40 protein-coding genes are annotated in these 43,598 nt (G+C 60.2%); 23 read left to right on the top strand and 17 right to left on the bottom strand.

Annotation, left to right across the window (positions count from 1 at the left end):
• Positions 1–277: 277 nt before the first annotated feature.
• The 4 genes from recQ (at position 278) to ACM6IO_RS20150 (ending at position 5,119) form a co-directional block, all read left to right on the top strand.
• Positions 278–2,404 (top strand): DNA helicase RecQ, encoded by a 2,127-nt coding sequence (gene recQ, locus ACM6IO_RS20165; protein WP_008043638.1) that lies wholly within the window; start codon positions 278–280, stop codon positions 2,402–2,404.
• A 130-nt stretch (positions 2,405–2,534) separates the two neighbouring features.
• On the top strand, positions 2,535–2,969 hold the full coding sequence (locus ACM6IO_RS20160) for a MarR family transcriptional regulator (protein WP_008030423.1): 435 nt from the start codon (positions 2,535–2,537) through the stop codon (positions 2,967–2,969).
• Positions 2,970–3,097: 128 nt separating this feature from the next.
• The gene (locus ACM6IO_RS20155) at positions 3,098–4,786 is read left to right on the top strand and encodes a FimV/HubP family polar landmark protein (protein ID WP_414912083.1); all 1,689 of its coding nucleotides are present in this window, start codon (positions 3,098–3,100) and stop codon (positions 4,784–4,786) included.
• 45 nt (positions 4,787–4,831) lie between these two features.
• On the top strand, positions 4,832–5,119 hold the full coding sequence (locus ACM6IO_RS20150) for a SelT/SelW/SelH family protein (protein WP_008030428.1): 288 nt from the start codon (positions 4,832–4,834) through the stop codon (positions 5,117–5,119).
• On the opposite strand, the gene ACM6IO_RS20145 is transcribed toward ACM6IO_RS20150, so the two are convergent.
• Both ACM6IO_RS20145 and ACM6IO_RS20140 read right to left on the bottom strand, forming a co-directional pair.
• Positions 5,113–6,006: a DMT family transporter gene (locus ACM6IO_RS20145; RefSeq protein ID WP_008043640.1), complete on the bottom strand. Its 894-nt coding sequence runs from the start codon at positions 6,004–6,006 to the stop codon at positions 5,113–5,115. The genes ACM6IO_RS20150 and ACM6IO_RS20145 overlap by 7 nt on opposite strands.
• A gap of 78 nt (positions 6,007–6,084) precedes the next feature.
• Positions 6,085–6,843, bottom strand: coding sequence for a helix-turn-helix transcriptional regulator (locus tag ACM6IO_RS20140; protein WP_008030432.1), 759 nt, complete (start codon positions 6,841–6,843; stop codon positions 6,085–6,087).
• 135 nt (positions 6,844–6,978) lie between these two features.
• Here ACM6IO_RS20140 and ACM6IO_RS20135 point away from each other — a divergent pair, with 135 nt between their 5' ends.
• Entirely contained in the window at positions 6,979–7,794 is an 816-nt protein-coding gene (locus ACM6IO_RS20135) for a UDP-2,3-diacylglucosamine diphosphatase (RefSeq protein WP_008030433.1), read from the top strand.
• Positions 7,795–7,900: 106 nt separating this feature from the next.
• Here the strand turns inward: ACM6IO_RS20135 and ACM6IO_RS20130 are convergent, their stop codons facing one another.
• Both ACM6IO_RS20130 and ACM6IO_RS20125 read right to left on the bottom strand, forming a co-directional pair.
• Entirely contained in the window at positions 7,901–8,491 is a 591-nt protein-coding gene (locus ACM6IO_RS20130; protein ID WP_008030435.1) for an HD domain-containing protein, read from the bottom strand.
• A 37-nt stretch (positions 8,492–8,528) separates the two neighbouring features.
• Positions 8,529–8,840, bottom strand: coding sequence for a DUF962 domain-containing protein (locus ACM6IO_RS20125; protein ID WP_008030437.1), 312 nt, complete (start codon positions 8,838–8,840; stop codon positions 8,529–8,531).
• Between the two features lie 160 nt (positions 8,841–9,000).
• On the opposite strand from ACM6IO_RS20125, the gene ACM6IO_RS20120 reads away from it, so the two are divergent.
• Entirely contained in the window at positions 9,001–10,062 is a 1,062-nt protein-coding gene (locus ACM6IO_RS20120; protein ID WP_202949139.1) for an AraC family transcriptional regulator, read from the top strand.
• Here the strand turns inward: ACM6IO_RS20120 and ACM6IO_RS20115 are convergent.
• The gene (locus ACM6IO_RS20115) at positions 10,019–11,473 is read right to left on the bottom strand and encodes a TrkH family potassium uptake protein (protein WP_008030441.1); all 1,455 of its coding nucleotides are present in this window, start codon (positions 11,471–11,473) and stop codon (positions 10,019–10,021) included. The two genes, ACM6IO_RS20120 and ACM6IO_RS20115, sit on opposite strands and share 44 nt — an antisense overlap.
• Before the next feature lie 122 nt (positions 11,474–11,595).
• On the opposite strand from ACM6IO_RS20115, the gene ACM6IO_RS20110 reads away from it, so the two are divergent.
• Positions 11,596–12,162 (top strand): NAD(P)H nitroreductase, encoded by a 567-nt coding sequence (locus ACM6IO_RS20110; RefSeq protein ID WP_414912082.1) that lies wholly within the window; start codon positions 11,596–11,598, stop codon positions 12,160–12,162.
• Positions 12,163–12,264: 102 nt separating this feature from the next.
• Here ACM6IO_RS20110 and ACM6IO_RS20105 read toward each other — a convergent pair whose 3' ends face one another.
• From ACM6IO_RS20105 to ACM6IO_RS20080, 6 genes are all read right to left on the bottom strand, one after another.
• Positions 12,265–13,605, bottom strand: a complete 1,341-nt coding sequence (locus ACM6IO_RS20105; protein ID WP_008030447.1) for a sensor histidine kinase — start codon at positions 13,603–13,605, stop codon at positions 12,265–12,267.
• 186 nt (positions 13,606–13,791) lie between these two features.
• Complete coding sequence (locus tag ACM6IO_RS20100; protein ID WP_008030449.1) at positions 13,792–14,241, bottom strand: hypothetical protein; 450 nt, start codon at positions 14,239–14,241, stop codon at positions 13,792–13,794.
• A gap of 346 nt (positions 14,242–14,587) precedes the next feature.
• Complete coding sequence (locus ACM6IO_RS20095) at positions 14,588–15,265, bottom strand: response regulator transcription factor (protein ID WP_008030451.1); 678 nt, start codon at positions 15,263–15,265, stop codon at positions 14,588–14,590.
• 7 nt (positions 15,266–15,272) lie between these two features.
• Positions 15,273–15,686, bottom strand: coding sequence for a hypothetical protein (locus ACM6IO_RS20090; RefSeq protein ID WP_008042694.1), 414 nt, complete (start codon positions 15,684–15,686; stop codon positions 15,273–15,275).
• A gap of 109 nt (positions 15,687–15,795) precedes the next feature.
• Positions 15,796–16,095, bottom strand: coding sequence for a YciI family protein (locus tag ACM6IO_RS20085; protein WP_108218598.1), 300 nt, complete (start codon positions 16,093–16,095; stop codon positions 15,796–15,798).
• Between the two features lies 1 nt (position 16,096).
• Positions 16,097–16,693, bottom strand: a complete 597-nt coding sequence (locus tag ACM6IO_RS20080) for a septation protein A (RefSeq protein ID WP_008042693.1) — start codon at positions 16,691–16,693, stop codon at positions 16,097–16,099.
• Between the two features lie 87 nt (positions 16,694–16,780).
• On the opposite strand from ACM6IO_RS20080, the gene ACM6IO_RS20075 reads away from it, so the two are divergent.
• From ACM6IO_RS20075 to arfB, 7 genes are all read left to right on the top strand, one after another.
• On the top strand, positions 16,781–17,644 hold the full coding sequence (locus ACM6IO_RS20075; protein ID WP_008030458.1) for a PHP domain-containing protein: 864 nt from the start codon (positions 16,781–16,783) through the stop codon (positions 17,642–17,644).
• Positions 17,645–17,657: 13 nt separating this feature from the next.
• Positions 17,658–18,287, top strand: a complete 630-nt coding sequence (locus ACM6IO_RS20070) for an L-threonylcarbamoyladenylate synthase (RefSeq protein WP_032832737.1) — start codon at positions 17,658–17,660, stop codon at positions 18,285–18,287.
• Positions 18,288–18,350: 63 nt separating this feature from the next.
• Positions 18,351–19,109 (top strand): segregation and condensation protein A, encoded by a 759-nt coding sequence (locus ACM6IO_RS20065; protein WP_404943248.1) that lies wholly within the window; start codon positions 18,351–18,353, stop codon positions 19,107–19,109.
• 11 nt (positions 19,110–19,120) lie between these two features.
• Positions 19,121–20,101, top strand: a complete 981-nt coding sequence (scpB, locus tag ACM6IO_RS20060) for an SMC-Scp complex subunit ScpB (protein WP_223435086.1) — start codon at positions 19,121–19,123, stop codon at positions 20,099–20,101.
• A gap of 364 nt (positions 20,102–20,465) precedes the next feature.
• Complete coding sequence (rluB, locus tag ACM6IO_RS20055) at positions 20,466–21,719, top strand: 23S rRNA pseudouridine(2605) synthase RluB (RefSeq protein WP_008030465.1); 1,254 nt, start codon at positions 20,466–20,468, stop codon at positions 21,717–21,719.
• Positions 21,720–22,572: 853 nt separating this feature from the next.
• A complete protein-coding gene (locus ACM6IO_RS20050) occupies positions 22,573–23,985 on the top strand; it encodes an amino acid permease (RefSeq protein WP_414912081.1) in 1,413 nt (470 codons plus the stop codon).
• A 215-nt stretch (positions 23,986–24,200) separates the two neighbouring features.
• Positions 24,201–24,614: an alternative ribosome rescue aminoacyl-tRNA hydrolase ArfB gene (gene arfB, locus ACM6IO_RS20045; protein ID WP_003222786.1), complete on the top strand. Its 414-nt coding sequence runs from the start codon at positions 24,201–24,203 to the stop codon at positions 24,612–24,614.
• Here the strand turns inward: arfB and ACM6IO_RS20040 are convergent.
• The 6 genes from ACM6IO_RS20040 to phhA all read right to left on the bottom strand — a co-directional run bounded on the left by ACM6IO_RS20040 (position 24,611) and on the right by phhA (position 29,025).
• On the bottom strand, positions 24,611–25,810 hold the full coding sequence (locus ACM6IO_RS20040; protein WP_207285384.1) for an MFS transporter: 1,200 nt from the start codon (positions 25,808–25,810) through the stop codon (positions 24,611–24,613). The genes arfB and ACM6IO_RS20040 overlap by 4 nt on opposite strands.
• Positions 25,811–25,914: 104 nt before the next feature.
• Positions 25,915–26,097: a hypothetical protein gene (locus ACM6IO_RS20035; RefSeq protein WP_008030471.1), complete on the bottom strand. Its 183-nt coding sequence runs from the start codon at positions 26,095–26,097 to the stop codon at positions 25,915–25,917.
• 77 nt (positions 26,098–26,174) lie between these two features.
• Positions 26,175–26,306 (bottom strand): hypothetical protein, encoded by a 132-nt coding sequence (locus tag ACM6IO_RS20030; RefSeq protein WP_008030474.1) that lies wholly within the window; start codon positions 26,304–26,306, stop codon positions 26,175–26,177.
• A 279-nt stretch (positions 26,307–26,585) separates the two neighbouring features.
• A complete protein-coding gene (locus tag ACM6IO_RS20025) occupies positions 26,586–27,779 on the bottom strand; it encodes an amino acid aminotransferase (RefSeq protein ID WP_414912080.1) in 1,194 nt (397 codons plus the stop codon).
• Positions 27,779–28,135 carry a 4a-hydroxytetrahydrobiopterin dehydratase gene (locus ACM6IO_RS20020; RefSeq protein ID WP_008030478.1) on the bottom strand — a complete coding sequence of 119 codons (357 nt, stop codon included), beginning with the start codon at positions 28,133–28,135 and terminating at the stop codon, positions 27,779–27,781. Before ACM6IO_RS20020 ends, ACM6IO_RS20025 begins: the two co-directional genes overlap by 1 nt.
• A 104-nt stretch (positions 28,136–28,239) precedes the next feature.
• On the bottom strand, positions 28,240–29,025 hold the full coding sequence (phhA, locus tag ACM6IO_RS20015) for a phenylalanine 4-monooxygenase (protein ID WP_207285382.1): 786 nt from the start codon (positions 29,023–29,025) through the stop codon (positions 28,240–28,242).
• Between the two features lie 397 nt (positions 29,026–29,422).
• Here phhA and ACM6IO_RS20010 point away from each other — a divergent pair, with 397 nt between their 5' ends.
• From ACM6IO_RS20010 to ACM6IO_RS19970, 9 genes are all read left to right on the top strand, one after another.
• Positions 29,423–30,982 carry a sigma-54-dependent transcriptional regulator gene (locus tag ACM6IO_RS20010; protein ID WP_111451850.1) on the top strand — a complete coding sequence of 520 codons (1,560 nt, stop codon included), beginning with the start codon at positions 29,423–29,425 and terminating at the stop codon, positions 30,980–30,982.
• Positions 30,983–31,311: 329 nt separating this feature from the next.
• On the top strand, positions 31,312–32,052 hold the full coding sequence (locus ACM6IO_RS20005; RefSeq protein ID WP_008030482.1) for a flagellar basal body rod protein FlgF: 741 nt from the start codon (positions 31,312–31,314) through the stop codon (positions 32,050–32,052).
• A 45-nt stretch (positions 32,053–32,097) separates the two neighbouring features.
• Positions 32,098–32,883 carry a flagellar basal-body rod protein FlgG gene (gene flgG / locus ACM6IO_RS20000; protein WP_008042682.1) on the top strand — a complete coding sequence of 262 codons (786 nt, stop codon included), beginning with the start codon at positions 32,098–32,100 and terminating at the stop codon, positions 32,881–32,883.
• A 52-nt stretch (positions 32,884–32,935) separates the two neighbouring features.
• Positions 32,936–33,631 carry a flagellar basal body L-ring protein FlgH gene (gene flgH / locus ACM6IO_RS19995; protein ID WP_008042681.1) on the top strand — a complete coding sequence of 232 codons (696 nt, stop codon included), beginning with the start codon at positions 32,936–32,938 and terminating at the stop codon, positions 33,629–33,631.
• A 27-nt stretch (positions 33,632–33,658) separates the two neighbouring features.
• Entirely contained in the window at positions 33,659–34,747 is a 1,089-nt protein-coding gene (locus ACM6IO_RS19990; protein ID WP_032832736.1) for a flagellar basal body P-ring protein FlgI, read from the top strand.
• 11 nt (positions 34,748–34,758) lie between these two features.
• Complete coding sequence (gene flgJ, locus ACM6IO_RS19985; RefSeq protein WP_414912079.1) at positions 34,759–36,045, top strand: flagellar assembly peptidoglycan hydrolase FlgJ; 1,287 nt, start codon at positions 34,759–34,761, stop codon at positions 36,043–36,045.
• A 22-nt stretch (positions 36,046–36,067) separates the two neighbouring features.
• Positions 36,068–38,134 (top strand): flagellar hook-associated protein FlgK, encoded by a 2,067-nt coding sequence (flgK, locus tag ACM6IO_RS19980; protein ID WP_008042677.1) that lies wholly within the window; start codon positions 36,068–36,070, stop codon positions 38,132–38,134.
• A gap of 13 nt (positions 38,135–38,147) precedes the next feature.
• Positions 38,148–39,746, top strand: a complete 1,599-nt coding sequence (locus ACM6IO_RS19975) for a flagellar hook-associated protein 3 (protein ID WP_414912078.1) — start codon at positions 38,148–38,150, stop codon at positions 39,744–39,746.
• Positions 39,747–39,872: 126 nt separating this feature from the next.
• Positions 39,873–43,448, top strand: coding sequence for a glycosyltransferase (locus ACM6IO_RS19970; protein ID WP_414912077.1), 3,576 nt, complete (start codon positions 39,873–39,875; stop codon positions 43,446–43,448).
• Positions 43,449–43,598 lie beyond the last annotated feature (150 nt).

Here is a 43,598-nt window from a genome sequence, read left to right as displayed (position 1 = left end):
GAGCGCTTGGTTACTTGGCGCTTTTCCAAGTAACTCGCCGTAAGGGCGAAACCAATAGCAGCCGTTACCGCAGAAACGGATATGTACACAACATCCTCTTCTAAGCGGCGCCCTTTGCAAGGAAGCCCTCGGGTATACTCCCGCGCTTTGTGATGCCCTGCTGGCGTCGCGGCTGAAATGTGAAGCGTCATGCAATGCGCACTTACGATTTGTCAGTGCAGCCTGCGTGGTTCTGAACCAGCCTTGCAGGGATGTTTCGGTGATTTTTGGAGTTTTTATGCTCGAACAGGCTCAACGCGTCCTCAAGGACATCTTCGGCTACGACAGTTTCCGTGGCCGTCAGGGTGCAATCATTGAGCGCGTGGCCAGTGGCGGCGACGCCCTGGTGCTGATGCCTACCGGTGGCGGTAAATCCCTGTGCTTCCAGGTGCCGGCGCTGCTGCGCGAAGGACTGGCGGTGGTGGTGTCGCCGCTGATCGCGTTGATGGACGACCAGGTCGCGACCCTCGAAGAATTGGGCGTCGCTGCCGCTGCGTTGAACTCCACGCTGAGCGCCGAGCAGCAGCGCGATCTCGCTGCGCGGATCAAGCGCGGTGAAGTGAAGATGCTCTACCTCGCGCCGGAACGTCTGGTCCAGCCACGCATGCTGGCCTTCCTGCAAAGCCTTGAAATTGCCCTGTTCGCCATCGACGAAGCCCACTGCGTGTCCCAATGGGGCCACGACTTCCGCCGTGAGTATCTGCAACTGGGCCAGTTGGCGGAACTGTTTCCCAATGTTCCACGCATCGCCCTGACCGCGACGGCGGACAAGCGTACTCGCGAAGAAATCGTCGATCGTTTGCACCTGCAGGATGCCGAGCGCTTCCTTTCCAGTTTCGACCGCCCGAACATTTTTTACCGCATCGTGCCCAAGGAGCAGCCGCGCAAACAGTTGTTGGCGTTCCTCGCGGAGCGGCGCAGCGATGCCGGCATTGTCTATTGCCTGTCGCGCAAGAAAGTCGATGAAGTGGCGGTGTTCCTCAGTGAACAGGGTTTCCCGGCGCTGCCGTACCACGCCGGCCTGCCCAACGAAACACGAGCGCTGCACCAGAAGCGCTTCCTCAACGAGGAAGGCCTGATCATGGTTGCCACCGTGGCGTTCGGCATGGGCATCGACAAACCCAACGTACGTTTTGTTGCTCACCTCGATTTGCCGAAATCCCTTGAGGCTTACTACCAGGAAACCGGTCGCGGCGGCCGTGATGGTCTGCCGGCGGATGCCTGGATGGCTTACGGCCTGCAAGACGTGGTGATGCTCAAGCAGATGTTGCAGAACTCCGAAGGTGACGAGCGCCACAAGCGTCTGGAGCATCACAAGCTTGATGCCATGCTCTCGCTCTGCGAAGAAACCCGCTGCCGTCGTCAAACCTTGCTGGCCTACTTCGACGAAGACATGCCCGAGCCGTGCGGTCACTGCGACAACTGCGTTGACGGCGTGCAGACCTGGGACGCTACTGAACCGGCCCGTCAGGCGCTCTCGGCGATTTATCGCACCGGCCAGCGTTATGGCGTCGGGCATCTGGTGGATGTGTTGCTGGGCAAGGACAACGAAAAGGTCCGCAGCTTCGGCCATCAGCACCTGTCGGTATACGGTGTCGGCAAGGCGATGGGCGAGAGTGAGTGGCGCTCTCTGTTTCGCCAATTGGTGGCTCGCGGTCTGGCCGACATCGATCTCGAAGGCTATGGCGGCCTGCGCCTGAGTGACACCTGCCGACCGCTACTCAAGGGCGAAGTGACCCTGGAATTGCGTCGTGACCTCAAGCCGCAAACCACGGCGAAAAGCAGCAAGAGCCAGGCAAGCCAACTGGTTCGCGGCGAAGAACGCGAACAGTGGGAAGCCTTGCGCGCCTTGCGCCGCAAGCTCGCCGAGGAGCATGGGGTGCCGCCGTACGTCATCTTCCCCGACTCGACCTTGCTGGAAATGCTCCGCAGCCAGCCGACCTCGCTGTCGGAAATGGCCACGGTCAGCGGTGTCGGTGCGCGCAAACTGGAGCGTTACGGCGAGGCCTTCCTCGAAGTCCTCGGCGGTCAGGTCGAGGCACCAAAAGTGGTGGCCGACGTGCGCCACGAATTGATAACGCTCGCGCGGGCCGGCATGACGCCGCTGCAAATCGCCGGTCAGCTGCAATGTTCGGAAAAGAATGTCTACACCATGCTCGCCGAGGCCATTGGCAAGCAGCAGTTGTCGCTGGAACAGGCGCTTGATCTGCCCGAAGACTTGATGGGGGAAGTGCAGGACGCGTTCCTCGACGGCGAGGGTGAGTTGCCGCCGGTGGCGGAGATTGCTGCGCTGTTCGCCGGTCGTGTGCCGGAAGGTGTTTTGTACTGCGTACGTGCCGCACTGCAATCGGAATTCGAGATCTGACGCTCAAATCCTGAAACGGTTGTATTGATGTAACGATTCAGTACAGAGCAAACCTTGCCTCAAGCCAAGGGTCATGCTTAGCTGACTAATAATTAGTTTTTCTATATTTCAGTCTAACCATGAGTGTTTTATGCCGTTAACCGATCAACACCGCTTTGGCATGCAACTGGCCCAGATGTCGCGCGGCTGGCGTGCCGAACTGGACCGCCGTCTGGCCGGCCTGGGTTTGTCTCAGGCGCGCTGGCTGGTGCTGCTGCACCTCGCGCGTTTTGACGACGCCCCGACCCAACGTGAATTGGCGCAAAGCGTCGGCGTCGAAGGCCCCACCCTGGCACGACTGCTCGACAGCCTGGAAAGCCAGGGCCTGGTTCAGCGCCAGGCAGTGCTCGAAGATCGCCGGGCGAAAAAAATCGTCCTCTGTGCACCGGCCCTTCCCCTGATCGAACAAATTGAAACCATTGCCACTCAACTGCGCCACGAGCTGTTCGACGGCGTCGATGAGGCGGATTTGAAGGTCTGCATGCGAGTCCACGGGCACATACTGGCCAACCTGGAAAAATCTTGAGGCATAAGCAAGCGCCGGCTTTTTGAGATACCCCGTTGGGCAGACTATAAAGAACTACCAGGCAATATCGTGTTCGTAACGGATGTGCGAACACGCACTGGTTGGTTCTGGTTATCTAAGGGATGCTCATGCTTGAGAGTTGGCACGTTGTATTGCGGTGTTGCGCCAGGCTGCTGCTGGCCGGTGGGTTTGTCAGCTACTCGGCATTGGCGCCTGCACTGGGCCTGGGTGAGATCACCCTGCATTCGGCGCTCAATCAACCGTTGCGTGCCGACATCGCCCTGGTGGATGCCGCCGGTCTGGAGGAGGGCGAGCTGTCGGTCAGCCTGGCGACGGCAGACGAGTTCAGCCGTGCCGGTGTCGAACGGCTTTTCTTTCTCAATGACCTGAAGTTCACACCGATCCTGCGGGGCAATCGCAGCCTGATCCGGGTGAGCTCCAACAAAGCGGTCAACGAACCCTTCCTGAATTTTCTCGTGCAACTGAACCAGCCGAACGGCCGTGTGCTGCGCGAGTACACCGTGCTGATCGATCCTCCGGGAACGCCGGGCATTACTCCGGTCACTGACGAACCCGCCGCCAGTTCACCGAACTCTCCATTCCCGAGCGTTATACCTGCCGTTGCGCCTCCACCCGTAGCGAAGAAAACCGCCCAGGCGAAGGTTGAGCCACCGGCCGCTGTACCGGTGATTGATCCTGTCGCAGAACAGCTGGCTGCCAGCGTGCAGCAAAATCAGCAACTGCAAAAAAACGTCGATGAGTTGAATGCGAAGCTGCAGGCTCAAGACGAACAGATCGCCGGCCAAAAAAAACAGATCACCGAATTGCAAACCCGCCTGGCGGAGGTCCAGCAAGCACCGCCGGTCACGCCGCAAGCCGTGGAGCCCGCCCCGGTCGTGGCACAAGAGCCCGAGGCGTTCAACTGGCCGTTGATTATCGGGTTGCTGGTGCTGCTGGGGCTGGTGGTGGGGCTGATTGTTCGTCGGCAACGACAGCAGGTTCAGGCGTTGCCCGAAGATCTCCCGGTTTTACCGTCGCGGCATGAACCGGTGCTTGATCGACCCGTAGCGCCGGTTGTGAAGGCCGCCCCTGTCCATCACGAGGAGACGCCGTCTGGCGATGTGCTGGAGGGTGTGGGTATCTATCTGACGTATGGGCGTTTTTCCGAAGCGGCGGCATTGTTGCGAGAAGCCCTGGTCAAGGAACCACAGCGCACGGATCTGGCGGTGCAACTGCTGGAAGTCCTCGGTAAACAAGGGGATGTGCCAGCCTATGATGCGCAGGAGAGCAGCTTGCGAGACGCGGGGTTCGATTCCCGGCAACTTCAGGAAATCCGTGCCCGCTACCCGAAACTGAACAGCGCGGTGCCCGAGGCTGCGACCAGCGTTATCACGACACCGGTAAAATCCGAAGCAGCGCCGGGCGATGAGTTCCAGTTGAACCTGGAGGACCTGTCGATGGATTCGAGTTGGGACCTGGTCAGTCCATTCGAAAACCCTAAACCCTCGGACGAATCGCCCAAACCCGAAGAGCCGACCCTGGGCGAGCCCGAGCTGGAATGGATCGCCGAACCGGATTCACAGTCTCTGGACGACGATTTTCTCAATGAATTCGCCGATGCAAGTCAGTCGCTTGAGCTTGTACCGCTGGGACCGAAACCGGTGGAACCGACCAACGCAGGCAAACTGGAACAGGCTCAGACCTGCATCGATGACGGCGATCTGGACAGCGCCATCGAACTGCTGAACGAGTTGCTCAAGGACGGTGATGAGCCACTCAAACAGACTGCGCGGACGTTGTTGGCCGGTATCCGCTGACGCTCTATCATGGCGGTGCCCCTTGGCTCAGGAGTTTCGCCCGTCATGACCGCGCATAAACCGGAAATCGTCATCACTTACTGCACGCAATGCCAATGGCTGCTGCGTGCGGCGTGGTTGGCGCAAGAACTGCTCAGTACCTTTGGCGACGATTTGGGCAAGGTGTCGCTGGTGCCGGGCACCGGTGGCGTGTTTCACATTTTCTGTAACGATGTGCAGATCTGGGAGCGCAAGGCTGACGGCGGTTTTCCGGAGGCCAAGGTGCTCAAGCAGCGGGTCCGCGATCAGATTGATCCGGACCGCGACCTGGGCCACAACGACCGCACTCAGTGAGACGCGGCTTCGGCAGCAACCGCTTTCTTGCTTGAACCGCCGGAGAGCCTGCTGGACACGACAATCGCGACGATGATCAACGCGCCGCCGATCAGCATGCGCAGCGTTGGGTTTTCATTGAACAGCAACCACGCCATGGTGATGCCGTACACCGGCTCCAGCGCAAACACCACGGCGGCGGTTCGTGCCTTGATCACCGCGAGGCTGGCGACGAACAGACTGTGGGCGACGCCGGTACAGAATATTCCCAGCAGGCCGATCCACAGCCAGTCGATGGTGCGCACTTCGCTCAGTTGCGGTGCCGCCACCGGCAGCAAACACAACGCGACCACTACGTTCTGACACAGCGCAGCCTGCACCGGCGGAATTCGGCCGGAACTGGCGCGGTTGGTCAGCGACAGCAACGCGAACAGCAGGCCAGAACCTACCGCCCACAACAGGCCGGTGGTGGCGCCGCTGGCCAGATCGAAGTCTGGCGTGACCAGCACCAGCCCGACGCTCACCAGTACCACCAGCAGGATCTCGTTGGCGCGAATTCGCTCACGGAAGATCAACCCTTCCAGGATCACGGTGAACGCCGGGAAACTGGCGAAACCGAGGGTCGCGATCGCCACGCCCGCCACCTTTACCGCAATGAAGAAACTCACCCAGTGTCCGGCCAGCAACAAACCGCTGAGCAGCAATCGGCGCCAGTCCACGGCGTCGAGTTTTTGCCAGCGGGTGTGGCTGGCGAACCGTGCGAAAAGGGCCAGGGCGAGCACGGCAAAGGCCGCACGACCGAAGACGATAACGGCGGGGGAGGCGGCGGCGAGTTTGCCGAACACGCCGGTCAGGCCAAACATCAATGCGCCGATATGCAGTGCGCCCAGGGCGGTACGGGGAGTCATTGCGATCCTTGATAAACATAACCAACAGAGGTGCAGTCTAGAGGGCTGTCGGTATGCCTGTCTGTCGTCAGGCTCGCATCATTTGTCGCCAGCCTCGCGCCGCAATTTGCCGGGTGAGACACCAAACTCCCGCAGCACCGCCGCTGAAAATGCACTTTGAGAGCTGTAGCCGACCCGACTCGCAATCTCGCCGACGGGCAATGCCGAATCGCGCAACATACTCACGGCCATGTGCAAGCGACGGCTGCGGATGTAGTCCATCGGCGTCTGCCCGCATTCAGCGACAAATCGCGCATGCAGCCGAGCGCTGGACAGCCCGGCAATGCGCGCCAGATCGGCCACTTGCAACGGATAGGCCGCGTATTGATCGATGTGCGCATTCAAGGCGGCGTACGGCAGACGCCGACCGCCCACCCCTTCGCTTTTGGCGTTGTTGAGGCTGGCCAGCAACAGCACCGCGCCTTGTTGCGCGATTAGCGGGTCGCTGACCTGACTGCCCGCCAGCCAACTGACCAATTGGCTTTGCCCGGCATCCAGCGGCAGGCGCCCGGCGTTGTCGAGCAAGCGGCGGCTGGCATCGGCGTGCTCGCCAAGGGACTGAACCACCCATTGATCGCTCGGCACATCCAGAACCAGGCAGCGGCTGCCATTGGCGCTGCCGCACGCATGATGGAAGCCGGACGGGACGACCACGAAACTCTGCTGAACCACCTGGCTGCCATGCCCGTCGACTTCGAAATCCAGCGCACCCGACAACCCGAACACCAGTTGCGCGTGGTCGTGGCTGTGGACGATCAGGTCGTGAGTGTATTGGCGCAGCGTGAGGATCGGTCTCATCGCAGGTCTCCCGATTAAGGCCGTCAGTCTACACCGCGGGCACTCATGTGCGTTGTCACAGGACTGACTTGTCCCTGTCATGGGCAATTAACCCGACCGGCGCAAGCTTGCGCAAACAATCGCAGAGGGTTGCCCATGACCAGCGCCGAGCTCGCCAAACCCAGTCGTAAGCAACGTGTTCGGACCTTGTGGATTTCCGATGTGCATCTGGGCACCCGGGATTGCCAGGCCGAGCACTTGTCGCAGTTTCTCAAGGGCTACCACGCGGACAAGATCTACCTGGTCGGCGACATCATCGATGGCTGGAAGCTGCGCGGCGGCATGTACTGGCCTCAGGCGCACACCAACGTGATCCGTCGTTTGTTGACCATGAGCAAGCGCGGTACCGAGGTGATTTATGTCACCGGCAACCACGACGAATTCCTGCGCCGTTACTCGAAGCTGATTCTGGGCAACATCCAGTTGGTGGATGAGGCCGTGCACGTGACCGCCGACGGCCGTCATTTGCTGGTGATCCACGGCGACCAGTTTGACGTGATTACCCGCTATCACCGCTGGCTGGCGTTCCTCGGCGACTCGGCTTACGAATTCACCCTGACCCTCAACCGCTGGCTCAACCATTGGCGTGCCCGGTATGGCTACGGTTACTGGTCGCTGTCGGCGTACCTCAAGCACAAAGTGAAAACCGCGGTCAGCTTCATCAGCGACTTCGAAGAAGCCATTGCCCACGAATGCGTCAAACGCGAATTGCACGGCGTGGTGTGCGGGCACATTCACCATGCCGAGATTCGCAAGGTCGGCGAGGTGGATTACCTCAATTGCGGGGATTGGGTGGAGTCGTGTACGGCGCTGATCGAGCATTGGGATGGATCGATCGAGTTGTACCGGTTGGCGGATGCCCAGGCGCGGGAGGCGGAGTTGAAGGCCATCAAAGTCGCCGAACCGGCGTAGTCAGGTCAGACGCCTTCGCGGGCAAGCCTCGCTCCTACAGGGCCAGCGCAAGCCTGTAGGAGCGAGGCTTGCCCGCGATGAGGCCTGTCCTGACACCGCAAATCTGTCAGGCCGGCGCGTGTTCTTGCATCGCCGCCCTGTAAATCGAGTTCTTCGGATGAGCAAACAACCGCTCCATCATCGGCTCGAAGAAGCTCAGCGGTAACGTTTCATACTCGGGATCAAACGCCGCCGCATCATACTTCGCGCAAAATTCGATGGTCGCCTGATACTGCGGATGCCCGCTGAATTGCTCGCGTAAATGCCGGTCCATCCCCAAGTGATGGAAAAAGTAGTACCCCTGGAAAATCCCGTGTTTCTCCACCATCCACACATTCTCGGCGCTGACAAATGGCTTGAGGATCGCCGCCGCGATGTCCGGGTGGTTGTAGGAGCCCAACGTGTCACCGATGTCGTGAAGCAGGGCGCACACCACGTACTCTTCGTCGCGGCCATCGCGCCAGGCGCGGCTGGCGGTTTGCAGGGAGTGGGTCAGGCGATCCACCGGGAACCCGCCAAAATCACCCTCCAGCAGTTTCAGGTGCGCCATGATCCGTTGTGGTAATTGCCTCGCGTAGGCACTGAAGTCGGCGGCGATGATCGCCCAGTCTTCCTGCGTGCCGTCCTGCATGTGGGTGAAGCGGGCATTGGCATTCATCGGCTAGTCTCTCTTTGCTTTTCTATAGCGGCTGCGCCTAGAACGGTACGCGGCCCAGAATCATGTCGCGAAACATCACAAAATCGCCGAGCAAGCTGTAAAACGGATGTTGAAAGGTTGCAGGACGATTCTTTTCAAAGAAGAAATGCCCGACCCAGGCGAAGCTGTAGCCCGCCAGCGGAATGGCCAGCAGCATCGACCAGGCACCTTTGCCGATGGTGAGCGCCAGAATGCAAATAACCAGCGTCGTGCCAATAAAGTGCAATCGTCGGCAGGTACTGTTGCTGTGTTCGCTGAGGTAATACGGGTAAAACTCAGCGAAGCTGTTGAAACGTCTGATGTTTTCCACGACTGCGATCTCTGTGGTTATTGTTCTGACTGCAAGTTGTTCTGAGGGTAGCTTATTTGAGTCTAGAGTGATCATTGGCATCAGCCAGTGACAATGGGCGCCACTTTAGTATCCTTCGGAAATTGGCCGTAGCATGCGGCTCATCATGTAAGTAAACGCCATGAGCGAACGAACGACTTCTGCAAGCTGGGCGATGGGGATTGTCAAAGCACTGGAGATGGACGGCCTGGATTGCCGGGTTCTGTTCAAGCAGCTGGGGCTCGACTACGCGTCACTGGACGATCCGGATGCGCGCTTCCCGCAAGATTCCATGACACGCCTGTGGCAGCGCGCGGTCGAGCTGTCCGGTAACCCGGCGATTGGCCTGAACATGGGCAAGGTAGTACGACCGGCGTCATTCCACGTGGCTGGGTACGCCTTGATGTCCAGTCAGACCCTGGCCGAAGGCTTTCAGCGCCTGGTGCGTTATCAGCGGATCATCGCCGAAAGTGCCGACCTGAGTTTCCGTCTGCTGGATGAGGGGTATGCCCTGATTCTGACGGTCCACGGCGACCATCTGCCGCCGACCCGACAAAGTGCCGAAGCCTCGCTGGCCTGCGCGCTGGCGCTGTGCGGCTGGCTGACCGGGCGCACCCTGCAACCGCGCAAGGTGTTGGTGCAGGGCGAACAGCCCGTCGATCTCGAACCGTATAAACAAGCCTTCCATGCGCCGCTGGTGTTCAACGCGCCTTATGACGCGCTGATTTTCGAGCGCGCCGACATGGAAGCACCGCTGCCAACCGCCAATGAGGCCATGGCGCTGCTGCATGACCGCTTTGCCGGGGAATACCTGGCGCGCTTTTCCGAAAGCCGCGTGACCCACAAGGCGCGTCAGGTGTTGTGCCGTTTACTGCCCCAGGGCGAGCCCAAGCGCGATACCGTGGCGCAGACGCTGCACTTGTCGCAACGCACGTTGCAGCGACGCTTGCAGGAAGAGGGCACGAGTTTTCAGACGCTGCTCGATGACACCCGGCGCGAACTGGCCGAGCAGTATTTGGCGCAACCGAGCATGACCCTGCTGGAAATTGCCTACCTGTTGGGGTTCGCCGATCCGAGCAATTTCTTCCGCGCCTTCCGACGCTGGTTCGATGCCACCCCCGGCGAGTACCGGGTGCGGCTGATGGATGCGCCGAACCAGGTCAGTGACGCCAGAACGCCGGAATACACAGAACAAACACCGTAATGATCTCCAGTCGGCCGAGCAGCATGCCGAACGACAGAATCCACTTGGCGGCATCCGGAAGGGTGGCGAAGTTGCCCGCCGGGCCAATGGTTTCGCCCAGCCCCGGGCCGACCCCGGAAACGGTACTGGCGGCGCCGGTCAGCGCGGTCATCCAGTCGACGCCGAGCAGCGACAACAGCAGCGCGATCACACAGATGGTAATGGTGAAGAAGAACGAAAAGGTCAGGATCGAACGCACGATCTCTTCGTCGAGGCGATGGCCGTTGTACTTCTGCTTGATCACCGCGCGCGGGTGAATCAACTGGTTAAGGTTGGCCTTGAGCAGAATGTAGGCGACCTGGAAACGGAAAATCTTGATCCCGCCTGCAGTCGATCCCGAGCAGCCGCCGACAAAGCCCAGATAAAAGAACAGCATCAGCGAGAAATTACCCCACAGGCTGTAGTCCCCGAGTGCGAAACCGGTGGTGGTCACCACCGACGTCACGTTCAGCGCCACATGCCGTAGCGCGTCCAGCCAATGCAACTGAGTGGTCCACCAGTACCAGGTGGTGAGCACCAGCCACGTCACCAGCAACATGCCGAGCAAACCTTGAACCTGTTCATCCTTGATCAGCGCCTTGCGGTTACCACGCAACGTCGCCACGTACAGGGTGAACGGCAAGCTGCCGAGAATCATGATGACGATCGCCACCCAGTGCACCGCCGGTTGCGTCCATTTGGCCAGTGACTGGTCGGAGGTGGAGAAACCGCCGGTGGAAATCGCCGACATCGCGTGGTTGATCGCATCGAACGGGCTCATCCCGGCCCACCAGAACGCCAGGCTGCCGAAAATGGTGATGCCGACGTAGGCTGCTACGATCAAACGCGCCACCATGTGCGAACGGGGCATGACTTTTTCGGAACGGTCTGACGACTCGGTCTGAAACAGCCGCATGCCACCGATACGCAGCAACGGCAGAATCGCGACGGCCATGCCGATAAAGCCGATGCCACCGATCCAGTGCAGCAACGAGCGCCACATCAGGATGCCGGGGGACATGTCGTCGAGGTGATTGAGTACCGTTGAGCCGGTGGCCGTAATCCCGGACATGCTTTCGAAGAATGAGTCGGTGTAGCTGATGTGCTGAGTCAACAGGAATGGCAGCGCCGCGAAGATGCACACCACCAGCCAACTGCTGACGGTCAGCAGGTACATGTCCCGCGGGCGCAAGTGCACGTGCTCGGGGCGGCCGGGGATCACCAGCGCCAGGCCGGCGACAAAGGTGATCATGCTGGCCCAGAGGAACGACGGCAGATCGCCGGTGCGATCGAAAATCAACAGGGTGGCCATGGGCACGACCATGGCGATCGCCAGCGTGATCAGGAAGAGGCCGATGATGAAACCAATGAGACGTAAGGTCGGCAACGCCATGAAGTCCGCTCGGGCTGAAAGTAGGAAGGGCGCCATTCTACCCGTGGGGCAGGGCATGTAAACCGGCATCCCCGTGGCACTTGCAGCTAGAATAGCCGGACATTTTTTTCAGGAGGTGGCCGATGCAGGCTCTCGACGCTTTGCTCAACCGTGTTTCCGTTCCACGACTGATCGACCCGGCCCCTACCGCCGAGCAGCGCGAAGTGCTGTTTAACGCCGCGATGCGTGCGCCGGATCACGGCCACTTGCAGCCTTGGCGCTTCCTGACAATCGAAGGCACAGCGCGCGAGCAAATGGGCGAGTTGCTGGCCGAAGCCGCGAAACTGCAGGACAGCGAAGCGTCCGAAGCGGTGCTGGACAAGGCCCGCAATGGTCCGCTGCGCGCACCGTTGGTGGTCGTGGTGATCGCGCGGTTGCAGGATCACGTCAAGTATCCGAAGTCCGAGCAGTTGCTGGCGGCCGGCTGTGCGGCCCACGGGATTCTGCTGGCAGCCTATGCGCAAGGTATTGGCGCGGTCTGGCGCACCGGTGAGCTGGCGTATTCGGCGCATGTGGCCAAAGGGTTGGGGTTGGCTGAAGGGGAAGAGGTGATTGCTTTCCTGTACCTGGGCACGCCGCTGAAAGAACCGCGCGTGGCGGAGAAAGTCGATCTGGCTGAATTCGTCAGCGCCTGGCCTTCCAAACCCTAAGATCAAATGCTTCGCGGGCAAGCCTCGCTCCTACAGTTTGCGTTGTGCCGCGATACCGTGAGCACCTATGACCTGTAGGAGCGAGGCTTGCCCGCGAAGCTTTTAGGGTTGGACGACAGCCCCGGGTACCAATGGCAATTCCAGGCTGGCAATGAACCCGCCATCCGGATGATTGGCCAACACCAGACTCCCGCCATGCCGCTCCGCCGCCCGGCGTGCAATGGCCAATCCCAAGCCATGCCCCGCTGCCGTCTGCCCCGGCGCCCGATAAAACGGCTCACCCAACTGGCTCAAATGCTCGGCGTCGACCCCCGGCCCATGGTCACGCACGCTCACCACAATCCGCTCACCCTGACGCACTGCCTGCATTTCAATCGATTGCCCCACCGGGTTGAAGCGCTGGGCGTTGCGCAGCAGATTGTCCACGGCGCGCTCGATCATCGTCGGCCAGCCTTTGAGATTCAGTTGCGGTTCCGCGTCGAGGCGAACGTTCTGCTCCGGCGAACCCAGTTGCGCATCCTTTTGCAGCGAGTTGAGCAGCGCATTCAGATCAACGTCTTCCGCGCTGGCGTTATCGGCATCGACCCGCGCCAGTACCAGGATCTCGCTGATCAGCGCTTCGAGGCGGTCGCACTCGCGGGTCAGGCGTGGCCAGAGTTTTTCCCGTTCTTCTGGGTTGGCCCGTTCGGCCAGTGCCAGCGCAATGCGCAACCGGGCAAGCGGTGAGCGCAACTCGTGGGACACATCGCGCAGCAATTGGCGCTGACTGCCGATCAGGCTTTGCAGCCGTGAGCCCATGCGGTTGAAATCGTTGGCGAGCACGCCGAACTCATCGCGACGGTTGGCCAGTTTCACCAGGCTGTTCTGTTGATAGGTGGTTTGCCCCAGATCATGCACCGCGCCGCGCAAGCGGCTTAGCGGGCGGGTGATGGACAGGGTCACGAACAGGCTGAACAGGGTCAGCACCACGAGCGCGATGCCCAGCGCACTCAGTGGCCAGAGCAGGCTTTCGCGGTGCCATGAGTCCAGCTCCGGGTGCGGAATACGATAAATCAGCAGGTAGGTGTCGCCGGTTTTTTCACTGGTGTACTCGGCGGTCAGACGCCGCCACGGCAGGCGTCGGTCATCGTTGTTCTGCCGTGCTTCGAAGGCGGCGGCGCGGCGCGGAAAGGTACCGCGAACGAGCGGGTCACCGCTTTCGTTGAGCACCTGAACGTCGATGTGATACTGGCGTTTGCGCTGTTCGAGAATGTCCTGGGCGGCTTCTTCGCCCTGGGCTTCGTAGGTTTGCGTCCATTCTTCGGGCAAGGTGTTGAGGCCCGGGTGGCGACTGAGAATCCACGCGTCCTGGTTGAGCATGTGCCCGAGCAGAATGGACAACCCTGCCACCAGAGCGATGGCCAGCCAGAAGCTGGCCAGGATACGCCAGAACAATGAGCGCACAGAAAATCCTCAAGCTGACTGAATTCCATGTGGGAGCGAGACCGGCTTGCCGGCGATGGCGGCGTCACATTCAACAGTTGTGTTGACTGACACATCGCTATCGCCGGCAAGCCGGTCTCGCTCCCACATTGAACAGGGTGGTATCAGACCCAACGGTGTACAGCCGTTGGGTCCGGGGTCAGCGCATTATTGCGCTTTTTGCGGTTGTTGCGCTTTCCAGGCCTTGAACTCGGCCCATTCGGCACGGCGCTCAGCCTGTTTTTTCTGGATCTCGTCGAATTGCTTCTGTTGATCCGGTTTCAGCAGGGCGCGCACATCGGCCTCGGCTTTCTTGTGGTTGGCGGCCATTTCATCTTTCATGGCTTTCTGGTCGGCTGGCGAGAGTTTTTCCAGGTATTTGTCGACCACTTGCTTACGCTCGTGCATCTGCTCGCCCATGATCTTGCGGATCTGCTCGCGCTGTTCGCGGCTCAGGTCCAGTTGGCTGTACGGGCCTTTGCCGTGCATGCCGTGCATCTGACCGCCGTGGCGCGAGCCGTCCATCGAACCACCCATCGGGCCGGCGCCTTCAGGCATGGCCATGGCAACGGTTGGCAGGGCGGCAGCGAACATCAGAGCGATAAGAGTCTTGCGCATGGTGAATCTCCTTGTCTCGTTCCCGGTACGTTCCGGATGAGTACAGATTACGCAGATCAAGGTCAGCGGCGGTCAGCGGAGCGTAAAGCTTGGGTAAAGACGATTTTGTATTCACCTGACAAACCCCGGCGCCGTATTGACCTGACACCACACCGACCTTGTAGGAGCCGGCTTGCTGGCGATGGCGGTGGATCAGGCGGAGACTATGCTGACTGACACTCCGCTATCGTCGGAACGCCGCCCGCAGCAAGCCGGCTCCTACAGGGGGCTGTATTTACCTGACACAACACCGACCCTGTAGGAGCCGGCTTGCCGGCGATGCAGACGACGCGGTCATCGCTGGGGATCAGAGGCTGTAGTAATAGCCACGGCTGCGCAGGGCGACGATGCGCGGGCGGCCGTCGGGGTGGGGACCGATCTTTTTGCGCAGGTTGCTGACGTGCATGTCCAGGCTGCGGTCGTACAGGGTGAGCTTGCGACCGAGGGCGATCTGCGCCAGTTCCTGTTTGTCCAGCGGCTCGCCCGGCTGCTTGAGCAAGGCTTCGAGCAAGCGGCTTTCGGAGACAGTGAGAGTGAATTCCTGTTCATCGATGCTGACCACGCCGCGCACCGGGCTGAAACACAGATCGCCCAGTTCAAGCTGGCTGGACACCGCCGCAGGATGACTGCGGCGCAAGACAGCGCGCAGGCGGGCGGTCAGTTCCCGTGGGTCGCACGGTTTGGCCAGGTAATCGTCAGCGCCGAGTTCCAGGCCCAGGATGCGGTCCAGAGGTTCGCCGCGGGCCGAGAGCATCAGCACCGGCAATTCCGGATGGTCGCTGCGCAATTGCTTGAGCAGTTCCAGGCCGCTGCCGTCCGGCAGCATCACATCCAGCACCACCGCCGCCGGGGACGTTTCGGCCAGCGCGCGACGAGCACTCTGACCGTCGTGGCAAGCCCGGACATGAAAGCCTTCCTGGCTCAGCCAACTGACCAGAAGCTCACACAGCTCCTGATCGTCATCAATTAATAACAGCTCGCTCATGACTCACTCAATTTAGCCATTGTCGACGTTTTCGACTTGCACCACTGGCGAAGATACCGCAGAGCAGGGCCAATAGCGCAACTCCTGCGCCGATCACGAACCATTGCTGCTGGTCTGTCAAAAAGCGCGGCAGCGGACTGCTGGCCTGGGCTTCCTTGAGTTGCAGCTTCAGACGCTGATTCTCCTGGCGCAACCGGCTCAGCTGAGGGCTTTCGCGTTCGGCATCTGCACTTTGCAGTTGTTTGCTCAGTTCTTCTCGTTGCTGTTCGCTCACCTTCAAGCGTTGCTGCAACTCGCTGATCTGGCTCCCGGCGCTCAAGGACAGAGGCGTCGAACTACCACCGGCGGCACTTTCTTCACCGTGGGCGGGCGCCACGATCGACAACGTGACCAACATCAGACACAACGGACCTTTGCGCATCGGAGCTCCTGAATCCAATCGATTATTGGGCAGGTTGTCGGCAGGCAAACGAGAATAATGAGCGATTGAGAGCGCGATGAACCGGGAAGGTTCATCGCACGGGGGGATTTTACGGCAGGACTTGCTTGAACGGCTTGACCAAAACGTTGGCGTAGACGCCTGCAGCGATGTACGGGTCGGCGTCGGCCCAGGCCTGGGCGGCGCTCAGGGAATCGAATTCGGCGACGATCAGGCTGCCGGTGAAACCCGCAGCGCCCGGGTCATTGCTGTCGACCGCCGGGTTTGGGCCGGCCAGTACAATACGACCTTCGCCCTTGAGCACTTGCAGACGCTCAAGGTGTGCAGGCCGTGCGGCCAGGCGGGCTTCCAGGGAGTTGGCGACGTCTGTGGCAATGATTGCGTAAAGCATGTCAGTCCTCGGTTTTTGGCGTAGTGGTATCGGCGTCGTGCAGGTGGCGGGACAGGTAAATACCCTGAGCGACCAGGAACAACAGCGTCATGCCCAGGCTGCCGAAGACTTTGAAGTCGACCCAGTATTCCTGAAACGTGAACGCGACAAACAGGTTGGCGGCACCGCAGAACAGGAAAAATGCGATCCAGGCGATGTTCAGGCGAGTCCAGACCTGGTCCGGCAGGGTCAGTGCGTGGCCCATGATGCGCTTGATCAGCAACTGGTCACCGATGAAGTGGCTGCCGATGAATGCCAGGGCAAACAGCCAGTTGACCACCGGGGCTTTCCATTTCAGGAAGGTCTCGCTGTGGAATGCCAGTGTCAGGCTACCGAAGACCAGGCACGCGATGAGCGTCAGCCATTGGCTTTTTTCCAGCTTGCGCTGCTTGATGAAGAGCGTGCCGTACACCACCAGGGAGCTGATGATCAGCATTGCCGTGGCGCTGTAAATACCGCCTACAGTCACTGGATGACCGGCGATGTCGACGACCCGTGGATCGATTTTGAATACGATGAAAAACAGCAGGAGCGGGATGAAATCGATGAATTGTTTCACAGTGGCAGCCAGAAGCAGGATGTGGCGGCATAATAACAAACATATGGGCGCGCGATAGCGCCGGCTGATTTGAGGTTACACATCCCTGTGAATGTTGATTTGCACTGCCATAGCACGGCCTCCGATGGCGCCCTGGCGCCTGCGGTTCTGGTTGCGCGTGCGTTCGAGAAAGGCGTGCGAGTCCTGGCCTTGACCGATCACGACACCCTTGAAGGCCTCGATGAGGCCCGTAGCGCCGCAACGGCGCTGGGGATGCAACTGGTCAACGGCGTCGAGTTGTCCTGCACCTGGGGCGGCGCAACCATTCATGTGCTGGGCTACGGATTTGATGTCAATGCCGCGCCGTTGGTCGATGCCATCGCCAAGTTGCACGATGGCCGTTGGCTACGTTCCGAAGAAATAAGCCGCAAACTGGCGTTGAAGGGCATGCCGGGTGCGCTGGAGGGCGCCCGGGCGATTCAACAGGAACTGGGCGACAGCGGCAACGCGCCGGCCCGCCCACACTTCGCTGACTGGATGGTGCGTGAAGGTTTCGTCAAGGATCGCGCCGAAGCGTTCCGCAAATGGCTGGGCGCCGGCAAGCTGGGGGACGTCAAGCAACACTGGCCGACCCTGGAAGAGACCGTCGAAACCCTGCGCGCCGCAAAAGCCTGGGTGAGCCTGGCGCATCCCTGGCATTACGATTTCACTCGCAGCAAGCGTCGCCGCCTGATTTCTGACTATATTCAAGCTGGGGGCCACGCTATCGAAGTGGTCAATGGCCATCAGCCCGCCGAGCAAGTGGGCAGCCTGGCGATTCTCGCCCGTGAGTTCGGTCTGCTGGTCAGCGCTGGCAGTGATTTTCATGGCCCTGGAGGCTGGTCCGAGATCGGTGAATACCGCCCGCTCCCGGAGGATCTGCCACCACTGTGGTGTCGATTCAAACATGACCCAATTATTGCCGCCGTCTGAACAGGTAGAGAATGTGAGTCAATTTTTCCAGATACATCCGGAAAACCCGCAAGCGCGCCTGATCAAACAGGCTGTCGAGATCATCCGCAACGGCGGGGTGGTGATTTATCCCACAGACTCTTCCTACGCCATTGGTTGCCAGATCGGCGACAAGAATGCCGTGGAGCGTGTGCGCCGGTTGCGTCAACTGGACGAGAAGCACAACTTCGCGCTGATTTGCTGCGACCTGTCGCAACTCGGGCTGTTCGCCAAGATCGACACCGGCACCTTCCGCGTGCTCAAGGCGCACCTGCCGGGGCCTTACACCTTCATTCTCAACGCCACCCGTGAAGTCCCGCGGCTGTTGTTGCACCCGAAAAAGCGCACCATCGGCCTGCGTGTGCCAAGCCATCCGATTGCCCTGGCGCTGCTGGAAGAACTCGGCGAACCGCTGATGAGCGTGACGCTGATCATGCCGGGCGACACCGACCCGCTGAGCGATCCTTACGAAATGCGCCAATTGCTCGAGCATCAAGTGGACCTGATCATCGACGGCGGTTTCGGCGGCATCAAGGCATCCACGGTGATCAACCTCGCCGATGGCGAGCCGGAAGTGATCCGCGTCGGTTGCGGCGACCCGACGCCGTTCATGGCCGAGGCGTAAATGTCTGCAGTAGAACCCGTTATCGACAGTCAGGCCGGCGCCCAGCAAGAACTGCCGTTCGCCATGGTCTATGGCCAGGCGGTGCTGGAAATGCCGCTGGACCTGTACATTCCGCCGGATGCGCTCGAGGTTTTTCTCGAAGCCTTCGAAGGCCCCCTCGACCTGCTGCTGTACCTGATCCGCAAACAGAACATCAACATCCTCGACATCCCGGTGGCGGAAATCACCCGCCAGTACATGGGTTACGTCGAGTTGATGCAGTCGGTGCGCCTGGAACTGGCCGCCGAGTACCTGGTGATGGCCGCGATGCTGGCCGAAATCAAATCGCGGATGCTGTTGCCGCGCGCCGAAACCATCGAAGACGAAGAAGACGACCCGCGCGCCGAACTGATCCGTCGCTTGCAGGAATACGAGCGCTTCAAGGCAGCCGCCGAAGGCATCGACGGCCTGAGCCGCGTCGGTCGTGATGTGGTGGTGCCCAAGCTGGATGCCCCGGAAGCACGGGCGCGCAAGCTGTTGCCGGATGTGAGTCTGTCCGAGTTGTTGATGTCCATGGCCGAGGTGCTGCGTCGTGGCGACATGTTCGAAAGCCACCAGGTCAGCCGCGAGGCGCTGTCCACGCGCGAGCGCATGAGCGACGTGCTGGAGCGGCTCAAGGGGGGCGGTTTCGTGCCCTTTGTCGAGCTGTTCACCGCTGAAGAAGGACGCCTGGGGGTGGTGGTGACCTTTATGGCGATCCTCGAACTGGTCAAGGAATCCTTGGTCGAGCTGGTGCAGAATGAGCCGTTCGCGGCGATCCACGTGCGAGCCCGAGCCGAATAACGAGTTGAATCATGAACCTGACTGAACCCCGCGAGCTGGCGCCATTGCTTGAAGCCTTTCTGTTGGCCTCGGGAAAACCGCAATCGCTTGAACGCCTGTTCGAACTCTTTGAGGAGGGCGAGCGGCCGGAACCGCCGGTTTTCAAAAAAGCCCTGACGATCCTGGCCAAGTCCTGCGAGGGCCGTGCGTTCGAGCTGAAGGAAGTCGCCTCCGGCTATCGCCTGCAGATCCGCGAAAAATTCTCGCCATGGGTCGGGCGTTTGTGGGAAGAGCGCCCGCAGCGGTATTCCCGCGCCATGCTCGAAACCATGGCCCTGATTGCCTATCGCCAGCCGATCACCCGTGGCGAGATCGAAGACGTGCGGGGCGTGGCGGTCAACAGTCACATCGTCAAGACGTTGCTGGAACGGGAGTGGATTCGCATCGTCGGTTATCGCGACGTGCCCGGTAAGCCGGCGATGTTTGCGACGACGAAGGCGTTTCTCGATCATTTCAACCTGAAGAATCTTGACGATCTGCCGCCGCTCGCAGAACTGCGCGAGCTGGAGCCTGACCCGGTGCTCGACTTCGACGACGCGCCTGTGCCAGCCGGTTTACAGGAACTGGCGGACGCCAGCGCCGAGCCGGAAGAGCCGAAGGAAGAAACCAGCTTCCATACGTTGTTGCTGGAGCTGGACACCATGGAGGAGGGGCTCAAGACCGACTTCGATGACATTTTGCGCGATGGCGAGATGAGCGTGACCGAAGAGGTTTTGGCGCAGCCGGAAGCGGTCATTGAGGCTGAGCTTCAAGTCGAACCAGAAGCCACCGTCGAAGAAGAACGGGAAGATGATGTGCTCGGTGTGGCTGAGGCGCGAGAAAAGCTCCTGGCCGCCGTCGCCGCGCTCGAACAGCCGAAACCCGAGCCCGAACCCGAGTTGTCCGATGAAGAAGCCGAAGCCCGGGCCCTCGCCGAAGCCATCGAAGCAGAACGCCGCGAGTTCGAAGACTGACCCAAATCTCGTAGACGATGAGACCCTTGTAGGAGCCGGCTTGCTGGCTATAGCGGTGGGTCAGTCAATAAATGTACTGGCTGACCCACCGCTATCGCCAGCAAGCCGGCTCCTACAAGGTTGCGTTGGAAAGCCCCCTGCATCAGCGTCTGCCCAGTCCTAACCGAAGCGGCGCTGCGTCTGATCAAACTCGGTACCACCGGTCGGCGGAAATCCGGGTAACTGGCCATTCATCAGCTAGTCTCTGATGCGCAAACGCCGACATGAGCGTATGATTCGCGACCCTTCGGCGATCCCTTCGCCCAAGTACAAGCTTTCAACTCTTCAGGCAAAGCCTGAACAGACCACACCGGGAGGTGCCCAGATGAGTATCAACGACCAGAAAGACGACCAGGAAATCGGCCCAGCAGGCGAGAAACTGCAGAAAGTCCTCGCCCGTATCGGCGTCGGCTCGCGCCGTGACGTAGAAGCCTGGATCAGCCACGGCCGCATCAAGGTCAACGGCAAAGACGCCACCCTCGGGCAGCGCGTCGATATGCACGACGCCATCACCATCGATGGCAAGGTGATCAAGCGCGAAGAAGCCGCCGAGTCGGTACGCCGCGTGATCATGTACAACAAGCCCGACGGTGAAATCTGCACCCGCCTTGACCCGGAAGGCCGCCCAACCGTTTTCGACAAGATGCCACGGCCCAAAGAAGGTCGCTGGATCAACATCGGTCGTCTGGACATCAACACCACCGGTCTGCTGATGTTCACCACCGACGGTGAGCTGGCCAACCGCCTGATGCACCCTTCCTACGAAATGGACCGTGAATACGCGGTACGTGTGCGTGGCGAAGTCGATGACGAGATGATCGAGCGTCTGAAGGCAGGCGTCGTCCTTGAAGACGGCCCGGCCAAGTTCACCGACATCAAGCAAGCGCCAGGTGGCGAAGGTTTCAACCACTGGTACCACTGCGTGGTGATGGAAGGTCGCAACCGCGAAGTTCGCCGTCTGTGGGAATCCCAGGGCCTGGTGGTCAGCCGTCTGAAGCGCGTGCGTTTCGGTCCGGTGTTCCTCAACTCCGACCTGCCGATGGGTCGCTGGCGCGAAATGAGCCAGTACGAAGTCGACATTCTGAGTGCGGAAGTGGGTCTGACGCCTGTGGCCATGCCGCAGATGAACGCCAAGAGCAAAGACAAGCTCGACCGTATGCAGCGTAAATCGTCGCGTCCAATGGGCAAGACCGAACGCGTGCGTTCGTTGCGTCCTGCCATCGGTAACCAGTCCGCTGCTACACCGCGCGATACCCGTGAACCGCATATCGAAGGCGAGCGTCCAGCCCGCAAGCCAGCAGCGCCACGCGCCGACGGCGAGCGTGGTCCACGCACGCCGCGTCCGGCCAACGGTCGCACTGAACGTGGCGAAGGCCGCGGTGCCCCTGCGGGTCGTGGTGAGTCTGGTCGCGGTACGCCAGTGGCGGATCGTCCATCGGACACCAAACGCCCGGCCAAGCCAGCGCCAAAACGTCCGGGGATCAAGCTGGTCGAGGGTGACAAACCATCGGGCAAGCGCCGCGGCGCGCCAGCCGGTTCGGGCCAGCGTCCGGGCTTTGGTCGTCGCAAGCCTGAGTAAGGGCTGAGCGGCAGATGAAAAACGCCAACCTTCGGGTTGGCGTTTTTTTTTGCCCTGGTTTCGGATCTGCATTGTTCTTGAGGGCCTCTTCGCGGGCAAGCCTCGCTCCTACAGGTTCGGTGCCGTTTCCGCGAGTCGTGATACCTGTAGGAGCGAGGCTTGCCCGCGAAGGCGTCAGTGGGAGCACTGCCAAAGTCAGCGTGGAAAATAGGTGTTACGCCTCGTAAAGAAAACCTGACGATTTCTGCCGATTGGCCTCGCGAAACCACCCTCCGGCGATAACCGTAAGAAATTTCTTCCGCTCTATGAGCCTTTAGACCTTTTTCAGCTCTCTGGCCCGCTTGTTTCAGCGGCTCCAGAAGGGTGTCATGCGCCCCATGCCTGTCGTGCAGGTGCATAACAAAAAGGAGGCGCAATGTACGCCGTGACTCATCTCCACCTCTCCCCGTGGGGCGGTTTTCCTATCGCTCACGCCGACGACCCGCAAAGGTCTGACTCTCTTTTTGCAGCCGCCCGAAACCCTCGGGGCGGACACAGGCAATCCCGGCAACCGACGCGCTGATCCAGCGGTGTCTGGCAGCAGGGGGTTAGCGGTGTACAATGCGCCGCGTTTTACCTGTGACCTCCTGCGCACCTGCGCAAACCTCAAGGCTATCCGCCTTGTTCACTCCGCCGCGTCACGAGCGTGTCGGGTTCGATTTCGTCACAGATAAAAACAAACAGGTGACGCATGACCGTTGTAAATACGCTGAACTCCTGGTGCCTGCGCTGGGGTTTGATCGGCGCTGCTTAAAGTCGCAACCGAGCAGCAACGTCTAATGAACATCATCAAACCTTGCGTGAGACCCTTTTCATGAGTGGACAAAACTCGCATTCAGGCGAGCTGAAACGCGGCCTGAAGAATCGTCATATTCAACTGATCGCCCTCGGTGGTGCGATTGGTACCGGCCTGTTCCTCGGCTCGGCCGGTGTACTGAAATCCGCTGGCCCGTCGATGATCCTCGGCTACGCCATCTGCGGCTTCATTGCCTTCATGATCATGCGCCAGCTCGGAGAAATGATCGTCGAAGAGCCGGTGGCCGGTTCCTTCAGCCACTTCGCGCACAAATACTGGGGTGGTTTCGCCGGTTTCCTGTCGGGCTGGAACTGCTGGATCCTGTACATTCTGGTGGGCATGTCGGAGCTGACCGCTGTCGGCAAATACATCCACTACTGGGCGCCGGAGATCCCGACCTGGGTCTCGGCAGCCGGGTTCTTCGTGCTGATCAACCTCATTAACCTGGCCAACGTCAAAGTCTTTGGCGAGGCGGAGTTCTGGTTCGCGATCATCAAGGTAGTCGCGATCGTCGGCATGATTGCCCTGGGCAGCTATCTGCTGGTCAGCGGCCACGGCGGACCGGAAGCGTCGGTGACCAACCTGTGGTCCCACGGTGGTTTCTTCCCGAATGGCGTCAGTGGTCTGGTGATGGCCATGGCGATCATCATGTTCAGCTTCGGCGGCCTGGAAATGCTCGGCTTCACCGCAGCAGAAGCGGACAAACCGAAAACCGTGATCCCGAAAGCGATCAATCAGGTGATCTACCGGATCCTGATTTTCTACATCGGCGCACTGGTCATCCTGCTGTCGCTGACGCCATGGGACAGCCTGCTGGCGACCCTGAACGCCTCCGGTGATTCCTACAGCGGCAGCCCGTTCGTGCAAGTGTTCTCGATGCTCGGCAGCAACACCGCCGCGCACATCCTCAACTTCGTGGTGCTGACCGCGGCGTTGTCGGTGTACAACAGCGGCACCTACTGCAACAGCCGCATGCTGCTGGGCATGGCCGAGCAGGGCGATGCGCCGAAAGCCCTGGCGAAGATCGACAAGCGCGGCGTGCCGGTGCGTTCGATCCTCGCTTCGGCGGCGGTGACGCTGATTGCGGTGCTGTTGAACTACCTGATCCCGCAAAACGCGCTGGAACTGTTGATGTCGCTGGTGGTGGCCACGTTGGTGATCAACTGGGCGATGATCAGCTATTCGCACTTCAAGTTCCGCCAGCACATGAACAAGACCAGGCAGACGCCGCTGTTCAAGGCCCTGTGGTATCCGTACGGAAACTACATCTGCCTGGCGTTCGTGGTGTTCATCCTTGGCGTGATGCTGTTGATCCCGGGCATTCAGGTTTCGGTGTACGCGATTCCGGTGTGGGTCGTGTTCATGTGGGTTTGCTACGGCATCAAGAACAAGCGCAGTGCTCAACAAACGTTGCAGGCTGCAGTGAAATAACGCAGCGAGCAGACACAACAAACCCGGCCATGTGCCGGGTTTTTTGTGAGCGACGCCAACCCCCGTAGGAGCGAGGCTTGCCCGCGAAGAACGATAACGCGGTTTATCAGATGAGCTGCGGCGTCTTCTTCGCGGGCAAGCCTCGCTCCTACAAGGTCCGCATTCGTTCAGTCCATTCGCGGTATCCTGCGCACTCTGAATACGGACGCTTTTCCATGCTGGTGATTTCCAACAACGTGCATCTGCCGGATGCCGAGATCGAATTGACGGCCATCCGCGCCCAGGGCGCCGGTGGGCAGAACGTCAACAAGGTCTCCAGCGCCGTGCACTTGCGCTTCGACATTCCGGCCTCGTCCTTGCCCGAGTTCTACAAGGAGCGGCTGCTGGCGTTGCGTGACAGCCGCATCACCAGCGACGGCGTGTTGATCATCAAGGCCCAGCAATACCGCACGCAGGAGGCCAATCGCGCCGATGCGCTGGAGCGGCTGACCGAGTTGATCCTCAGCGCCACCAAGGTTGAAAAGAAACGCCGTCCGACCAAACCGACCCTCGGCTCGAAGAAGCGTCGGCTCGAATCCAAGACCAAGCGCGGCAGCATCAAGGCCGGGCGCGGCAAGGTCGATTTTTAGCGGGCGTCTCGTTCTTCACGATACTTGGGCGCTTGCCTGTACAGGTAAACGCTCAGTGCCAAACCGCTCAAAGCGGCGAGGGCGGCGAACAGGAAGATTGAAGCAAAACCAAATCCGGCGGCAATCGCGCCCGCCAACGGTCCGGTAATCCCCAGCGACAAATCGATGAACAGCGAATACGCGCCAACCGCAGCGCCACGGCTGGACGCTGGCACCAGATTGACCGCTTCCACGCCCAGCGCCGGGAACACCAGGGAAAACCCGAAACCGCTCAGCGCCGCGCCGGCCAAGGCCCAATGAGCATCCGGTGCCAGCCACAGCAGCAACAGCCCCAGGGTTTCCACCGACAGACAGGCAATCGCCACGCGAAAACCACCGAGGCGGTTGATCAGGTTGCCGAACAACAGCCGCGCGCCGATGAAGCTCGCGCCAAACAGGCTCAGGCACAACACCGCGTTGTCCCAGTGTTGCGTGGCGTAATACAGGGTGATGAAGGTGGCGATGGTGCCGAAGCCGATCGAACCCAGCGCCAGGCCGCAACCATGCGGCAGCACTCGACCGAGCACATGCATGAACGGCAATCGTTCCCCGGCCACGATGGGCGCGGCGGTTTTCGGCCAGGCCAGCGCCAGGCCCAGCACGGCCAGCAACACGATGCTCACGCCCATGCTCCACAAGCCCAACTGACTGACCAGCAACACGCCAAGCGGTGCGCCGACGGCGAGTGCGCCATAACTGGCGATGCCGTTCCACGAGATCACTTTGGCGGTGTTCGCCGCGCCGACCCGGCCGATGCCCCAGCCGATCGAGCCCGAGCCCACCAGGCTTTCCGCGCTGCCGAGCACCAGACGGCCGATCAACAGGCTGATCAGGCTCAGCATCGGCAGGCTTTGGGTCCAGGCCGAAATCAGCATGAATACGCCGCTCAGACCGCAACCGGCGAGGCCATACATGACCGCCAGTTTGCTGCCCTTGTTATCAATGATTTTCCCGGCGTATGGACGGCTGAGCAGGGTGGCCAGGTATTGCACGCTGATCACCAGGCCGGCGACTACGGCACCGAAACCCAGATCGCTGTGGACGTAGCCGGGCAATACGGCCAGGGGAATACCGATGTTGAGGTAGCCAATAAAAGTGAACAGGACGATGGAAACGACTTGCAGCGTGACCGCCAGGGGGCGCTGGTTTTCAGACATGGGTAAAGGTCCACGGGAAAGCAGGATAGATAGGCTGCTTATGATAGCGGCGTGAGAGGCCGCGGGCGTGGAAAAGTAAAACTATTTGCCGGGTGGGGGGCGAATCAGGGTTTGGCGGGGGCGACCAGTTGTGTCGTGACCAGGGCGGCCAGGGCATTTTCTTCGCTGCCGAAACGGGCGAGCAGTGCCGCTTGTTTCTCGGGGGAGAGGCGATTCCAGATCTCGATCATCTTCTCGGCGGTGCCGATCAGAACGCTGGCCTGGGTCTCGCTAAAGTCATCGGTCATGGTGTGCAACTCAAGGGTTCAGGCGGTGTGGAAAGCGCATGTTAGCGCTTTCCACACGGTCTGGCATTGCGGGTGTTTCAGTCTTCGCTGTCGGCCTGGCGGCGTTCAGTGGCTTCTTTCGGCTCGGGCTGTTGGGCGCCGGCTTGCTGCGTGGGTGTCTGCTCAGTTTCGTGCAGGCTTGGGAAGGGGAGATTAGGGATCTCGTGCATGTTTCGCGCTCCTCGCAAAGTCTGTTGATAGATCTGGTAGATCCGCGCTTTTACAAAGCCTGGGCAGGATACAGCAGGAGAAATGACAATCAGACTTTTATATCCAATTGTTACGACGGATGGGCTTGTCTAGACAGGTGTGGAAGAGGGCGCGCCGCAAAACAAATGTGGGAGCGAGCCTGCTCGCGATAGCGGAGTGTCAGTCAACGTCTATGTCGACTGATACACCGCTATCGCGAGCAGGCTCGCTCCCACAAGGGAACTACAGAGTTCTTGAGATTATTTGCAGACTTTGGCGATGGCTTCGGCCAGCAGATCAAGACGCGTCGCATCAATCCCCGCCACGTTCGCCCGGCCGGTACCGACCATGTAAACGCTGTGATGATCACGCAGCTGTTTAACCTGGTCAGGCGTCAATCCGGTGTAGGAAAACATGCCGCGTTGCACACCAATGTGCGCAAAGCGCTCGCGCAAACCATGGGGCTCCAGCGCCTCGACCAGACCGCTGCGCAGTTGGGCGATACGCAAACGCATGGCTTCCACTTCGTCGGTCCAGAGGCTTTTCAGCTCCGGATCGCCGAGGATCGTTGCCACGACGGCGGCGCCGTGATCCGGTGGAGTCGACCACAAGTTGCGGGCGATGTTGGCCAGTTGGCTGCGGATATCCACCAGTTTGTCAGCCGTCTTCGCGCAGACAATCAGCGCACCCGTACGGTCGCGATACAGGCCGAAGTTCTTCGAGCAGGAGCTGGTGATCAACACTTCCGGCAGTTCGGCAGCGAACAACCGGGTCGACCATGCATCCTGCTCCAGCCCGTCGCCGAAACCCTGATAGGCGAAGTCGATCAGCGGCACCAGATTGCGGCTGCGCACCACTTCCAGTACCCGGCGCCAGTCGTCATGGGACAGATCGAAACCGGTCGGGTTGTGGCAGCAAGCGTGCAGCAAAACCACATCGCCCTCAGGGGCTTCGTTGAGTGCTGCCAGCATCGCTTCAACATCGAGGCGGTTGTCGCTGCCGACATAAGGGTAGTGATTAACCTTGACCCCGGCCGTGGCGAAAATGGTTTCGTGAATCGGCCAGGTCGGGTTGCTCAGCCACACGCCACGGCCCGGCAGGCACTGGGCGATGAAGTCCGCGCTCAAGCGCAACGCACCGGTGCCGCCCGGTGTCTGGGTGACGCCGGCCCGTTGTTCGGCGATCAACTCAGAATTGGCGCCGAGCACCAACTCGTTGATGGCTTTGCCGAACGCCGGTTCGCCGTGACCGCCGATGTAGGTCTTGGTGCTCTGGCGATCCACCAGGCGCTGCTCGGCAATCTTCACGGCCTGGGGAATCGGCGTCAGGCCAAAGGCGTCTTTATAGACGCCCACGCCAAGGTCGAATTTGCGCGGGTTGGGGTCCTGCGCATAGGCCTCCATCAGGCCGAGAATCGGGTCGCCGGGTACTCGACCTATGGCGTCGAAATGCATTATTTGCGGCCCTCGGCGTCCTTGGCCACTTCGTCAGTGCGCGCGGCCATGATGAAATCGTTGCGGTGCAGGCCTTTGATGGAGTGGCTCCACCAGGTCACGGTGACTTTGCCCCATTCGGTCAGCAGGCCCGGGTGGTGACCTTCAGCCTCGGAGATTTCCCCGACTGCGTTGGTGAACGCCAGCGCGTGCTTGAAGTTCTTGAACAGGAAAACCTTTTCCAGCTGCATGACGCTGTCGCGGACTTCGATGTTCCAGTCCGGGATTTGCTTGATCAGTACCGGCAGCTCTTCGTCGCTGACCTGAGGAGCGTCGGCGCGGCAGGCTTCGCAATGGGCTTGGTTCAATGTGGACATGATGTGTTCCTGAATTCGAATGATTGGAAATCGGCCGTCAGTGCAACCACGCTAAACCAAAGCGTCGATTCCTGACAGGCTCACTTGATTCTAAAAGCTGCGGATCACGCGGCTTTTGGCGGAAATTTCGGTGCGTGCAAGCCCAGCTGCATGCCTTGCTTGACCATGCCCATGATGTCTTCGTGGGCGAGGTCGAACAGGCGCTTGAGGTTCGGCAGGACGAAATACAGCGGTTGCAGGATGTCGATGCGGTAAGGCGTGCGCATGCATTCCAGTGGGTCGAAGGCCTGATGCTCAGGTTCGTTCGACAGGCTGTAAACGGTTTCTTTCGGCGAGGAAAGAATGCCGCCGCCGTAAATGCGCTGGCCTTGGGGGGTATCGACCAGGCCGAACTCGATGGTCATCCAGTACAGGCGCGCCAGGTACACGCGTTCTTCCTTGGAAGCCTTCAGGCCGAGTTTGCCGTAGGTGTGGGTGAATTCGGCGAACCAAGGGTTGGTCAGCAGCGGGCAGTGACCAAAGATCTCGTGGAAAATGTCCGGCTCTTGCAGGTAATCCAGCTCTTCGCGGGTACGAATAAACGTCGCCACCGGAAACTGCTTGTTGGCCAGTAATTCAAAGAAGGTCTGGAAAGGAATCAGTGCGGGTACTCGGGCAACCTGCCAGCCGGTGGTTTCACCGAGGACTTTGTTGATTTCGCCGAGTTGCGGAATGCGGTCGTGGGGCAGACCGAGTTTTTCGATACCGTCCAGGTATTCCTGGCACGCACGCCCTTCGATCACTTTCAGTTGGCGAGTGATCAGCGTGTTCCACACCGCGTGTTCTTCGGCGGGGTAGTCGATAAAACCTTGCGCATCGGGCTCGCGAGCCACGTACTGCGTCTGCTTCATGCTGCTCTCCTGCTAGGGGATTTCGTTCTTGTTATGTCCTGCTATGGACTTAGAAATACCTCAGGAATTGCGATGTTGCAGCACGTGTAAGCCGTCGCATGTAGGAAAATTCGTTGGTTTTCGTAAACTTTTCGTTACGGATTGGTTGCTGTGGCGCTGCGCATGAGTTTTTCGGGTTTGAAATGGCTCACAGGTGTCACATAATCTTGACGACTATCTGAGCGCACCAACAGAAAAATACCCTGTGGGAGCGGGCTTGCTCGCGAAAGCGGTGGGTCAGTCACCATTAATATTGCCTGACTCACCGCTTTCGTCGGAACGCCGCCCGGAGCAAGCCCGCTCCCACAGGTTGATGCCGGGCATAAACCTCATTCACCGTTTTATTTCGGGCCTTTTTATGCGTATCAAAGTCCACTGCCAGAACCGCATCGGCATCCTGCGCGACATTCTCAATTTACTGGTCGAGTACGGGATCAACGTCGCTCGCGGTGAAGTGGGTGGCGAGCATGGCAACGCGATCTACCTGCATTGCCCGAACCTGATCAATATTCAGTTCCAGGCGTTGCGTCCGAAATTCGAGTCGATTGCCGGGGTCTTTGGCGTCAAGCGTGTAGGCCTCATGCCGAGCGAGCGTCGGCACATGGAACTCAATGCTTTGCTCGGTGCCCTGGAATTTCCGGTGTTGTCGATCGACATGGGCGGCTCGATTGTTGCGGCTAACCGCGCGGCGGCGCAGTTGCTCGGCGTGCGTGTCGATGAGGTGCCGGGGATTCCCTTGTCGCGTTACGCCGAGGATTTCGATTTGCCGGAACTGGTGCGCGCCAACAAGTCGCGGATCAACGGGCTGCGAGTCAAGGTCAAGGGCGACGTGTTTCTGGCCGACATCGCGCCGCTGCAATCGGAGCATGACGACAGCGAGGCCATGGCTGGCGCGGTGCTGACGCTGCACCGTGCCGACCGGGTAGGGGAGCGCATTTACAACGTGCGCAAACAGGAACTGCGCGGGTTCGACAGCATCTTCCAAAGCTCGAAAGTGATGGCGGCGGTGGTGCGTGAAGCCCGGCGCATGGCACCGCTGGATGCGCCGCTATTGATAGAAGGCGAAACCGGCACCGGCAAGGAATTGCTGGCACGCGCCTGCCACCTGGCGAGCCCCCGGGGGCAGTCGCCGCTGATGGCGCTCAATTGCGCCGGCCTGCCGGAGTCCATGGCCGAGACTGAACTGTTCGGCTACGGCCCCGGTGCGTTTGAAGGCGCCCGTGCCGAAGGCAAGCTCGGGCTGTTGGAGCTGACAGCGGGCGGTACGCTGTTTCTCGATGGCGTGGGTGAAATGAGCCCGCGCCTGCAGGTGAAATTACTCAGATTCCTGCAGGACGGATGCTTCCGTCGTGTAGGCAGTGATGAAGAGGTTTACCTCGATGTGCGAGTGATCTGTGCCACGCAGGTCGACCTGTCGGAATTGTGCGCTCGTGGCGAGTTTCGCCAGGATTTGTATCACCGTTTGAACGTGCTTTCGCTGCATATCCCGCCACTGCGCGAATGCCTGGATGGTTTGACGCCGCTGGTGGAGCACTTCCTTGATCAGGCCAGTCGGCAGATCGGTTGTCCTCTGCCGAAACTGGCGCCGGCGGCCATGGAGCGGCTCAGTCACTACCATTGGCCGGGCAACGTCCGGCAGTTGGAAAACGTGCTGTTCCAGGCGGTTTCGTTGTGCGAGGGCGGGACGGTCAAGGCTGAACATATTCGCCTGCCGGATTATGGCGTGCGTCAGCCGCTTGGCGATTTTTCGCTTGAAGGCGGGCTGGATGAGATTGTCGGGCGTTTTGAAAAAGCGGTGCTGGAGCGTTTGTATTCGGAGCATCCGAGCAGTCGGCAACTGGGCAAGCGGTTAGGGGTTTCGCATACCACCATTGCCAACAAGTTGCGTGAGTATGAAGTCGGCAAGACTGAGTCCTAGCTGACGTTTGCTGTGTTTGTGCCGGCCTCTTCGCGAGCAAGCCCGCTCCCACACTCGTGCGAGTTTCTCCTGAAGAAACGCGGTCAAATGTGGGAGCGGGCTTGCTCGCGAAGGGGCCGGCACGGGCAACCTTTGGATCATGCGTTGCCACTTACCGGCATAACACCGCCGGTTTTTCGTCTTTGACACATTCCCCCATTTCCCCCTGAGCGCCCAAAGTCCTTTGTTTGCCGGGCTCTGCGCCGCCAGAAAAAAGTTGGTCTGCAAATTGCTTATCGCTCAGCAGTACAGCGGTGGGCGGCAAACGTCCGGCATGCAGAGGAAAGAGTGTGGACAAGTACCTTTATGTGGCAATGACCGGCGCCAGCCAGAATGCACTGGCGCAGAAGGCTCATGCGAACAACCTGGCGAACATCTCCACCAACGGCTTCCAGAAAGACCTGGAGCAGGCGCGTTCGATGCCGGTATTCGGTGACAGCTTTCCGGCGCGTGCGTTTGCGATGTCCGAACGTCCGGCCACCGACTTCTCCGCGGGCTCTCTGGTACAAACCGGTCGCGACCTCGACGTCGCGGTGCAGGGCAACGGCTGGATCGCAGTGCAGAACCCCGACGGCGGTGAAAGCTACGTGCGCACCGGCAGTCTGAACGTTGACGCTCTGGGCGTGTTGCGGGCCGGCAACGGCATGCCGGTGATGGGTAATGGCGGGCCGATTTCCGTGCCGCCCGAGCAGCAAATCGAAGTGGGTGAAGACGGCACCGTCAGCATTCGTGCGATGGGCGAAGGCCCTCGCGTGATGGCTGAAGTCGACCGCATCAAGCTGGTCAACCCGGATTTCAAGAACATGACCAAAGGCCTGGACGGTTCGATCCACACCAAGGATGGCAAGCCGGCGCAAGCCGATGCCAACGTCAAACTGGTGTCCGGGTTCCTGGAGTCGAGCAACGTCAATGCCGTGGAAGAGATGACTTCGGTACTGGCGCTGGCCAAGCAGTTCGAACTGCACATCAAGATGATGAACACCGCCAAAGACGATGACCAGGCCATGGCTCGGGTCTTGCAGATCAGCTAATTATCAGAACGTCGCGCCGTAAAACAGGCGCACGAGGAGAATCGAATGCTTCCGGCTCTATGGGTTGCCAAAACAGGTCTGTCCGCCCAGGACACCAACCTGACCACCATTTCCAACAACCTGGCGAACGTGTCGACCACGGGTTTCAAACGTGACCGCGCCGAGTTCCAGGACCTGCTGTACCAGATCAAACGCCAGCCAGGCGCCCAGTCGACCCAGGACAGCGAACTGCCGTCGGGTCTGCAATTGGGTACCGGTGTGCGCATTGTCGGCACCCAGAAAAACTTCAACGCCGGTAGCCTGCAAACCACCGAGCAGCCGTTGGACATGGCCATCGACGGTCGCGGTTTCTTCCAGATCCTGCAACCGGACGGCACCACGTCCTACACCCGTGACGGTACGTTCCACCTCGACTCCAACGGCCAGATCGTGAACGCCAACGGCTTCGCCCTCGAGCCGGCCATTGTCATTCCGAACGACGCGCAGACCTTCACGGTCGGTCGCGACGGCACCGTGTCCATCACCATTGCCGGCAACCCGGCATCCCAGGTGATCGGCAACCTGCAAACCGCCGACTTCATCAACCCGGCCGGCCTGCAAGCCGTGGGTAACAACCTGTTCCTGGAAACCGCTGCCAGCGGCGCGCCGCAAGTCGGCACGCCAGGCCTGGCCGGTTTCGGTACCACGCTGCAGAACACCCTGGAAACTTCCAACGTCAGCACCGTTGAAGAGATGGTCAACATGATCACCACTCAGCGCGCCTACGAGATGAACTCCAAGGTGATCTCCACCGCCGACCAGATGCTCTCGTTCGTAACGCAGAATCTGTAATCAAGTCTATGAGGCGGTCATGAGGCCGCCTGCAACACCGTGAGGTAGGGTCATGAATCGCTTTGTATCTGTCCTGGCACTGAGTGGCGTCGTCGCGCTGGCGGGTTGCGTCGGTCCGACGCCCAAGCCCAATGACCCTTACTACGCCCCGGTGTTGCCGCGTACGCCATTGCCGGCTGCCGCGAACAACGGCTCGATCTACCAGGCCGGTTTCGAACAGAACCTGTACAGCGACCGCAAGGCGTTCCGGGTCGGTGACATCATCACCATCACCCTGAACGAAAAAACCCAGGCCAGTAAAAACGCCAACTCGCAAGTGGCCAAGAACAGCAAGGCCGGCATTGGCCTGACGTCGTTGTTCGGTGTGGTGCCCAACACTAACAACCCATTCAATGAGAATGATCTGACACTGAATGCGAGTTACAGCGGCGACCGCGCGACCAAGGGCGACAGCAAGGCCGGGCAGGGCAACAGCCTGACCGGTTCGATCACCGTGACCGTCGCCGACGTCTTGCCCAACGGCATCATTGCCGTGCGCGGCGAGAAGTGGATGACCCTCAATACCGGTGATGAACTGGTACGGATCGCGGGCCTGGTCCGGGCCGATGACATCGCGACCGACAACACGGTTTCGTCAACGCGCATCGCCGATGCACGCATCACCTATTCGGGCACCGGTTCGTTTGCCGATGCGAGTCAGCCAGGCTGGTTCGACCGTTTCTTCCTCAGCCCGCTGTTCCCTTTCTAGGTGGTCACGTTGAATTTCAAACACCTGATGGTGGCTGCGTTCCTGATGTCCGCAGCCTTTGGTGCTCAGGCCGAGCGGCTGAAGGATATCGCCAGTATTTCCGGCGTACGTTCCAACCAATTGATCGGCTACGGCCTGGTGGTCGGGCTCAACGGTACCGGCGACCAGACGACGCAGACGCCGTTCACCCTGCAAACCTTCAACAACATGCTCTCGCAGTTCGGCATCAAGGTGCCGCCCGGTTCGGGCAACGTGCAGTTGAAAAACGTCGCGGCGGTATCGATCAGTGCCGACTTGCCGGCCTTCGCCAAACCGGGTCAGCAGGTGGACATTACCGTGTCCTCCATCGGTAACTCCAAGAGCCTGCGTGGCGGCACCTTGCTGCTGACGCCGCTCAAGGGTATCGACGGCAACGTTTACGCGGTCGCCCAGGGCAACCTGGTCGTCGGCGGTTTTGATGCTGAAGGTCGTGACGGTTCGAAGATCACCGTCAACGTTCCGTCGGCCGGTCGCATCCCCGGTGGTGCGTCGGTCGAGCGTTCGGTGCCGAGCGGTTTCAACCAGGGCAACAGTCTGACGTTGAACCTCAACCGTTCCGACTTCACCACCGCCAAGCGCATCGTCGACAAGATCAACGACATGCTCGGCCCTGGCGTTGCCCAGGCCATCGACGGCGGTTCGATTCGCGTCAGTGCGCCACTGGATCCGGGCCAGCGCGTCGACTATCTGTCGATCATCGAGAACCTTGAAGTCGATCCGGGTCAGGCGGTGGCGAAAGTCATCATCAACTCCCGCACCGGCACCATCGTGATCGGCCAGAACGTCAAGGTGTCCCCGGCCGCCGTGACTCACGGCAGCCTGACCGTGACCATTACCGAAGACCCGATCGTCAGCCAGCCCGGCCCTCTGTCCAATGGTCAGACTGCTGTTGTGCCGCGCTCGCGGGTCAACGCCCAGCAGGAAGCCAAGCCGATGTTCAAGTTCGGCCCGGGCACCACCCTCGACGAGATCGTGCGTGCGGTGAACCAGGTCGGCGCGGCGCCAGGCGACTTGATGGCAATCCTTGAAGCACTGAAGCAGGCCGGCGCGTTGCAAGCCGACCTGATCGTGATCTGAGGCCGGCGACCATGGATATGCACAAGAGTGGTCTGGTCAGCAGTGCCGATTCGGGGTCCTATTCGGACCTCAATCGTCTGAATCAGCTCAAGGTCGGCGACAAGAACAGTGACGAAAACCTGCGCAAGGTGGCGCAGGAATTCGAGTCGCTGTTCCTCGGTGAAATGCTCAAGTCCATGCGCAAGGCGACCGACACGCTGGCCGAGGGCAACCCGCTCAACACGCCGGCGGCCAAGCAGTACCAGGAAATGTACGACCAGCAGTTGGCCGTTTCCATGTCCCGCGAGGGCGGTGGTATTGGTCTGGCGGACGTGCTGATGCGCCAGATGTCGAAGAACAAACCATTGGCGCCGGGCGAAGCGGCAACGCTGTCGGCGGCCAAGCAGGAAGCGGCAAAAGCAGCGGTGCAGACGCCGGTGGCGGCGGGCACGGTCGCGACCAATGGGCCGCTGTCGCGAGTCAATGGCCAGCGTCCGTTGTGGGCTTCGCGCTCGATCAGCGCTCCACAGGCGGCAGGCGAGGGCGCACATCGCAACGACATGGCGCTGATCAATCAGCGGCGCCTGGCGTTGCCACCGAAACTGGCTGACCGCTTGCTGGCGGGCCTGGTGCCTTCGGCGACGACGGCCGCCGCGCCGCTCAATAACACTCGATTGGCAGAGCGCACCACGCCGACCGGTTCGGGGCCTTTGTTCAACGGTGACTGGCTGGCGACTGCGCAAGCATCAGCGAACGCCGGCTTGCAGATTCATGGTCGTGCCATCGCTCAGATACCGTTGGCACCGGCGAAAAAAGCCTTCAGTTCTGCCGATCAGTTCGTCAACACCATGTTGCCGATGGCCAAGGAAGCCGCCGAGCGCATCGGCGTCGATCCGCGTTACCTGGTGGCTCAAGCGGCACTGGAAACCGGCTGGGGCAAATCGGTCATGCGCGCACAGGATGGCAGCAGCAGCCACAACCTGTTCGGCATCAAGGCCAGCAGCAGCTGGAAGGGTGATTCGGCGCGGGCGATCACCAGCGAATTCCGAAATGGCGCGATGGTCAAGGAGACGGCCGAGTTCCGTTCCTATGGCTCTTACAAGGACAGCTTCCATGACCTTGTGACTTTGTTGCAAACCAACAATCGCTATCAAGATGTCGTGAAGTCGGCCGATAACCCAGAACAGTTTGTACGCGAGTTGCAAAAGGCCGGTTACGCAACCGACCCGGACTACGCGAGCAAGATTTCGCAGATAGCCAAGCAGATGACGAGTTACCAGAACTACGCTGCGGCGGGCGTTTCCACCACGCCTTTATAGGCACAAGGATTAAGGTCGAACCATGAGTTTGCTCAATATCGGGATGTCGGGTCTGGCCGCTGGCCAATCCTCGTTGATGACCACCGGCAACAACATTGCCAACGTCGACACCGCCGGGTACTCGCGCCAGCAAACAGTGCAGGGCACCAAGGCCTCGCAGCAGTTCGGCAATGTCTACATCGGCACCGGCACGACCCTGGCCGATGTGCGTCGCGTGTACAACAGCTACCTCGATGCGCAGTTGCAGACCACCACCTCGCTCAACAGCGATTCGGCCGCCTACCTGAATCAGGTCACGCCGCTGGACAAATTGCTCTCCGACACCAGCACCGGCCTGAACGGCGCACTGACCAAGTTTTTTGCCTCGGTGCAGAACGTCAACGCCAAGCCGGGTGACGACGCGTCCCGCCAGTTGCTGCTCAGCGATGCCCAGGCCTTGAGCAACCGTTTCAACTCGGTCTCCGCGCAGTTGACCCAGCAGAATGCCAATATCAACGGCAACCTGACGAACATGGCGGATCAGGTCAACAAGCTGGCCGCTACCGTGGCGCAGTTGAACCAGAAGATCTCCGAGGTTTCCAGTTCCGGCGGCATGCCGAACGAGCTGCTCGACGCCCGTAACGAAACCGTGCGCCAGCTGGCGACCTTCACCGGTGCGCAGGTGGTGGAGCGTGAAGGCAATCTCGACATTTACCTGGGCAGCGGTCAGCCGCTGGTCATGGGTAATACGGTCAACAAACTTGAAGTGGTACCGGGCAAAGACGATCCGGGCCGCTTGTCGCTGCAACTCAATCGCGGTTCGAGCACCATTGATATCACCGCGATCATGACCGGCGGCGAAATCGGCGGGTTGCTGCGTTATCGCAGCACCGTGCTGGACCCGGCCATGAACGAATTGGGTCGTGTGGCCCTGGTCGTCGCCGACCAGATGAACAGCCTTCAGGCCCAGGGCATCGACAAGAACGGCGCCTTCGGTTCGAACCTGTTCAACAACATCAACTCGGCCAAGCTGGTCTCTGAACGCAGCGTCGCCAGCCTGAACAACGTGGGCACCGGTAACTTTGATGTGAGCATCAAGGACACTGGCAAGCTGACCATCAACGATTACAAGGTCACGTTCACCACCGCGACCGATTACACCGTTCAGCGCCTGCCGGACAACACGCCGATGGGCTCCTTCAGCACGGTAGCGCCGGCAACGGCACCGGTCATCGACGGCGTCGAGATGAAGTTCAACGCGGCTTCTGCCACGGCGGGCGACACCTTCAGGATCACCCCGACCCGCGATGCTGCGGCGAACATCAAGACCGAGATGACCGACTCCAAGCGTCTGGCCATCGCGGCACCGCTGGGCGCGGCGATTGCAGCGAGCGGCAGTGGCAGCGGCACCCTGACGATCCCGGCCAGCGGTCAACCGACCCTGACCACCAAGTTCGACATCTACGACGCGGCGACCACCACCGCGATGCAGAACGGCCTGAAAAACTCCACGCCGACCAAGGTGGTATTTGGTGCGGTGTCCGCCGATGGCACCAGCCAGACCTACCAGTTCCTGGATGCCAAGGGTGCGCTGATCAGCGGCGGTACCATCAAGCCAGGTGAGACCAATACCCTGAACCTGAGCATTCCGCTCACGGATGCCGCGGGTGCACCGATCCCGGCTCCGCCCGCGACTCAGTACGCCGCGGCCTTCAGCATGACCATCGCCGGTGCCCCAAGCAGCGGCGCGGCGATCAACGTCTCGCTCACTCAGCCGGGCAGCCTGGACAACCGTAACGGCACCGCACTGGCTGGCTTGCAGACCGCGAAGACCGTGGACACCGGTTCGGCCAGCAAAGGCATTTCCCTGAACGACGCCTACGGCAAACTGGTCGAGGGCGTGGGTTCCAAGGCTGCACAGGGCAAGCTCGACAGCGCGGCGACCGAAGCCATCCTGGCGAATGCCAAGGGCGCGCGCGACTCGCTCTCGGGTGTCGACCTCGATGAGGAAACCGGCAACCTGGTCAAGTATCAGCAGTACTACACCGCGTCTTCGCAGATCATCAAGGCTGCGCAGGAAATCTTCAGCACACTGATCAACAGTCTTTAAGGAGTCGTAGCCCATGCGCATTTCTACCGCCCAGTTTTACGAGTCCTCGGCTGCCAACTATTCGAAGAACTTCGCCAACGTGGTCAAGAGCAGCGAAGAGGCGAGCAGCCTGGTTCGCGTCAACACCGCCGCCGATGATCCGGTCGGCGCCTCGCGCCTGCTGCAATTGGGCCAGCAGGCTTCGATGCTCGATCAGTTCAACAACAACATGACGACGATCAAAGCCACGCTTGGCCAGACCGAAGCCGTCATGACCAGTATCGGCAACGTGCTGCAACGCGCCAAGGAACTGGCCCTGGGTGCCGGCAACGCCGGTTATACCGATTCCGATCGCCAGGCCAACGCTTCGGAGCTCAGCCAGATCGAAGAACAGCTGTTGAGCCTGATGAACACCAAGGACGAAAACGGCAAATACATTTTCTCCGGCTCCAAGGGCGATACCGTTCCGTTCTCGCGTAATACCGACGGCACCTACAGCTATAACGGTGATCAGGTCACACTGGACCTGCCGATTGGCGATACCCAGTCGATGGCCACCAACAGCACCGGTTGGGCTGTGTTCCAGCAAGCCATCAACACCAGTCGCACACAGTCCACCATGACCACGCCGACGCCGGCCATCGATGGCGGTCGTGTGGTGCTGTCCAATGGTCAGGTGAATTCGGACGTGACCTACAACGCCAAATTCCGTGGCGGCGAGCCCTACACCGTGAATTTCCTCAGCCCTACGCAGCTGGAAATCCGCGATTCGCTGGGTAATGACGTCACGGCCGAAGCTTCTGGCAATGGCGTGTTCAGCTCCTCCGGTGGTGCCGCCACACAGACAATCAACTTCCGTGGCGTTGACCTGAAGTTGAACATCAACATGAAGACTGGCGACGTTCCGGCGACCGTGTTCCCGGCGCCTCCGGCCCCCAATGCCTACAGCTTCACCCTGGCGGCCAAGCCAGACAGCTTCAATGCGACCCGTGCCCCAGGCAACCTGTCCAGCGATGTCGTCACCAATACGAGCATCTCCAACAGTGCCGCCTACCACGCCAGCTTTCCGGAAGGCGGGGCCGTTCTCAAGTTCACCAGCGCCACGGCTTTCGACTTGTATGCCGCGCCTCTGACCGCGAGCAGCAAGCCGGTTTCCAGCGGTGTTCTGGCGGGCAACGTCGCCACCGCGTCGGGTGTCGACTTTACGCTGAGCGGCGCACCTTCGATGCAGGCTGGTGACCAGTTCTCCGTCACGGTCAACACTCACCAGACGCAGAACGTTCTGGACACGGTCGCCCAGCTGAAAACCGCGCTGTCGACGCCGACCAACAACAATCCGCAGGCCATTCAAGCACTCAACGCGGCCATTGGTTCCGGTATCGGTAACCTGACCAGCGGCATTGACCAGTTGACCTCGGGCCTCAGCTCCGTGGGTGGTCGCGGTGCGTCGCTGACGACTCAGACCGATATCAACCAGAGCCTGGTGCTGGCCAACACGCAGACCCAGGGCGCGATCCGTGATTCGGACCCGGCCACGGTGATGACCCGCCTGACCTTGCAGCAAACCATGCTGCAAGCCTCGCAACTGGCGTTCAGCAAAATCGCTCAGTTGGGGTTGTTCAACAAAGTCTGAGTCAAGGCCTTCGCGCCATAGGCGCGAAGGTTCAATACACCCGAGTGCAAACCGTCATTTTTCAGCGGTTCAGGGCTGCTCCACTCGTTCCAGAGTGAGCGCCCACCGCTCGCGAGTTCCCCTGCCGTGAAACCAGCTCCTCTTGTCAGCATCGCCATTCCCGCCTACAACCCGCTGTACTTTAAGGCAGCGCTGCAAAGTGCGCTGAACCAGACCTACGCGTCGCTTGAAGTGATCGTGTGTGACGACAGCGACAGCGACGAAATCCATGAGCTGGTCCAGGCCTGCACAGTGCCGCCAACCGTGACATTGCGTTATGTGCGCAATGAACAACGCCTGGGGTTCAAGGGGAATCTGATGGCCTGCGCCGAGCAGGCAACCGGGGAGTACCTCAAGCTTCTCTGTGATGACGATCAACTGCTGCCTGAGAGCATTGCCCGCCAGGTGCAGGGTTTCATTGATCATGACGATGTGAATCTGGTGATTGCCCTGCGTCAGTATTGCGACGGCGATTACCTTCTGCTTCCCGAGCGCCTGGAGAACTCCAGCTTTGTCTCGGGGGATACGCTGTTCAAGGGTGAAGACCTGCTGGATGTGCTGGAAAGCTCGGCCCTGAACTTTCTCAGCAATTTGAGTGGCGCGCTGATGCGCACTCATCAGGTGCTGGAGTATTTGCCCGCGTTGACCCAGGTCGGCGAAGGGTTTGTCGCTCGTCTCGATTTCGCCTTGTTTGTCTGCCTGTTACGTCGTGGCAATCTGGCGGTTATCGCACAGGTGCTCAGCTTCGAACGCTTGCACCCGGCGCGCCTGAGCAATCAACTGGAGGTCGAGCAGGCCGTGGTGGTCGAGCTCGGCTGGCTGACCCAAATGCTGTCGGTGCGCAGCGGCGAGCCGGCACCTGCGCCGGGGCATGTTCGCTTTATCGATCTGGCCAGCGCCGCCCTTGGTGAGCCGTATGACTGGGAAGAAATGGCGCTGGGTCGTTCCCTGGGCTTTACCTCGACGTTGCTCCGTTCGCGGGTGGGTGAAAACTGTGACTGCTTTGCTGATGTGTACCAGCAATGGCTGGCGTGTCGCACCCTGAACCCGGCCCAGCAGCGCCTGTTACCTGCGCGCCTTGCCTCGTGGGCATGGCAGCCGCGAATTGTGCCGGTGGTGATGGATGCCGACGCTGACGATGCGGCACTGGGTGTCACACTGGAGAGCATCGAACGGCAGGTCTATGGCGCCGAAAGGGTGTTGGTGCTCTCGGGTGAAAATCGCACCAGTGCCCTTGCGGGCAACGTGATTCGTGTGGCCTTGCAAAGCGACGGGCTTGAGCAACTCAATGGCTTGATGCAGGCCGACAGTGCGGACTGGTTCTATCTGCTGCGGGCCGGTGATCGCCTGAATGAACTGGCCTTGCTGCTTTTGGCCGAGCGGATGGTCGAGAGTGCCGACGCGCTGTGTATCTATACCGATGAAGGCGGCTTGCGCAATGACGTGTCGGTCGAGCCGATCCTCAAGCCCGATTTCAATCTGGACCTGCTGCGCAGTTATCCCTATGTCGGGCGGACACTGGCCATCCAGCGTCAAGGCTTTGTAGCCGCGGGTGGTTTCACCCCGGATTTCGCTGAGCTCAGCCCTCATGACCTGGTCTGGCGCCTTGTCGAAAACCACGGCCCGCATGTCGTGGAGCATGTCGCCCAAGTGCTGGTCGAATCCTCGTTCGGCCTGGCGCAATGGCTCGCTCTGCCGCAGGTTATCGAGCAGAACTCCCGCGTACTCTCTGCGCACCTTGATCGTATCGGTGCGGCACACGAGGTGCGGCCGGGCAACGTGCCGCTCATCAATCGAATTGACTACCAGCATGGCGTTCAGCCGCTGGTGTCCATTGTGGTAGTGGCCCAGGATCAGCTCGGTCGGCTTGAGCGTTGTATCGAAAGTGTGCTGGAGCACACGGCCTATGCTCACTACGAATTGTTGATCGTCGACAACGCAAGCACCTCGATCGAGGCGCGTGACTGGCTGGCCGCCATGTCGCAAATGGGCGGTGAAAAACTGCGCGTGCTGCATTGCGATTACCCCGATAACCCGGCAGCGGCGCAGAACTTCGCCGTTGCTCAGGCACGTGGCGAGTATGTGGTGTTGCTCAGCCCGGACAGCCTGATCGTCAATCGTGACTGGCTTGGGGAGCTGCTGAATCACGGCTTGCGTCCGGAGGTGGGCGTCGTCGGTGGCCGAATGGTCAGCCCTCAGGGGCGTATCGAAGGTTCGGCCCTGGTGCTGGGGATGCGCGGCCCTGTCGGCGTACCTTGGCGCGGGGAGGTGATGACCGCTCCAGGGTATATGCAGCGCCAGCAGGCGGTGCAGAATTTGAGTGCTGTGAGAACCGAGTGCCTGCTGGTCCGCAAGCAGGTGTTCGATGAGCTTCAGGGGTTTGACGAGCAGGCCTTTTCCCAAAGACTCGGCGGCCCTGATTTCTGTCTGCGTGTGAAGCAGAAGGGCTATCTGGTGGTCTGGACGCCGTATGCCGAATCGGTCCACGTGGCTGCCGAGGCGGAGAGCGGGCCGGTGGTGTCAGATCTGCTGGCTGAGCAGAAGCGGTTTTATCAGCGCTGGCTGCCGATCATCGCAAGAGATCCTGCGTACAACGTCAACCTGAGTCTGAGCACCAATAATTTCAGCCTTGAACCGGGTTACAAGAGCGACTGGAATCCGTTCGCCCGTCACATGCTGCCACGGGTGCTGGCGATCCCGATCAACGAGACCGCCGTAGGCCATTACCGTGTCACCCAGCCGTTTCTGGAGCTGGAAGCTGCGGGTCAAGTGCTCGGTAATCTTTCTTACCATACGCCTTCGGACATTGAGCTGGAGCGCCAGTCGCCGGACGTCATCATCTTGCAAGGGCGCTACAGTGAGGGCGCGGTGAATGAAGTGGAGCGGGTCAAAAACAGCTCCAGGGCTTTCCGGATCTTCGAGCTCGATGACTATGTCATCGACGTTCCGAAGAAAAACGCTCACGTGCGCAAGGCCATGGTTGGCGTTGAGCAAATCGTGCGGCGTGCAGTCGGGTTGTGCGACCGGGTGGTGGTGTCGACCCAACCGCTGGCCGATACCCTCAAAGGCATGCATGACGATATTCGCGTGGTGCCGAACATGCTCGCTCCGTATCTGTGGACCGGTCTGAGCAGCCAGCGACGTACGTCGCGCAAGCCGAGGGTCGGTTGGGGCGGAGGCACCAGTCACGATGGGGATCTGGCGATCATTGCCGATGTCGTTCGACTGCTGGCGGATGAAGTGGAATGGGTGTTCTTCGGCATGTGCCCGCCGGCACTCAAGCCTTTCGTGCATGAGTTCCATCCCGCCGTTGGCTTGCAGGCTTACCCCGCCAAACTGGCGAGCCTGAACCTTGATCTGGCTTTGGCGCCGTTGGAGTTTCACATCTTCAACGACTGCAAGAGCAACTTGCGACTGCTGGAATATGGCGCGTGCGGTTATCCGGTGATCTGTACGGATACTGAGGCTTATCGCGGTTATCTGCCGTGTACCAAGGTGGTGAGTAACAGTACCGAGGAATGGCTTGAGGCAATTCGTATGCACCTGGCTGACCCGGATGCGAGTTACCGCATGGGTGATGCGTTGCGCGAGGAAGTGCTGCGTGACTATATGTTGCAGGGTAGTAATCTGAATTATTGGGCTGAGGCTTGGTTGCCGGGTTGATCTCGGGGTTCTGTTGCGATTGGGGGGCATATCCGTTGCTGCGGTTATGGCGGCTATTGGTTTCGCCCTTACGGCGAGTCACTTGGAGAAGCGCCAAGTAACCAAGCGCTCTTGCCCCTTTCGTTCGGTGCCTCGCTAAGGCTCGCCATA

The organism is Pseudomonas sp. IT-P44 (assembly GCF_949768225.1).
Lineage (GTDB): Bacteria > Pseudomonadota > Gammaproteobacteria > Pseudomonadales > Pseudomonadaceae > Aquipseudomonas > Aquipseudomonas migulae.
The sequence above is the reverse complement of the archived record's forward strand: the minus strand, read 5'-3'. Positions and strand labels throughout refer to the sequence as shown.

Excerpts from the sequence above, each read along its gene's own strand:
- ACM6IO_RS20150 (WP_008030428.1), top strand. The coding sequence starts at position 4,832 with ATGACCGCGCATAAACCGGAAATCGTCATCACTTACTGCACGCAATGC.
- ACM6IO_RS20010 (WP_111451850.1), top strand. The coding sequence starts at position 29,423 with ATGCGTATCAAAGTCCACTGCCAGAACCGCATCGGCATCCTGCGCGAC.
- ACM6IO_RS20160 (WP_008030423.1), top strand. The coding sequence starts at position 2,535 with ATGCCGTTAACCGATCAACACCGCTTTGGCATGCAACTGGCCCAGATG.
- ACM6IO_RS19990 (WP_032832736.1), top strand. The coding sequence starts at position 33,659 with ATGGTGGCTGCGTTCCTGATGTCCGCAGCCTTTGGTGCTCAGGCCGAG.
- ACM6IO_RS20090 (WP_008042694.1), bottom strand. The coding sequence starts at position 15,686 with ATGCGCAAAGGTCCGTTGTGTCTGATGTTGGTCACGTTGTCGATCGTG.
- flgG (WP_008042682.1), top strand. The coding sequence starts at position 32,098 with ATGCTTCCGGCTCTATGGGTTGCCAAAACAGGTCTGTCCGCCCAGGAC.
- ACM6IO_RS20020 (WP_008030478.1), bottom strand. The coding sequence starts at position 28,135 with ATGTCCACATTGAACCAAGCCCATTGCGAAGCCTGCCGCGCCGACGCT.
- ACM6IO_RS20085 (WP_108218598.1), bottom strand. The coding sequence starts at position 16,095 with ATGCTTTACGCAATCATTGCCACAGACGTCGCCAACTCCCTGGAAGCC.
- phhA (WP_207285382.1), bottom strand. The coding sequence starts at position 29,025 with ATGAAGCAGACGCAGTACGTGGCTCGCGAGCCCGATGCGCAAGGTTTT.
- ACM6IO_RS20030 (WP_008030474.1), bottom strand. The coding sequence starts at position 26,306 with ATGCACGAGATCCCTAATCTCCCCTTCCCAAGCCTGCACGAAACTGAG.
- flgH (WP_008042681.1), top strand. The coding sequence starts at position 32,936 with ATGAATCGCTTTGTATCTGTCCTGGCACTGAGTGGCGTCGTCGCGCTG.
- ACM6IO_RS19975 (WP_414912078.1), top strand. The coding sequence starts at position 38,148 with ATGCGCATTTCTACCGCCCAGTTTTACGAGTCCTCGGCTGCCAACTAT.
- ACM6IO_RS20130 (WP_008030435.1), bottom strand. The coding sequence starts at position 8,491 with ATGAATGCCAATGCCCGCTTCACCCACATGCAGGACGGCACGCAGGAA.
- flgK (WP_008042677.1), top strand. The coding sequence starts at position 36,068 with ATGAGTTTGCTCAATATCGGGATGTCGGGTCTGGCCGCTGGCCAATCC.
- arfB (WP_003222786.1), top strand. The coding sequence starts at position 24,201 with ATGCTGGTGATTTCCAACAACGTGCATCTGCCGGATGCCGAGATCGAA.
- ACM6IO_RS20115 (WP_008030441.1), bottom strand. The coding sequence starts at position 11,473 with ATGGCGTTGCCGACCTTACGTCTCATTGGTTTCATCATCGGCCTCTTC.
- recQ (WP_008043638.1), top strand. The coding sequence starts at position 278 with ATGCTCGAACAGGCTCAACGCGTCCTCAAGGACATCTTCGGCTACGAC.
- ACM6IO_RS20050 (WP_414912081.1), top strand. The coding sequence starts at position 22,573 with ATGAGTGGACAAAACTCGCATTCAGGCGAGCTGAAACGCGGCCTGAAG.
- flgJ (WP_414912079.1), top strand. The coding sequence starts at position 34,759 with ATGGATATGCACAAGAGTGGTCTGGTCAGCAGTGCCGATTCGGGGTCC.
- rluB (WP_008030465.1), top strand. The coding sequence starts at position 20,466 with ATGAGTATCAACGACCAGAAAGACGACCAGGAAATCGGCCCAGCAGGC.
- ACM6IO_RS20155 (WP_414912083.1), top strand. The coding sequence starts at position 3,098 with ATGCTTGAGAGTTGGCACGTTGTATTGCGGTGTTGCGCCAGGCTGCTG.
- ACM6IO_RS20035 (WP_008030471.1), bottom strand. The coding sequence starts at position 26,097 with ATGACCGATGACTTTAGCGAGACCCAGGCCAGCGTTCTGATCGGCACC.
- ACM6IO_RS20135 (WP_008030433.1), top strand. The coding sequence starts at position 6,979 with ATGACCAGCGCCGAGCTCGCCAAACCCAGTCGTAAGCAACGTGTTCGG.
- ACM6IO_RS20120 (WP_202949139.1), top strand. The coding sequence starts at position 9,001 with ATGAGCGAACGAACGACTTCTGCAAGCTGGGCGATGGGGATTGTCAAA.
- ACM6IO_RS20040 (WP_207285384.1), bottom strand. The coding sequence starts at position 25,810 with ATGTCTGAAAACCAGCGCCCCCTGGCGGTCACGCTGCAAGTCGTTTCC.
- ACM6IO_RS20025 (WP_414912080.1), bottom strand. The coding sequence starts at position 27,779 with ATGCATTTCGACGCCATAGGTCGAGTACCCGGCGACCCGATTCTCGGC.
- ACM6IO_RS20095 (WP_008030451.1), bottom strand. The coding sequence starts at position 15,265 with ATGAGCGAGCTGTTATTAATTGATGACGATCAGGAGCTGTGTGAGCTT.
- scpB (WP_223435086.1), top strand. The coding sequence starts at position 19,121 with ATGAACCTGACTGAACCCCGCGAGCTGGCGCCATTGCTTGAAGCCTTT.
- ACM6IO_RS20140 (WP_008030432.1), bottom strand. The coding sequence starts at position 6,843 with ATGAGACCGATCCTCACGCTGCGCCAATACACTCACGACCTGATCGTC.
- ACM6IO_RS20110 (WP_414912082.1), top strand. The coding sequence starts at position 11,596 with ATGCAGGCTCTCGACGCTTTGCTCAACCGTGTTTCCGTTCCACGACTG.
- ACM6IO_RS20065 (WP_404943248.1), top strand. The coding sequence starts at position 18,351 with ATGGTCTATGGCCAGGCGGTGCTGGAAATGCCGCTGGACCTGTACATT.
- ACM6IO_RS20145 (WP_008043640.1), bottom strand. The coding sequence starts at position 6,006 with ATGACTCCCCGTACCGCCCTGGGCGCACTGCATATCGGCGCATTGATG.
- ACM6IO_RS20100 (WP_008030449.1), bottom strand. The coding sequence starts at position 14,241 with ATGCGCAAGACTCTTATCGCTCTGATGTTCGCTGCCGCCCTGCCAACC.